A 53,583-nucleotide genomic window follows, 5' to 3' on the forward strand; every position below is an offset into this window, starting at 1 on the left:
GGAGATATATAAGGATAACACAGCACCATAAATGGTTTTCTTTTCCGGATTATTCCCTAGGCAGAGTAATTTCGGTTCGTTTGGGTTGTTGATGTCAAGGGTAAAATCATTTCCTGACAACACCCAATAGAGCTGCGGCGAGGCTAGACGAGCCATTCCAATTTTAGCACTGGCTACCTGTCCTTCCAACTGGTCGGTAGCTTTGTTCTGGTATGCGGTGATAAAGGGGTTTACAAACACTTCTATTTCCGGTTGTGAGTTTAATACAGGCAAGAGCTCTTTATACTCTGCCTGCATTAGTTCAATAACATGCGGCAGTGTGCAGAACCTGCCATCTTCGTATTTGCGTAAATACCAGATGATAGCAGTAACATAATTGATGGGTGATTCCACAAAAAAATCTCCCTGCTTGGTGATCCAATCTCTGTTCAGACCTAATAGTATGGAGCGGGCGGATTCAATGGCATCTGTAATATCCGTCATCCCTTCCGGTTGCAGGGGGTTGCATCTGTGGGAACATTTCAGGTCATCGAAATTAATTGAATAAAAGGCAGGTTTACAGGCAAAGCGGTCTTCATATTGACAGAGCCAGTTGTATGCCGCCTTAGAGAGATCATCATACTTAAAATCATAAATAAACATCGTGTAACCTTTTTGTAACTGTTGCTTAATCATGGGTAGTATAATAAACCATGACTTACCAGCACCAGGGCTGCCAGTTACTAACAACCCTCTAAATGGATTGATGATGTTAATATAACTGGGTCGTGTTTTGCCTTTCAACTTGTAGCGTGCGTTGTAACTAAAAGAGTATTCATTTTGTAATAATCTTTCTTCCTGTGGGAAGGTTTCATTATCCGAGTTAAATACATCCGTTGAGAATTGCAGATGTACATACCTGCTAATCTGTGTACCTGAAGCCAGTATGATGAGATATGCTCCAATACAAAAAATGAAATAAAAAATGGCTCTTGCAAAGACTGATTCATACACGCTTAATATCCATGTACTGGAATAGAAAAGTATCAGGCCACCGATGAATAGTATTATTGTTTTGCGAATATCCTTACCTGGCTCTTTTTTCCCCTCAGCACCCAGTAGTGATATGCCCAAAAAAATAAGTGCTCCTGTTTTGGAATAGAGTGGTGAGGAGAACATTCCGGTGTGATGAATGTTCAGGAGTAGATTGTCGGTAAACTTTGAGGTAATCCCCCATGTAAGGAATGCGCCGTAACAATAGTAATAACAGTGGAGGCAGAGTAAAGCAACACTAATCAGTCTTGACAAGTCAACTATCTTTCTTAACCCCTGTTCATTTTCACCAGTTGTCATGCTTTTGGATTTATAGGTTAATGGTTATCGGTTTCTTTCTTTTTTCGTTTCCTTAATTCATAGGGTGTTTGCTCCGCTTCCCAGTCAGGGTGTAGCAGTGAATCAAGTAAGTCGGTTTGCAATGACTTCTCTGTTGTTAGGAGATTTAAAATTGAAGGCCCTTTTGGTAGTTGTTTTATCGTCTGCTTGAATTGTTTTTTAAGTCCGGCAATGCTGTATGCTTTGCCCAATTCTGATCCATTAATGACAGCTTTATTTAAATGATCAACATACGTGATCCCATAGGTTCTTCCCTCCGGATTTGTTCTTAGCACTGTCACGATTTTTTTTTCAAGTAGTAGTGCTGTCAATTGTGACATCCTTATTGGCTTTTTTTTAAGTGTCTGATCAAGGGTATCTTTTAAGGATTGGACATGTCGATCTCTATTTTTGCGATTTGTTGCAAACTTTTTTTCGAGCGTAACAAGTGTAGGCTGACTAGGAAGTGAGCTTGCTTTGATAGGTACGCCGATCTTGTTACCGTTGTCATCCAACAGACGGTATTGCAATCCTTTGTGTTTGCGGATGATTCCATTTTCTTTTCCTTCATCTGCCATCACATTGAACTGTTTTAGTACAGCATTGAAAGCCGGAAGCGAAATAATATTGTAATTGTCTAATACTTGAGAGGTAATATTTGCAATGCTGCGGCGTGTCTCTGAATAGCCATAATGGGCAACTTCGATATCAATTGGCTGTAATAGGTACTCCTTTGTTTTTTCCTGTTTGGATGCTGGAACAAGAGCGAAGATTTCTTCGATCTCTTTGCGGGCAGGTTCTGATACATTACGCCCGATATTATGGGTTGGGATACGGGAACCATCAGAGCGAATAGTTGTAGATACAATATGAATATGTGGATGACCTGCGTCATGGTGTTGGTAAACGAGATAGGGCTGCTCACCGAAACCAATTCGATCCAAATAAGCTGCAGCGATCATGTTGAGTTTTTGAGTTGAGTGGTTTTCGGAAGGGTCAAAATTTAGTGAGATATGAATGGTTTTTGTTTGTGCTCGTTCATTGAGTTTATTTCTTGATTCAAACACATCTAGCTTCTGATAAAAATTCATGCAGGATGCAGGCAAAAGAATATTTCCTTCGCCAATGCATTTGGCTTTTCCTTTTTGCACTTTTTGTTCATTGTAATTCAGTGCACGGCTGATCGTTATTGGCATGGTTATTTTTGCGACCATTGTGCAATGATTTGATGTGCGTGTAAAAGCAGATTATGGAGTTCTGTTTGCAGTTGTTCTCTTGTGGATTCGTATTGCAGTACCCAACTGCGGAAATCGGGTATGCGGTCAAGGGTATGTAGTTTGTGAATAGCCTGATTCAAGTTATGACCAATAAAATTGATTTCTTTTTTAATAGCGATGAGTGAGAGGGTCAACTCATCGATGGATTGGTTGCGAACCAGTTTTGTAACGGGTTCATGTAAGGCTAGTTTGCGTAAGTAATTGCTGTTGGTTTTTTCTGTCGTTCGTTTGCGATTTTTTTCTAGCAGTTGATACTCTGCTTCGTTCATGCGAACGGTAACCCATTTACTACGGACTGTACTTTTTTCCATCTTCACTAAATTTCGTTTTCACATCTAGCACGAACGAGTTCCGAGTGAGTGCCCGGTTAACCCAAACGTGCAACGTTTGTACATCTTGCCGGTGCAGGGACAAGCGCCTTTCTGTTAAGCGGATATAAAATTACCTCCAATAAGATAGTGGTGAACTAAGGGATCAAATAATGATACATTCAAAAGGGCCTATGGGATGTTAGAATATTTTAAAAAGCGATTACAAAACCATACTGACATTCTGCGGCAGCTTCAGCGTAAGTAGTAAAGGATTTGATATTGCCATTTTCGTCGAGTACAAATTGCGGTTTGTGGAAGCGTTCAATCACATAAAAAGGACCCTCTTCAGGTGGATCGTTGGGGTCGATTTCCATAAGCATCAAGAGTAAGTGTTTCATGATTTTTTCTTTTTAATTAAGGTGATGGGAACAGGTTGAGAACGGAAGTCTTTTAGATTCAAAAAAAAGCCGCGGTAGCGGATCATTCCTTCTCTGAATAAACTCCATAAAAGTGAAGCTCCGAGTGCACTTAATGAGGTGTTGATAAAGAGATCCTGTTTTAAGAGTGCTTCAGCCAAAGAGCAGCTTGGCATTTCGGTGTCATCTGTAGCTTTTAGCAGTGTTGCATATTCGTTTGTGACCCAGGGTAATTTATCCGAGGTAGTAAATTGTTTAGAGGTAGGTTGTTTTACTGTTTGGACTGTTGAGAGAAAGACTTGACCGGTGTATTGTGCGTTGCCAAAATCCATCCAATAGATACTACGATCACGGTGGTAAGAGCCAGTCGAATTTCTTTTTAACGCATCTGCGATTTTAAAACGTGAAGCCGCTGTGTCTACACAGGAGATCGTAATATTTGAGCGCATCAGTTCAGGGTCGGCTTTTCCGTTCTCAAAACGGGCGCAGACGGACTTCCAGTTGGTACCGAAAAAGCGATTTATTCTTGCGATTAGCGCCGCCGCTTTTGGCTGCCCCAGTTCGCACGTGGCAAATAACTGTCTACCTAAATTGGCTTCAGTGATCAAATCATCATCAAAGCATCTCACAAATAGTCCTGCATGACCAAGTGCAATGAGCGAATGATTCATGCGGGATAATGCTGTTAGTACCTGGCTGCCAGTGCCTCCTGCGCCTATTAGATTCACTACTACAGGATTGGTCGGCGTGAGGAGGTAGGGATCGCTAAAGTGAACGATGGGGTTTTGTGTTTTCATGCAATGAGATTTTTTAATGTGCAGCGATGTTTTTGCAAGCACGCTACAGGGAATTTTTTGTTATTGTTCAACAGCGATTTATACACTTGAATGATATTACCCTTGATGGGTGAACTTCCCTCTACCACATGGGAGAATTTGCTCCGAAAGAAATAAGTTTCCCACTGGCTAATAAATGTTTCTAAACAACTGTATTGGTCAATGTCGATATTTACCGTTCCCATGCACACATTTCCGCTTTCATATACATTAAAAAATGGGGCATGATAGAGTTGTGATGAAAGTGTTGGTCGACTGGTTTGTTTTATTGCAAAAATGCTTATGTGGTTGCGATCTGCCTTCCAGATCAGTCCAGGTAAAGCATAGCTGCCTTCGTTTAAGCCAAGGGATGAAATAAATAACATTTGTCTGCGCATAGGCGGTGTGTACCAGAGCGCAAATCCATTTTGTCCAGTATGCGTATGAAGAATGTGCTGTGGCAGCAGACCTTTTGGTTGCAGGTAACGGTCGGTTAGGCGCTCTGTGGTCAGTAAGTTTTCTGCTAGTTCTTGACTCTCCGCCAGACTAAGCGGATGTGGGTCAATTAGTTTACCCAAACCATTGACATCATAGGCTTCTACATAGAAGTCGTTGACTTTCTTATTGGAGCGGTAGAAAAGCATAGCTTTTACAGGTTCGTGCAATGTGGTAAATTCCCTAGTTATGTTTTTCATGTTGTCAGTTTGTAGGTAATGGTGGATAGGTCGCTTAAAGACTGAAGTAATAGTTTTTCAAAATCCAGATTGCTATTTGACGTAGACCCGTTTGAATGGAAGTATTCAATTACTGCTGGTTGCTCAAAAACACAGCGTTCCTGCAAGTCACTATTGATGTATTCCATCAGGCAGTCGTGGAGCCAGCCATTATCGTCCCAGAAGAATGAGAAATACTGATCGGGATATGCTCTTTCATCTTCCGGCTCTTCGAGGTGTTCGGTGTAGATATTGTCAAAGAAATTTCTTTGAGGATAAAGCGTATACATTGAAAGAAATAGCTTTGCGATGCTGAGAAAATCTTCTTCGTTTTTATCCAACGGTTGATAGTCTTTTACCCGCTGTTCAAATGCGTAAAGATGAATGTGGTCACGCACCGTCCCTTCCAGTATTGGCTGCTTTCGGCGCATAGCTGTTATCAGTGCTTTGTTTTCTTTCCATTCCTGCGGCTCATATTCGCACTCACTGTTTTCCAACCAGTCTGCAATGGCGTCATAGCAGCCAGTTAAAAAATCGTTGCCACTGGGAAGAGACATGCGTATAACATTATAGAGGTAGGAGTAGATCGAAAGCATTAAAAGGAATGTCTTTTTTTCTCCTCTTTGGTGTAACCAGTCAAGGGCGTTAAGCGACACATAATACAGGGTATAGCTAATGCCGATCTCTTCAACTGTCGCAAGCATCGTATCTCCCTTATTTTGCGTAATGATCAGACTCGTTTGCGGATTTGATTTTGACAATTCTTTTTTTGCTTGTTCAAAGGCTGAAAGGAGACTATATGGGAACGTGTTGGAGGAAGCGGTAATAGTATTCAGCTTATACTTATTTGAGAATTGGTTAAATGAAGCAAAAAATTGCTTTTCAACGGTCGGGGTCTTAGTTTTTTTATATCCATCAAAATGGGATACTGCCGCAAAGGACTGATTCAAAAAATCATAGGGAGCATGGCCGTGGGAACCGGCTGTAGTTTTTGCTTTTTTATGGTTGCGGCATCGGGTAAGCGATTTAGCCGGGTTACGAAGGCCCCGAGTTGTTGATAGTGCTGGCATAATTTCTCGTCTTTAGGTGCTTTGATGTATCTAGTGTCTTTGTTTTTTTTCATTATTATCCTTTTGTTCCGAGGTTAGTTTGGAATGTGAATTCTACCCGGTCATTTTTGATTTCCGGACCTTCCATTTTTGCCGTGGTTAGTTCGGGATAGGTCTGTGAATAAAAGTTTAGCACTGATTCGGGTAACATATCTAGAGATGGATCGGATAATTCAATACTTGTTCCATTGTGGTTAAAGAGGAATATCCGGGGTAATTGGTTGACTATTAACATAGGTTTTCATTTTTTAAGATTAATTGAAATCATCCTCTGATTCTTCCTGTTCATCTTCATTTTCTTCTCGTTCTTCTTCACTCAGGTCATTGTTGTTATGTTGAACTTCTGTGTTTTCAGGTTCTTCAAAAAGAGAAAGTGAGCCATGTTGGCTGCGCAACTGTTGTTCTTTTTTTCTGATCTCTTCTGTGAACTCCGGGTAGGCTTTTGGATTTGGCAACTGACCAATGGCTTCACCCATCTTCTTTTGTTTTTCTAGTTCGTTTACTTTGTTCATCTGTTCCTCAAACTTTTTACGTTTGCTATTCTTATCATTTTTGACAAAGGTCTCTTTGTCTTTTACCTGTTTACTTTCTTTTTGTGCCTTGGTCTGTGCCGCTTCATAGGCACTCATGTTGGTAGCAAGTGAACTGGTCTGTTGCAGGGGAGATGTTATAGCATCAAAAAAACCTTCATCCAGTTTCTCTTCATCACCGTTTAAGACAAGTGGTGGAATTATTTGCAAGGCTTTGTCTTTTACTGAATCATCTACAAGCAAGACAGATACAATCATACTGTTGGTAGATTGACGTTGGATATTGATACGCAAAGTGCCGTTAAGGGCGAGCGTGCTTAGGGCAGAAAAGAAATTTGTTTTCATAAACATTGTTTTATGTAGTTATAAAATGGGTAGTGACCAGAGTTTATTCATATCATAACCTGCCTGTAAAAAGTAATGATCGAGATAGTTTTTTACGATTGATGGCTGGTAGTTTACACTGTACTTTGTATCAATATATTTTTTGCGTGAGTTGATGATCCATTTGCAGACAGCCACAGCGTCTCTGGCTTCGTCAGCACTACTATCACCTCCTGATAATTTAAAGCTGTAAGTCGCATACCTATTCCAGAAAAATTGTTGTTCAATGAATTCTTTGGTCATAGGACGTTTAATGTGTGGCACTTGCGTAACGCCAAAAGGATGCTTGTTGAAATAATCTACTTCTTCTTGCAAAGATTCCCAAGTGTTGAACTTTATGCCTGTATTCGATCCATAATGAAGACTTAAATGATCGTTCAGGCTTTTAAGGAAGGACTCATTTCTATAAATGGGTTTCAATATGATATTCATGTAGCGTCCCATACATAAAGTATTAGTTGATTAATTGAGTTGTGCGAGTGCCTGTAGTTTTTGGAGGATGTCTTTCCAGTATTTTTTCTGTACTTCTTCAAAATCACGGAACGGCTCATTTGCATCGAAATAGCCAAGGAACATATTTGCCTGACTGATGGCTGCTTGCAGATTCGTGATTTTTATTTTCTCTGCACTTATGTCTGTGATATACATAATTGATTTTTTAAGGGCAGCCCGGAGGCTGCCCTTGTGAGCGTTGCTGTTTAAGTGTTTAGAAGGGCAAATCAGCCACAGGCTCCGTGATATCTGTTGGAATAACCGTTGCCGGCACTTCGGTTTTTGCAGACTGGATCAATTTGATCTCATTGGCGTTGCAGTTGATAGAGCCGACAGCTTCTCCCTGCATATTCGTATAGGCTGATGGGAAGATGCGACCTGCTACTGTTACTATAGCGCCTTTGCGTAAAATCTTTGCAATACCAGTACCCAACCACCATGCTACATTGATGTAGGTGACAAACTCTTTTGTTTCAGTAGAACCCTTGGGGCGGTATCGTTCGTTCATCGCTACTCAAAAGTTGATTACTTCCTTGTCGCCTTTAACTGTGCTGATTTTTGCGTCAGCGGTAATTCTTCCTGTGAATTCCATGATATAATTTTTAAATGGTAAAAAATTGGAAACAGGAGATTTCTTATCAATCCCCTCTTTAGTGACAACGTGAGGGGTTGATAAGGAATGTCCGTGTTGAGATATAGAGAATTCAACAGTGCAATACCTATCAAGGGTATGATGATGAATGGAGCGTCGCAAGGGACGAAAAATCAGGGAACTCAAGATGACAAACACCCTTTTTTTGCATAGCCAATATAAGTCTGCAATGCTCAAATTTGTTGTTGTAGGTATTTTTTTTGGTAGCTTTTTGATTAAGCGATTCGTCTGTTATTTCGGCAACAGCGGGTGCAGCGAACAAACAGAAAACTATTAATAGAGATGCTGCTTTCATGCACCAAGTATTTGTTTAAGAAAATACCCAGATATACCTTAAAATGCTTTCCAATTAACTTTTGATGGTGTAATGATCGTTATGCTGCCTGTGTATAATTCGATATTGTGGAATACACATTTAGCCAAATTATTACTCATAATCAAATTATGTGTAAACATAGAGTTATGCAAACGGGTGAGTTAGTGGTAAGTATATCAATAATATCTGATTGTTGAAAGTCTACCTTTAAAGTACAGACCCAATTTACCGTTTAAAAAAATCAATTTTAAGTGTGATTTTAAATACACCTATGCGTATAATTTACAAAGACAATAATAACCTGCTGACAAATAGTCCAAATGGCAAAAATTGACAATTCGACCATATTTATTGCTGTAATTGAAGCCAATAAAGGCATCCTATACAAAGTTGCCAACTCATATTGTAAAGACTTTGAAGATAGAAATGACCTCGTTCAAGAAATTATTTTGAAGCTCTGGCAGGCCTTTGATACTTATAACGATGAGTTTAAGCATTCAACATGGATATATAGAATTGCATTAAATACAGCTATCTCCAACTATCGAAAAGAAAAAGTTCGGAAAAAATATTTCACACCTCTATCAGGATCAATCTTAGAATGGCATGACGTTGATAACACAGCTGAAAAAGAACACAAGTATCAGTTGCTTCAACAATTTATTTTGGAGTTGAAAGATTTGGATAAAGCTTTATTGCTGCTTTATCTCGACGAAAAGAATTATAAAGAAATTGCTGAAATTTTGGGTATTTCTGAAAGCAATGTAGGCACTAAAATCAGCAGACTGAAAAACTTACTTAAAGATAAATTTATAAAAGAAAATTTATAAAAATGGAAGAGACAAACTTTGTAATGTTGTGGAAAGAGCATTATGAAAAAATTGACCAGTCGCTGGCAATTAATAAAAAATTATTAAGAGAGTTAACCAATCAAAAGGCTGAATACGCCATGCAGTCGTTAGTGCGGCATAAGCAGAGAGGTATCATTGCTGTTATAGTTTACTTGATTATTCTTGGGTTGTTGCTGTTTTTTTCTATCGCAGATTATAAACCCGAAAAGGCCTATTTTGTTTTTTCAGTAATGGCAATTTTTCTGGTGAATATAAAAGCGATATATGATTACATTAAGCACTTAACGTGGGCCAAAAGAATCAACTATAACGGCAGTGTTACTGATATACAACAGCAGTTGTCGAAATTACAATTCTCCATTATCAGCCATGCAAGGATCATGTGCCTTCAGTTTCCTTTCTTCACTACTTTTTATTTAAGCAATAAATGGTTCCCACATGAGGTTGGTATGGGATATATTTTATTTCAAGTTTTACTTACTGGTTCCTTCACATACCTTTCTTACTGGCTATATAAAAATCATACAATAAAAAACCTTAATAAAAAATGGTTTAGAAATATGATTGCTGGCTCAGGTGGTAAATCTTTATTAAAAGCCATGGATTTTTACAAAGAATTAGAAGAGTTTAAAAATAATTAAACCAGGATAATCATTTTATTTCGGCAATAGAATTGAGGATTACTCTTTGTGAAAAGTGGTCATCTTAACTTGTATTTCTATTCGTAACAGTCCTTTCAAATCCCAAATCAAACACTCAGCCACCTTTTACTTACCTCTTATTACTTAAGATTTAGCTTTATTAGTACGATATGTCATTTCTCCCTTAAAAATAAATAATTATTGATAATTAATAAATATTTATTACTTTTGAGTCATAATTTAAAATTCTATCAATTATGTCCAAAACAAACAACTTCGTCTTTATAGGCTTAAATATTGTTGCCTGGATCATCTTTGTTGGCTTATCCATAGAAGCCGGTGGCTTAATCGTCAATTTTATTTTTAGTGTTTTCAAACCAGAGTTTGTTGGTAACCTGTACCAAAAACTTGATTTAAGTAAAATGTATCAGCAAAGTAAATTGGTTTTTTTCGGCATGTATGGTTTTGTGTTATTCATCGCTGTATTAAAGGCAATGCTTTTCTATAGTGTGATAGAGTTACTTTACAAATTAGATTTATCAAAGCCATTTAACAGTTTTGTTTCCAAAAAATTTTTAAAACTCAGCTACTATACGCTCTCTATTGGAATACTTAGTCACATAGCAAGGGAAACGGCTAAAAACCTAGCTCATCATAATTATGAAATAGACAAACTCAATCAGTTTTGGGTGGACAGTCAAGCTTTTATTTTAATGGCAGCCGTAGTCTATATTATTGCTACTATTTTTAAAAAGGGTGTTGAAATTCAAAACGAAAATGATTTAACTGTATAGGCTATGCCAATAATTGTAAACCTGGATGTAATGATGGCAAAACGGAAAGTTTCTCTGAATGAACTTTCTGAAAGAGTTGGGTTGACATTATCTAATCTTTCCATTCTAAAAACTGGTAAGGCAAAAGCTATTCGCTTTAGCACTTTGGAAGCTATTTGTAAAGCCTTGGACTGCCAACCAGCAGATATTTTAGAATATACTGACAATTAAAATATATTACTCAGTTTGTGATTTTATGGGGTCATCTGCGTATCATAAATATGTACAGGCACTTATTCAACTATCAATTTTCTACATTCAAAAACCATTATAACAATGAAATCGAAAACAATTCTAGGCATCAAAAAACACTCATTCCTTGTACTAATCATTACATTTTTTACATTATCTGTACTTGGTCAAAAAAATCAAGCACCAAAGATAGATATTCATACAGCAGTTGTTAATGGCGATATTAAATCGATCAAACAGCATATTGCTTCAAAATCTGACTTGAATATAAAAGAAAGTTCTGGGGGCAGCACTCCATTAATTAGTGCCGCTTTATTTGGTAAAACTGAAATTGCAAAATTACTAATTGATGCAGGTGTCATGCTCAATATTCAAAATAATGAAGGGTCAACCGCATTGATCACGGCAGCTTTTTTTTGCAGACCAGATATAGTGAAAATGCTTTTGGAAAAAAAGGCGGATAAAGCAATAAAAAATAAATATGGAAATACAGCTTATACAACCGTAACATCCACTTTTCAAGAAGTTAAGCCTATTTATGATATGCTGGGAAGTTCTTTAGGTTCATTAGGGCTAAAATTAGATTATGAATACTTGAAGAAAACCCGACCTGTTATTGCTTCAATGTTAAAATAAAAATGATGTCAGCAAGAAGATTCGACATTGATTGGATAAGGGTAATTGCAATTGCCTTTTTGATGGTATATCATGTGGCAATAGTTTTCCAACCCTGGGGGCTTATGGTTGGCTTTATGACCAACCCTGAGCCATGGGAATCGCTGTGGCTCCCTATGACCATGCTGAATGTTTGGCGAATACCGATTTTGTTTTTCATCGCTGGCATGGGTGTTTTTTTCTCTTTTCAAAATCGAAATTGGAAACAATTGTTGAAAGAAAGAGCATTACGAATCGGCATACCCTATCTATTTGGTATTGTGGCAATTGCCCCTGTGTATATACTAATTCTACAAAATTATTATGATTGGAAAATTCAATTCCTTCCACAGGCATCACACCTTTGGTTTTTGGGTAATATTCTTTGCTATGTAATCATTACGATTTTACCCATACACTTTTTAAAAAAATCACCGAACAGTTTAGTTGCTATCAAGCTTGGTAAAATAGTTAGCAGTTATTTTATTTTCCCCTTTGTAATTTTTTGTTTTGTGTTGGAAACCGTCATTGTTGATCCGCCCATTTATGAAATGTACGCTACCACTACACATGGGTTTATTTTAGGCTGGCTGGCATTTGTATTCGGGTATTTATTTGCTTTTGCAGGAGATGATTTTTGGAATAAATTGGTAAAACTGCGATGGTTATTCTTATTGCTTGCTGTATTATTTTTCACACTTAGAGCTGGAAATTATCTGTCATTTCCCCAAAAAATAAACTTACCCGTCGAGACCTGTCTTTGGATATTTTCGATTTTTGCATTCGCAAGACAGTACCTAAGTTTCCCTCATAAATTCTTGCATTATTTCTCAAAAGCTGCTTACCCTCTTTACATTTTGCACATGATATTTTTGGGGTTATCATGTAGTTTTTTATTGCCTTTGGCAATTAATGTTCAGATAAAGTTTTTCATAGTATTAATTGGAACAATTACAGGCAGTTTGATTAGCTATGAATTTTTAATAAAGCGAAATAAATATGTAGCCATCCTTTTTGGAATAAATTCAGTACAAATCGACTAAATGCAGGCTATCAAGTGAATCCAATTTTTAGCAATTAATTTTTAAAAATTATACAAAAATGTCCGTTAAAGAAAAATTGAGATTATCGTTTATAGGACTTCTACTCAGCCTTTCGTCCAATGCATTTTCACAAATCACATTAAAATCACCCAATACTGAAAGTGTATTATACCTTGGAAACGGGGCAAACCAACCTCTGATTGTTGGACTTGGTGGCTCGGAAGGCGGCAATGCCTGGACAAGCGACTATTGGAAAAAAACAAGGGAGCAATTTATAGAAAAGGGGTATGCATTTTTAGCCATTGGTTATTTTGGTGGCGAAGGCACACCTGATACGTTGAATAAAATATCTATCAATCAAGTGCATGATGCCATAATAGTAGCCACCAAAAATAAAAAAATAAATAAGAATAAAATTGCCATTATTGGCGGTTCAAGAGGTGGAGATTTGGCACTGCTGATAGGCTCTTATTTTAAAGATATTAAAAGTGTGGTAGCTATTGTTCCAAGCCATGTAACGTTTCCGGGCCATACCAATCATTTTACTACTTCTGCATGGACGTTTAATAACAAGGAACTTTCATTTGTACCTGTTAATGAAGAAGCGGTACCTTTTTTAATGAAACATGATTTAAGAGGAACATTTACAGCTATGTTGAAGGATAGTATTGCGGAAGAAAAAGCAGTCATTCAAGTAGAAAAGATTAATGGTCCAATTTTACTTTTATCTGCTACCAAAGATGATCATATTCCCAGTGTAGCAATGTGCGATAAGATAATAGCTCGCCTAAAAGTTAACAAATTTATATACGTTAATAAGCATATTGTTATAGAAGGTGGACATGGGGAACCCCTGAAACATTTTGACTTAATTTTTTCTTTTTTAGAAAACAATTTTAGGAAAAAATAGTCCTGACACTACATAAAATAATAGTAATGAACTTAAATAAGGCAAACGAAAATGTTTATGAAGATGTAAAAATCAATACCAGCATAAAACTATCAGCACTTTGGGCTTCTGTGACGTTTTTTTATATCTATGGCGATTATTTTGAACTTTATGTGCCGGGTAAAGTACAAGGGATTATTAATGGGAGCAGTATGCTTAACAATCCGGCAAAATTATTTGCAGCATCATTGCTATTGGCAATTCCTGCTTTAATGGTGTGCCTGTCCATTATTTTAAAACGGGCAATAAACAGGTGGCTGAATGTAATCGTTGGATTTTTTTTTACAGCAATTATGCTTTTGATAGCAGCAATATCATTTTCTGAGTGGAGGCTTTTTTATGTTTTTTATGCGATAGCTGAAAGTATACTTACTTCCATCATTATATGGTACGCCTGGAAGTGGCCAAAAAATTAAACAATAATCAACGATTAGTATTATGGCAGCAGCAGTTTCAAATAAAAAATTAGCAAGAATTGCAGGGCTTATATATTTAGGGGTAGTATTAACAGGTATTTTTACTTTAATGTATGTGCCGTCCAAACTTTTTGTATCGGACAATCCATCAGTAACTTATCAGAATATCAGTTCTTCTGAAACACTTTTTAGGTTTGGGATTGTTACTGGATTATTATGTTATACTTTTTTTCTTTTCCTGCCACTTGTACTGTATAAATTATTAAAACCTGTACATGAAAATTATGCTAAGCTTATGGTTGTTTTAGCACTTATGAGTGTTCCGATTTTTTTCTTAAATGTTCAAAACGAATTTACAGTTCTTTCATTGGTGAATGATACAAAAAACCTTTTTGGTCTTTCTGCTGAACAACATCAATCACAGGTTATGTTACACCTTGACCAATATAAAAATGGGATGCGAATTGTTCACATATTTTCAGGACTTTGGTTGTTTCCATTGGGTTATTTGGTTTTTCAATCAGGGGTACTACCCAAATTTTTAGGTGTATTATTAATGCTGGGCTGTTTTGGTTACCTTATAAATTTCGTAGGACATACTTTAATTTCTGATTATTCAAAAATTGGAATTTCATCATATATAAGTTTGCCTGCAAGCATCGGAGAAATAGGAACTTGTTTGTGGCTTTTAATTATGGGCGTAAAAGAAAAGAAGCCAACCTGATGTAAAAGTATCTGACACCAATATGACCTGTAAAAAAAATGCTTTCCAATCCCATACAACCTTCTCACATATTTAATTTAGACCCGTTCACTGGCTCGTTGAATGCTTAGCATCTTGTTCTGATTGTTGAAACCTTTCAGATTAACATACTGTTAAAGTAGTTTCTCTTATTGCTTATGAGTTGCCTTTTGGAGAGCATTCAACAAAAAGCTATTTATAGTAGAATGATTGTACTGTTTGGGTTAGAAGCAAAACTTATACTCAATTTAGTAATCATGGCCTTAGATTGATGGGTAAAACAAAGAAGCTCTATAGAATTCAGAACCGTGAATGAAGCCATGTATTGCCAATTAATTAATTTTTAAACTATTAAATATTCAGTTAAATCATAGTTTGATGAATTGCTAAGCATAGAACTAAAATTTTAAACTCCATTTGTAAAAAGAAACTATACATTTGTTTTGGCAAGTTTATGAAAAAGTTTATCACATTTATAGTAGCAATTTTATTTCTGAGTACTTCCTCAGGGGCTACTATACGCATGCATTATTGTATGGGTAAACTTGCTGACTGGGGTTTAATGTATAGAGATTCTACGAAATGCGAAAATTGTGGGATGGAGGAATCCGATACAAAAGATAATGGCTGTTGTAAAGATGAAAACAAGTTTATAAAGAACGTTTCAGAACAAAAAGCTACTGAATCAGTCTCAATTAATTTTACACTCACAATTCTTGACTTACCGCTATCCCTTTTTTCATTATCGGATATTTTCTATGTCTCTTCAATTGAAGAGTATCCAATAAGTCATGCCCCACCCCGAAGTAGCAAGACAGCAGTATACCTTCTTAACAGAACTATCCTCATTTAATTTCATATTGACTTAGCAGTGCCAGACAACTAAAAATTGTCAGGCTATAGGCGTTTCCTTTTTGCCTTATAATGTTATGCAACAATAAAATCATGAAAAAATGGAAGCAATTAAAATGCTAATGGTGGCAGTGCTGCCTATCTTATCTTTTTCAGCCTTTGCTCAGGTTTCAACAATACAAAAAAACAAAAATAAACAAGCTGTTGAAAAAACCTATATATGTCCAATGCATCCTGATGTGATTATGGATAAATCTGGAAAATGCCCTAAATGTGGTAGAAACCTTACTCCTAAAGAAAAAATGAAAATGGAGGTAGTTGGTCTTTATGAATGCCCTGCACACCCAGCTATTACAAGAGATAAACCCGGCAAATGTTCTGTATGTGGTTCTAAAATGAATCTTTCACCCAAGGAAAAAATGAAAATGGAGGTAATGAAAACCTATACCTGTCCTATGCACCCCGAAGCGGCAAGTGATGAGTCAGGTAAGTGCCCGAAATGCGGAATCGATTTAAAAGGGGAGGAGCAATCTGTTCAAACATATTCATGTTTTAATCACCCGGACATAACTAGTGACAAGCCAGGTAAGTGTTTAAAATGTGGAACCTCATTGACACTTTCTCCAAAAGAGAAAATGAAAATGGAAGTGATGAAAATATATTCTTGCCCCATGCATTCGGACGTCACCAGCAATAAACTTGGTAAATGCACTAAATGTGGCATGGATTTAAAAAAGAGATCAAACTAATGCTTCTACATTGCTTCAAATATTAATATCAAATTATGGTTCAAAAATTAATTGAACTGGCTTTGCGTAACCGGGTGATTATTCTGCTATTAGCGGGAGGATTATTTGCTTATGGAATTTACGCTGTGAAACAGAATCCGATTGATGCTATTCCAGATTTAAGTGAAAATCAGGTGATCGTATTTACTGAATGGATGGGGCGTAGTCCACAGGTTATAGAAGACCAGGTAACCTATCCATTGGTCAGCAACTTGCAGGGTATACCTAAAATTAAGAATATTCGGGGTTCATCCATGTTTGGGATGAGTTTTGTATATGTTATTTTCGAAGACAATGTTGATATATACTGGGCGAGAACCCGTGTACTCGAAAGACTCAACTTTGCACAACGTCTTCTGCCGCAAAATGTAACACCTACACTGGGTCCTGATGGAACAGGCGTGGGACATATTTTCTGGTATCACCTTAATGCTCCTAAGATGGATCTGGGAGAACAAAGAGCACTTCAAGACTGGTACATCAAATTTGCTTTACAAACAGTACCCGGTGTGGCAGAAGTCGCATCTTTTGGTGGTTTTGAAAAGCAATATCAATTAGTAGTTGATCCCATAAAGCTGCAGTATTACAACATTTCGTTGATGGATGTGATGAATAAAGTAAAAGCCAATAATAATGATGTAGGGGGACGCAAATTTGAAATGGCGGATATGGCTTACATTATCAGAGGCTTAGGCTACATAAAAAATAAAAATGATATTGAAAATGTTGCACTTGCCAATTACAATGGTATACCTGTAAGAGTCAAGGACATTGGTTCTGTTCAAATGGGAGGTGATTTGCGTCTGGGAATTTTTGATATGGACGGCAAAGGAGAAGTGGTAGGTGGTATAGTGGTAATGCGATACAATGAAAATGCCAATAAGGTAATTGAGTCTATAAAAGCTCGGATGAAGGAGGTTGAAAAGGGATTACCGGAAGGTGTAACGTTCCAAACTTCATATGACCGCAGTACACTGATTCAAGAAGCTATTGATTCAGTAAAAGGAACGTTAGTTGAAGAAATGATTGTCGTCTCATTGGTAGTGCTCATATTTCTATTCCATTGGCGCAGTGCTGTGATTATACTGATTCAATTACCTATTTCAGTTGCAGCTGGGTTTATTTTCCTTGAAATGTTTGGTATTTCATCCAATATTATGTCATTGACGGGAATCGCGCTTGCTATTGGTGTAGTAGTTGATGATGGCATTGTAATGGTGGAAAATGCGTACAGACATATTAGCGAGGCACAGGCTAAAAAAATTAAATTATCCGACAAATCGTAAATATGGCAAAGTGGTTCAAAAGAAATAAAGATCCCTTAACAATAGAGGAAAGAAATGAGATTATTGAAAGATCTTCAAAACAAGTTGGTCCCGGCGTATTTTATTCTACCATTATCGTAGTCGCTTCTTTTCTTCCTGTATTTCTGCTTACAGGTATGGAAGGAAAACTTTTTCATCCCCTGGCATGGACAAAGACCTTTATCCTACTAATTGATGCGGTATTGGCTATAACATTAACTCCGGTTCTAATTTCCTTTTTTCTAAAAGGACGACTAAAACCAGAAGATTCAAATCCAATAACAAAAACACTGGAAAAAATTTATACACCCATTCTAAAATGGTGTTTAAAATGGAGAAAAACTACTATAGGGCTTAATATTCTGGCATTAGCTATGGGAGTAATCATGATGACTCGTCTTGGTTCGGAGTTTATGCCGCCATTGGATGAGGGATCATTGTTATTTATGCCAGTAACTCTTCCAGACGTATCCAATTCTGAAGCAAAACGATTATTGCAGGTTCAGGATAAGCTGATTCGCTCTGTTCCCGAAGTTTCACATGTTCTGGGTAAAGCAGGAAGAGCCAATACAGCAACAGATAATTCTCCGATCAGCATGATTGAAACCATCATTTTACTCAAACCTAAAAATGAATGGCGAGAAGGACGAACCAAGGATGATATTATAAATGAGCTCAATTCAAAAATGCAAATTCCTGGGGTTACAAATGGATGGACACAGCCTATCATTAATCGTATTAACATGCTTTCAACCGGTATAAGAACCGATGTCGGGTTAAAAGTATATGGACAAAACCTAGACAGTATTTACGCATTTGCACAAACTATTAAACGGCAGTTGGAGGGAATTGATGGAGTAAAGGATTTATATGTGGAGCCTATTACGGGCGGAAAATACATTGATATTGTAGTTAAACGTGATGAAATCGGTCGGTATGGACTGAGTGTTGATGATGTCAATACCGTAATTGAGAGTGCATTAGGAGGTATGAAACTTACTACCACTATTGAAGGCCGTCAGCGATTTTCCGTAAATGCCAGATACGGGCAAGATTTTCGAAATAATATTCAAGCATTAAAGCGACTTCAGGTACAGACAATGGATTTTGGTCCTATACCATTAGAAGCTGTTGCAGACATTAAACTAAGTGACGGCCCACCGATGATTAATTCAGAAAATGCGATGCTTAGGGGTACAGTACTATTCAATGTTAGAGAAAGAGATTTAGGTAGTACAGTAAAAGAGGCACAAGAACGATTGAATCGAATGATCACTAAACTTCCAAAAGGATATTTTCTGGAATGGAGCGGGCAGTGGGAAAATCAAATCAGGGCTAATCAAACTTTAAAAATGATCATGCCGATTGTACTCATTATCATTTTCATGGTATTATATTTTACATATCATTCTTTTAAAGAAGCTGTTATCACCATGATAACCGTGCCATTTGCATTAATTGGCGGTGTTTTCATGGTCTATTTTTATGGCATTAATCTGTCTGTAGCTGTCGCTGTGGGCTTTATTGCTTTATTTGGAATGGCCATAGAGACGGCTATGTTGATGACGATCTATCTAAATGAAGCCATGAACAATATGGTTGCTAAGCATGGTAATTCTAAATCAACATTAACACCCGCAATTATCCGAGACTATGTGATTGAAGGTTCCGCCAAAAGGTTGCGCCCTAAACTCATGACTGTTTCAGTTGGACTATTTGGGTTGATCCCTATTCTTTGGGCGACAGGAGTTGGTAGTGATATTATGCGACCCATCACCATTCCATTGATTGGTGGTACAATCTCATCCACTATTTATGTGTTACTCATTACTCCTGTCATTTTTGAAATGATTAAAGAGAGAGAACTAAAACGTAACGGTAAAATTGAATTAATCGATGTTAAAGAATAAATTAATACTAACCTTCTTTGGTTTGACAGGTTTTGTATATGGCAATGGACAAATCCTGAAGCTGGATACAATCATTGATAGCATTAAAACAAAGCATCCTGTAGTGAAGATGTATGATCATGAAATCCGTTCTATGGATGAAGCTGCAAAAGGTGCAAGAAGCTGGATGCCTCCTCAAATTGGCATTGGTCAATTTATGACACCATATGATGTCAGACTCTGGCATAGGGAGGGCGATATGCCTGGTATGGGATCTGTGATGATTTCTGGTGAGCAAATGCTTCCGAATAGAAAAAAATTAGAAGCAGATGAGAGGTACATGAAAGCTATGTCATCAGTTGAGAAAGAAAAAAAGAATGCAACACTGAATGAATTAGTGAATGATGCTAAACAGTTCTATTATGATTGGATTATCCTGAAAAAGAAGTTATTGATCCTGGAAGAGAATGAAAAGATATTGGACTTCATGATCAAAAATGCAGAAATACGTTATAAAAACGGTCTTGAAAAGATAAGTGCCTATTATAAAGCAAAAGCTGCTTTAGGAGAAGTGAAAAATATGCAATTAATGTTTGAAAGCGACATTAAAGAAAAACGTATTCGCATCAATTCGCTTATGGGTAGAAATGCCATGACAGATTTCGATATTGATACCACTTACTTCTTGAATAGTTATGAAGCTCTTGTTTTTGATAGCACTCTTTTTTATACTAACCGTAGTGACCTAAAATCATTGGATAGAGAGATTGAGCTTACTGTTCTAAAACAGGAAACAGAGCGTACTGCCCTTAAACCTCAATTTGGTATTCGTTATGATAATATGATTGGATTTGGAGGACAGCCATTACAGTATACTATTATGGGGATGGTTCGTATTCCGATGGCTAAATGGTCTTCTAAAATGAATAAAGCCAATATTGAAAGCTTAAAATGGAAAAGTAATGCCATTCAGTCACAAAAAGAAATGATGGTGAATGAATACAGTGGGATGGCTTATGGTATGCGTAATGAACTGGGGTTAAAGAAAAAGCAATTAAAACTTTTTGAAAGTCAGATAATCCCCGCATTGCGTAATAATTACAGGACAATGCAACTCGGTTATGAGCAGAATACAGAAGAGTTATTCATGTTATATGATGCATGGGAAATTCTAAACATGAAACAGTTAGAATTATTAGAGTTACTAAGTCAGGCATTGAAACTTCAGGTGACAATTGAAAGAATTATTGAAAAAAACTAAACCAATCTGAATGCAAAGAAGAAAATTCATACAACTGTCTGGGATTAGTACCGGTAGCCTAATAACAAGTGGATCTTTAGCTGGATTTTTTATGGCTGGTTCAGGGTGCAGAAAAGAACATCACAACGGGCTAATGACAAAACCTGTTATGGTTACTGAGAATGATTTTTCACAAATGCTTACCAACCCATTACAGTCTGGTGCCAATCAGATACTCACAGCACAAACTACAACTGTAAATATTAGGGGGGCTAGTATTCCTGTCTTGGGCTATCAACCTAATGGGATGCTTGGTCCGTCATTCAGGGTAAACAGGGGAGATGTTGTAAATATTTTGCTCCAGAATAATTTATCTGAACATACCAATATTCACTGGCATGGCTTAAAAGTACCTGCATTAATGGATGGACACCCAGATCAATTAGCAAATGCAGGTGGTACTTTCCGCTATCAGTTTACTGTGAATCAGAGAGCCGGATTGACATGGTATCATCCACACCCTCATTTTAAGACAGGTAAACAGGTATTTCAGGGCTTAGCAGGCTTGTTTATTATTAATGATCTGGAAGAAGCAACTTTAAATCTACCATCGGGTCGTTTTGAGATTCCATTGGTTATACAAGATAAACGATTAACCAATCAGGGGATAACATATAATCCTACTGCAGAAGAAGTTATGTCGGGCTATATGGGGGAGTCTGTATTGGTAAACGGTATTTATTCACCTTATACTGAAGTATCAACCCGTTATTACAGACTTCGTATTTTGAATGGCTCAAACGCACGTTTGTATAATCTCGCATTCAGTAATAATGCCGATATGATAATTATTGGTAATGATGGTGGTTTATTGAAAAATCCTGTAACAGTAAAGGAGATTTTATTGGCTCCAGGTGAAAGGCTGGATGTTTTAGTAAGTTTTAATGGGTTGTCTATCGGTACAGAGCTATTCTTGCTAAGTAAAGAATTTGCTAACGCTGGAGATGCGCAAGGGAAGCAGTCATTTAAGATCATGAAGTTTAAAGTTACCGCTCCTGTCACAGATTCTTTCACTGTACCCACAAAACTTTCAATGATCGATAGTTTGCCAGCCTCTTCATCAGTCAGGAGCAGAACATTTGATATATCTAATCCGATGGAACATCATGGATATCCTATGAATGATGGTATGAGGATGCGTCATCGCATTAATAGTAAGCTTTTTGATAGCAGTCGCATTGATGAAAGCATTAAATCCAATACGAATGAGATATGGGTCTTCGATAATAGTAAAGGAGATGAGCCTCATCCTATGCATTTACACGGAGTTTTTTTCCAGGTACTTCAAAGAACAGGTGGCAGGGGGAGTCTGATAGCATCTGAAACTGGCTGGAAGGACACAGTACTGGTAATGCCCGGGGAGACGGTTCAAATAATCATTCCGTTCGAAAGTAATTTAGGAAAATTTGTTTTCCATTGCCATAATCTTGAACATGAAGATGATGGCATGATGTTACAATATGAATTGATATAAGCTGTATATATGATGAAGAAATTATTTTTTATACAAGTTCTGGTATTCTTTTTGGTTGCCTGTGAAAATAAAAATACACATAGTGATCACCAAGCTGTTTCTAAGGAAACGTATACCTGTCCTATGCCAGAGGATTCTATATTTAGTGATAAACCTGGTACCTGTATCAAGTGTGGAATGGATTTGGTAAAAATGGAGGAAAATCATCAGCCAGAGAAAAATGCTACCTATACCTGCCCCATGCACCCTTCGATCATTAAAGATCAACCGGGAGCTTGCCCTATTTGCGGGATGGATTTAATTAAAAAAGAAAACAATAATAAAAAAGACGAAAATATTGAATTGAATGCTCTACTCCAACCAACCAATGAACTGGTAATATCGTCTATTCCTGTTACTGGTCTTGAGTTCAGCAGTGAGCAAATAGAACTAAACGCATTAGGTAATATCGCCTACGATACAAGAATGATCGGGGGAATTTCTGCCAAGGTGTCGGGAAGAATCGAAAAACTTTATGTACGCTATAAATACCAGAAAGTTACTAACGGACAGCGTATCATGGATATTTATAGTCCTGAATTACTCACTGCACAGCAGAATCTTTTGTTTCTCTTAAAGAATGATCCTGAAAATTCGACTTTATTAGAAGCGGCAAAAGAAAAACTTTTATTACTCGGAATGAGCAATAAACAGGTAATGGAGTTGATTCAATCGGGTAAACCCTTATTCACGATTTCGGTTATCAGTAATTACAGTGGGCATATTCATGAAACCATCAATGTTGATAAAATGAACATAGCAAATGATAATATGGGAAATTTTTCTCAACAAACCGAAGCGCTCGCATTAAAAGAAGGGATGTATGTACAGAAAGGTCAGTCAGTGTTTACAGTCTTTAATCCCGATAAAGCATGGGCCATCTTAAATATATATGGCGAAAATCAATCCTTTGTAAAAAAAGGTAATGCTGTAAGGATTATTCCTGAAACAGCTAGGCAGAAAGACTTTAAAGCTACCATTGATTTCGTTGAGCCATTTTATCGCAAAGAAAGTAAGACCCAGACTGTAAGAGTTGGCTTCAATAATAGCAGTTTAAGAATACCTATTGGTAGTCAGGTTCAGGCAGTAATCTTTGGAAATACTATAAAAGATTATTGGTTACCCAAAGACGCAGTGCTCTCATTAGGATTAGAAAAAGTGGTTTTCCAAAAGACAGCCGAGGGCTTTAGAGCAAAGAAAGTAATTACAGGGGTTGTTCTGGAGAAACAGATACAGATACTCAAAGGATTGACAATGAAAGATTCAGTTGCAGCAAATGCTCAATTTCTTATGGACAGTGAAAGTTTTATAAAAATAAAAAACTAAGTATGCGGTATATCATCTCTATACTAGTATTCATAATACTCGTTTCGTCTTGCAAGAATACAGTAAAGGAACCTATAGATCCTGATACATATTATACCTGTTCAATGGATCCTCAGGTTGTTGAGTATAAACCTGGTAAATGTCCTATTTGTAAAATGGACTTAACACCAGTAAAAAAAAGAAAGGGCGAAAGTCAAGATGAGCTGGAACTGAGTGAACAGCAGATTCAATTAGGGAACATTTTAGTGGATACTATCCGAAATGGGACAATCAATGATCAGTTAATTTTAACTGCTTCATTGAATTTTGATCAATCGAAGCTGTATGCTGTTAGTTCCAGGGTTATGGGAAGAGTAGAAAAACTTTATTTCAAGAACCTTGGTGAATACGTCAAAAAAGGGTCGCCACTTTATGAAATGTACAGTGAAGATTTGAATAATGCAAAACAGGAATACCTACTTGCAATAGATAAGAAAAATACGTTTTCAAGTCAGGCCATTATTGATTTTGATCAGTTAATTCAGGGTGCGAAAAATAAATTACTTCTTTGGGGTTTGACCGAAATGCAAATTAGTGAGCTGGTCGATACCAGGAAAGCAAGCCCGATAACTACCTACTATAGCACTGCGGGCGGCTATATTACCCAGCTTGATATCCGGGAAGGCGATTATGTAATGGAAGGTGGTACAATTGTAAAACTTGCGGATCTTTCAACATTATGGGTAGAGGCACAGGTATATAGCTCGCAATTAGCTGATCTGCAGGAGAACAGTATGGTTACTGTTCAACTTCCGGATTTTAATAATAAGGAAATAAAAGGGAAACTTGAATTTGTAAATCCTGAAATCAATCAGGCTACAAGAATTAATCTTGTGCGCATTCCTATTCCGAATCCCGGTAATTATTTGAAGCCTGGTATGCCGGCTTATGTATTGTTAAAAAGTCCTAGAAGCAAGTCCCTTAGTTTACCTATTGATGCAGTAATAAGAGACGGCAAAGGGGCAACTGTATGGGTACAGACTGGTAAGAATACATTTAAAAATGTAATGGTACAGACGGGGTTGGAGAGTGATGATCGTATAGAAATAATATCCGGTTTGAGCGAAGGAGATATTGTTGTATTGAAAGGGGCTTATTTGCTCCACAGCGAATATATTTTCAAGAAAGGAGCAAATCCAATGGAGGGAATGAAAATGTAAAGCTGATATTTTTAAAAAAGCAATAGCAACCTTTCTTTTAATTTATCCGTACCAAATGATGGCGATTTGTAAAAGATATACGTATCAAAATAAGTATTAAATATCGTATATGCGAAATAGAGATGATTCCTTCTTTACATGTAAAATACGTTTAGCCGCTAAACGATATCAAGTGCCTAACTGTCTTCCTAATTGGCCTAAATTTGAATGCTTGCTTAATACTAAAATGCCATTAAAAAAAATCAATCAAGCGAAGTCTATTAATAATAATCCTCCCTCTTTCGATATTTCATCAAACGAACTCTAATAAATGTTCAATTGGGCTATAATAATCTAAATATTCAAACAGATTTATATACAATTCATATGCAGAAGCTATCTTTATGATTGGCTTTCTTAACCGGGGTCAATCCAATTTTTACCAATACCGTTACCTTTGTAGTAATGATGGTAAGCATTGTTGTAGCTTTATTAAGCGTTCTTAACAAACGAAAATAAAATCTGCCTGCCTTGGTGCTGTATTTAATTTACCCATGAGTACCATTACCATTCTTGCGGATTTATTAATGATTTACATGAGTGGACTAATGTTACTAACTATGTTATAATGGCAACTGTAAAATCAATATGGCAATTTTTCTGGAAAATCTTTAAGGCGCTCTTTGTAAGGAAAAAGGATTGCTGTAAATGATATATTTTACTGTTTAAAACTACCGATGAAAAGCAAGCTCTCCCCAATCATTGTTCAATACAAGAGAAATGAACAATCTGTTCACAACATATGATTCATTAATATTGAAGAACGGTTAAAATTATTTCGTCCTAACTTAGTTCTAAAAAATATAACAATACGCCAAGTAAACAATTGAAGAGACAAAATGAATAATAATACTAACGGCAAATAATTGTATAACTCAAGCACAATAACTATTTGCCTATGGAATATTCACAGCTTGACCAGTATTCAATTTTAATAGAGTAACTGGTTTCAAAACATTCGTTTAAGCTAACACATCTTTTCATGATAAAATTTAGCAGGCTTGCAAAAATTCAAACTTCATATCTCCGGGGGCATGGCGGTCTATATAGGTCGTCAGGTGCTGACAAAAATGCATGAACACCATGCCCTTGAAATTGTAATGTCATTCCAGAAATCTTTCTTGATTTCAAAAAATGGAACTGAATTTGAAAAAAGTGATTGCAGCATTATAGCTGCCGACTTGCCACATCAATTTATCGGTAAGGATGATTTTTATATTTTCATTTATTTGGATGCTGAATTGAATTACACTCATAGGCTGGAAGCATCCATGCATCTGGAAAAACAAGGATTGGTTCATTACTTGAGTAGTGAAATTGATGCTGTAAGAACTGAATTTATCAATTGGTTTAATTCAGCATCAAATGAAGAGGAAAATGTACATAGTCTAATTGGCTTGCTTGTTGAAAAGCTAACGGGCAGCGAAAACTCAGTTAATCAAATTGATGAAAGAATTAAACAATCAATAACGTTTCTTTATTCAAACTTGAATGAAGAAATAAGTTTGGCAAATATCGCTTCTAAAGTGCATCTTTCTGAAAGCCGCTTTGCCCATTTATTTAAGGAGCAAACCGGTATCCCATTTCGTAAATACATACTTTGGTGCCGGATGCAGGCAGCATTACAAGAAGTAATGAAAGGGCAATCGTTTACCAATGCAGCATATGGCGGGGGGTTTTCAGATGTAGCCCATCTTAGCCGCACATTTACAGAAATGTTTGGTGTTTCGCCTTCAGAAGTTCTTAAATAATAGCAGGTTTATTCAAGTCTTTTACTTTTAGGTAAAGCATTTTTGTACTCTAAAAATGTTTTGCATGAACAAAGTATTTCAGTTTGGAATTTATCCTGCCATCATGTTGTCAACTTCTGCCATTATTTTGTATGGAATCCGATCAGGGTACAACCAATATCTTGTAACTGTACCTGTCATTACTCTTACAGGTATATTAATTTTAGTATTGGAACAATGGATGCCTTATGAAAAGAATTGGGTAGGTGGTAAAAATGACTGGAACCTTGACCTTACTTACTACATCATTAATTACAGTATAAAACTAATTGCTCAATTTCTTTTTATATGGCTGGCGGAAAGTATTAGCTTTTTGTCGTTGTTTCCGATGCAATTGCCATTTTGGATGCAGGTTATAATTGCACTTACAATAATAGATTTCTTTCTTTTCCTGGTACACTGGCAGAGTCATAAATACCAATTTTTATGGAAGCTTCATGCTATTCACCATAGTTCGGAGCGATTGTACTTTTTAAATGGTGAAAAACGTCATGCATTGCATCAGGTAATAGAGGGAACACCTGGCATTATTCTTTGCCTTGTAATCGGTACTCCGCAACCGGTGGTGGTGGCGGCGCTGGCAATTCTGGCCGTAAATATGTTTATGCAGCATACCAATCTTGATTACAAAGCAGGTATTTTGAAGAAATTCTTTTGTGTAGCAGAGTTGCACCGCTGGCATCACCGTGCAGATTATAAAGATGCACAGGTTAACTACGGAGCCTGGCTTACCATTTGGGACCGCCTGTTCAACACTGCGTATGATAGTCCGAAAATGCAAACAGAATTAGGCGTTATCGGTATTGCTGAAGAAAAGAACTTTCCCAAAAACTACTGGAAACAATTTCTCTACCCTTTCAATAAAAAGATTCGGCAAAATTCAAAAACAATCTTACTCATTGCAGCTATGCTGTTTATAAATGGAATTGTATTTTCCCAGACGGATGCAGATGCTATTACCGGTAATTGGCAGCTTCAGGATGGTAGTAAAAAGATAAGCGTCGTTAAAGAAGATGGTAAATACGTTGGTAAAATCTATTGGGTAAAAGATATGTCAAAAAACAATGAAATCGGTAGGAGAGTATTGTGGAATTTGGAATATGATGCTGATGACAAAGAGTGGAAAGGTGGCGAAATCCAGTTACCTGATATGGGACATTCTGCAAGCTGTTATATTAAACTCAAAGATGCAAATACTGCTATAGTTACGGGTTACCACGGCATGAGGCTATTTGGTAAAACCAAGACCCTTACAAGGGTGAACTAATGGGTCAAATACTGTATTTTGCTGTTTTAAGCAGCATATGAACAATAAATTAGCACTACTAATACGGCAATATAAAGAAGATAATCAGTCTGTATACAACACCTGGTTCATCAATAATGAGGAACGGCTAAAGGCGTTTCGTTCTATCCGTCGTGGCGTTATGCAGGTAATTGATGATATTAAGGGTAAAAAATTTCCCGCTGATTTTAAAGGGTCTTCGTTAGAGTTTGTGCTTACCTGCATTACAGAACAAAAGCAGGTATTTGAAGGAGCTTCCCATCCATTTTACTGGAAACCCAAGTTGAGGATTCCTGATATTTATGAGAATGAAAACAATAAACAGGCATTCGGACAATTCTTAGAAAGTTGTTTGAATGCAAAGACTGAGGAACAGATTCTTAAAGAAATCATAAGACTCGATGGTTTAAAAATTAAAGGCCTTGGCCCTGCTGTTGCGAGTATCCTTTATTTTCTTCACCCAACCATTATTCCTCCATTTAACACTGCTATTATTAATGGGTTCAATTTCCTATACAAAGACAAAAAGAAATTAGGTAGCTGGAGTGAATACCTTAAGCTGAGAGAAGTAATGATTGATACCAATACCCAGTATCGTTCAGAACTGTCATCCGATTTAGGCGCTTTTGCTGGTCTATTATTTGAAATAGGGACCCAAAAATTGATACTGGGTACAGATGTCTATTTATCCGAGCCTGAACGAAAGAAATTGGAAAAACTAATTGAAAAAAGGCAGGAAAGTGTGCAGCAGGAAAAGGATGAAGAAAATCTGCATACGGAGATGCAATATCATTTATTGAAAATAGGTAGTGCCTTGGGCTATGATGTGATTGCCGCTTCTAACGACAGATCAAAATCACACTGTGGTAACAGTTTTTCATTTATGAGCTTACAACAATTCCCCGATATCCGATTGGAAAAAGATACATTGAATACTGTCAAACTAATAGATGTTCTTTGGTTTCAGAAGGGAACAAATAACGTCATTGCTGCTTTTGAAGTGGAAAAAAGTACCAGTATTTATTCAGGCATATTAAGGTTGACAGATTTGAGTTATACAATTGCAGATGGTGATGAAGTGTTCTATCTGATTGTGCCTGATAAAAGAGAAAAAGATGTTTGTCTTCAACTTTCCCGTCCTGCAATTAAGCAAAACAATGTAGTAATCAAATATATCCTCTTTTCTGAATTACGTAGTCATTGCGATGCACTGTGCAAATTTGGCGAGAGCCATCATATTATGGAGAAAATAGCGAAGGCAGTATAAAAAGCGGCAGTTAATATTACTGCCGCTTTTCGTTTAAAATTTTGCTCCAACAGATATAAAGAATGTTCTTCCATCAGCCGGTAAAGCACCCGGTCCCGGATAACCACCTGCTCTGCGGGTGAAATATCTTTCGTTAAATAAATTATTTGTTCCTGCTTTCAGGTTTAGCCCTTTTGAAAATTTATATGTAGCTGTTAAATCAGTTACAGTATAAGACGGTATTAAACCATTGTTGCCATTTGCCGAAGGTGTAACTGTATTATTGGCATCGCTAAAGGTTTCTCCTACATTGCTCATCTGTACAGTTAATAAAAAACCTTTGTAACCGCCTGTTATTCCACCCCGGAAAATATTCGTTGGTGCATTCTCCACTTTCTTACCTTTTGTACTGGCATCTTTGTGGTTGCCACTGTATTTGGCATCTGTATATCCGTAAGACCCAAAAATAATTAAATCTGCATCCTTTCTTTTTCCGAATGCCCTGAAAGGATTAAATTCTACATACCCCTCAAACCCTTTGCTGGTAGTGCTACCAACATTAGTAATAAGCCGGTATGAAGGTGTTCCGCTAACAGTAATTGTCCCTACACGGTTATCATACTGTAAGTAAAATCCACTTATATCAAACTGAAGAAAATCTTTCACTTTACCACGGTAGCCTAAATCAATATTGTATCCCTTTGCATCTTTCAAATCTGCGTCAACCACATCGGTTGTAGGTGGAGCTTGCAAATTTGCAAACTGAATAGGGCGATAAGCCTGGGAAAAATTTGCATATATCTCAGTAGACCTGGTAATATGGTACTCTGTTCCCACACCAGCGAGAACAAAACTTCTATCTCTTGTAATATTCTGTAAGATTATTTCTGTACCCCCTGTTGTATATCCATTTCGTCCGGAAGATGAGCCTTCCAGCCATTCATATCTTATTCCAGGTATTATCAAAAACTTATCGCTGATGCGAAAAATATTTTCTGCAAATGCAGCTGTGTTTCTGGACTTAAAAATAATATCACGGGGATAATTACCGGTTGTGGTAACATCATATCCTGTACCTGTTGTTCCTTTACCGTCGGCCTGCCTGGTGGTAGTGCCGGTATATAAACGGATACCAGCAGATAAAGTATTTTTCATTTTGCCGAGATGGTAATCAGTGATGATGCGGCTTTCCATTCCATAGTTCCTGTATTGGTCAAGATTCACTACCCTGTTGTTGTAGTTCAGTGATGCAGGGTTAATACTGTCTTTTATGTTGATGGATTGCAAAAAGCCAACACTGTTCCTGTCACCAATGGTGCTAAATAGTTTCGTATTCCACCGGGCGTTTTCATTTATTTGATAGTTGGCGATTAATGCGGGGGTTGTCCAGGTTATGTCAAACCAATTCCGGCCGCGGAAACTTTGTTGGGCATCCTGCATTATTTGTACATCTGTTAAACCACCTGGTTGTTGACTGCGGATATGCGAACGCATAACTTCAGCCGTTAATGAAAATTTTGTTGTAAAATTATAGGTTACAGTACCATAGCCTGCGTTGGTAAAATAGCGGCTGTTTTCTCTCCATCCGTCTCCATTACGATGATCAAAAAATGTATAATAATGAACTTTTCCCTTCTTGCCACCTATTGCATTATAGCTGTTGAATAGGCCATTGCTTCCAACTGTTTGCTGTGTTTCAAATTCAAAAGGTTTGTTTATTTCACTACCATTTCTGAGAATGTAATTTACCAATCCGCCAAATTGTGGGCCATATTGCAAAGACCCCTGTCCCCTTACAATTTCTATCCGTTGCACAGCCTGTAGCTGCGGATTATAATATGCTTCTGGATAGCCAAAGGGATCAGCAGCAATATCATATCCGTTTTGACGCACATTAAACTCCCAACTCCGGTTGGGGCTTAACCCACGGGCAGCAATACCAATCTGAATTCCGCTGGGGTCGCTTTCCCAGATATGGATTCCGGGCACTTTTGCCAGTACCTGTCGCATGTTATTTGTTACTACATTGCCCTGCACATTGTCCAGTACAATCAGTGTATTCTTTTTACCTGCATAAATATTAGTGCCAACAATTTCCGGCATTTGCTGATAATCGCTTTTGCTGTTTCTTCCCACTACGGTCACATCGGGCAAGCTTTTTATGAGTAGTGTATCAATCTTTCCTTTTTTGGGTTGCCCGGTAGCTACATTTAATACCAATATCATTAAACACAAAACAAGCTCTCTTTTACTCATAAGTATGGTTTAGAATTGCAAAAGTGCTCATGCTTTGTGTAATACCACTTATGTAAAAGGGAAATAGAGTTATGCAATGCGGAAATATTTAGGTTTTAGTCAATAAATAGCAGACAGGCAACCTATTTTTCATTTAACTTGTACTATTAAAATCATGCGGCTGTTATTATATGATAGTAATTCGGTGATTCAGTAATTTCAGTTGAGTGGGGTGAGGCTATCAGGAAAAAAGGGGTAAAAACACGTTTAGCTGACGTAAATGCTACATTTTCAACGGGAAAGCCAAGCAAGAATAGCTGTAAGTGGCAGCAAAATTTTATAAAAATTGTCTATAATTTTACAAATTTGCTAAACCATTCTGCCATATCTTCGTCTTTAAAAGGAGTAGAGGTTCGCTAAAAACTCTTATTTTAGCCATCATAAATGAAACGGAGTTTATCCATAAAACTGAAAGCGCTGTTCCTGCTGGTTGTATTTGCGACAAATACGGCTGTGGGTTTTGCCTGTGCTATAGGTGTAGATATGGGTTTTAATTCTTCCTCTCATCATAACCAAACTGAAGCGTCTGCAGAAGTGCATATTCACAAGGATGGGAAAAACCATGTTCATGAAAAGGAAACAGCAACAGTAACAAATCATGTTCATGAAAATGGCATTAATCACCAACATGATAGTGAGCCCACAACACTAATTCCCGTTGATGGCAACAACTTACTTACAAAAGAGGATGGCGGATGTTGCACCAATGAAGTACTCGAGTTTCAAGATTTGGATAAAAATATTTCCGTAAATACTACTGGTATCAATGTGCCGGTATTTGTGGCAATTCTTAGTACTTATTTTAATATTGATTTCTCAGCGGCTGTCAAGGATTTTCCTGTCCATTATAAGGTTCGTTTTTATTACCCCCCACCGACTGAAATACGCATAGCGATTCAGCGTTTCCAGATTTGATTATGGTAAAACAGGTGAAGCTTTTTTGCTTCATCCAACTTCATTTGCGTTTTGCAATATGAGGCTATTTGTTTTACCGTAATCAATTTTTATGTTCAGATATCGTATCATCGTTTTTCTTACAGGCTTCATCAGTTTTTCGGCATCGGCACAGCAGGTGCTCACAGAAGATGAAGCTGTGTCTAAGGCATTGGCTAATAACAAGAATATCCAAGCTGCATCACTGCAAGTAAAACAACAGCAGCAGTTACTGAAATCAGCCATCAATCTTCCTAATCCCGAGTTCTTTTGGGAAAGCCCTACAGGTAACTTTTATACCGGTAGCATTACGCAGTCGTTTGAATTCCCCACCGTGTACAGTAATCAGTACCGTTTGCAAAAGCAGCAAATTGGTGTGGCGCAAAAAGAAAAGCAACTAACAGAAGCAGAGTTAAAGTATCGAGTTAAAGTCTTATACTTAGAAATACAATACGCTGATTCGCTAGCCTCACAATTATACATACAGGATACACTCTATGAAAAGATAAAGCTATCTGCTATTCGCCAGTTTAATGCTGGACAAATAGACTATCTGCAGCAAACATTTGCTGAAACACAGTATGGTGAAATTCATAATCAATATCAACAGTCGCTTGTAAGAGCCTCCTCTTTAAAAGCGCAGTTGCAATGGTTCACAGGCATTAAAGATCCTATTTCAGTAGAGCCACTTGCTATTTCACTTTCTCAGGTACAGTTATCTCTTGTGCCTGATTCCATAGCGTTATTTGCAAATCCTGCCCTACAGATATTACAGCAGCAGGAGAATGTAGCCAAACAAAATATTGCATTGCAAAAAAGCAAGGCGCTACCTGGGTTGGCTTTTGGTTATTTCAACCAGGGCGAAAGGGATACGAAATGGTTGAATCGTTTCAGGGTTGGCGTAACTATTCCGTTATGGTTCGGACAATATAAAAGTAATATCAATGCTGCCAAAACGGAGCAACAGGTTATTCAAAGCAAACAGCAGGGATTGCAGCAAGACTTATCTGCACAAACGATTAATACAAACAGCGAAATGCGAACCAATTGGCAGTCTGTTCAGTATTATCAACAAACAGGGTTAAGAAAAGCACAGGAGGTGATTACTACTTCACAACGCTTTTTTGTGAGTGGTGAAATTGATTATATCAGTTTACTAAGAAACAGCAACGATGCTTACACTGTTTACCAGAAATACCTGGAAGCACTACGAAATTATAATCTCAGCGTTATCAATCACAAATATTTAATGGGTCAGTTATGAAACGAATAATCATTCAATTTTTATTGGGGCTATTGCCGGTATTTACATTTGCACATGGCGGCGAAGACCATGGTGATGCTAAAAAAACAGCTATATCACCTGCAAGTTATTTCTCCTCTGAGGCTGCTTCTGAAGTCTATGAAGTATTGTTAAAGTACAGCCCGATAGTACCAGGCAAGGAAGCATCGCTTCGTTTGTATTTAAGTGAATACAATACCAATAGCCCTATCGACAGTGCTATAATGGAAGTGACAGTAGCTGACAATCCTAATATAAAGATTACTGTTACAAGGATTGATAAGGGCGTATTTGAATTGAAAACCACATTTCCGGCAAAGAAGGCATACAATCTTGTACTCAATATCAATAGCCATGCAGGCATTGATTTAATTCAGCTAAACAATATTGAAATAGGGAAAGAATTGACTGCAGCGGTTACAACAGAAAGTACCCCGCATTCTCATTGGTACAGCAGCAATTGGTTTTTTGGTTTGATTGGTTTACTGACCGGCTTACTTGTTATGTTCTTTGTTACCAGAGGTCGCAGCAGGAAAATAATTACGGGAGCAATTATTCTTTTTTGTCTTTTGCCAACAGCCACTTACAATCCGGTATCTGCACATGGTGGTGAAGACCATGGTGATGCGGCAGGCAAAACTGGCAGTGGCTCTTCCACCACCTTTATAATTGAAAAGGAAACACAATTCCTTTTTAATATTCAAACGCAGAAAATTAGCACAGGTGATTTTAATGAATCATCCGTTTTACTAGGAACAGTAACTGCAGCTCCGCAGGGCCGGGCAGTCATACAAACGCCGCAATCAGGTAAAATCGTTTCATTAAGAGTAGCTCCCGGTCAACGGGTTGGCAAAGGGCAAGTGGTAGCTGTAATAGAGCAACAAGTTGATGCCGGGACGCAAATTAGTATCAACGCCCAAAGTAACAGTGTAAATGCAGAATATGAAGCTGCCAAAGCGCAATATGACAGGTTGTTGGGTATAGCAGACATTGCCGCAAAGAAAGATATTACCGAGGCCAAAGCCCGTTTAGAAAGTGCCCAGAAAAATAAGGCACTCTTTGATGCCAATACCGGAAAGAATACCGGTAATACAAAAACTATAAGCCTTTCTTCTCCTGTTAGTGGTGTTGTTGGCACATTTAATTATGCAATTGGTGCTGTGGTAAACAGCGGAGAAACCTTGTTTGAAATAACCAATCTTGATCAGGTATTTGTGGAAGCCCAGGTATTTGCAGGTGACGCTCAAAAATTGAAACTAGCAACAGGGTTTACCACCATTTCAAATACAGATACACTGGTTTATACATTGAAAGTGATCAGCACTGCCCAATCAGTAAATACAGGTAACCAATCTCAGAAAGTCGTATTTGAAATCATCAATCCAAGAGGGCAGTTCAAAATTGGTGAGAATATAAATGTGCGGATGACAGGAAATAATGTCATCCGGCAGGTAGTGATACCTAATGAAGCAATTACTGATGTGAATGGTAAGCCGGCCATTTTTATAAAAGATAAAGCTGAACAGTATAGTATCAGCTTCATAGTGAAAGGGCAAAGCAATGATAAGTTTACCGTTGTCACCAAGGGTACTGAAGACGGCGAAAGAGTTGTTACTGCCAATGTGTATCAAATGAAAATGATGTATTTAAATCAATAACCAAAATAAACAAACAAACATGAAAAAGTTATTAATGATGTCCCTGCTACTGGCAACTTTTACCGCAACCTTTGCACAAAGCGGCGATAATGAAGCTGTAAAAGCAGTGTTGAACAATTACAAAAAAGCAATTGAAAAATTAGACACCGCCGGTGTTGTGAATCTTTTTGTAAAAGACTCTAAAGTGTATGAACAGGCGAGCGATGAAGGCACAATTGGTCATTATCTAGAACACCATCTGGGGCCCGAACTGAAAGCGTTCAAATCTTTCACTTTCAGTAATTATAAAGTAGATGTAACAATGGTAGGTGAATATGCTTTTTCAACGGAAACGTATATCTATACTATCGTTCTTGCTAAAGATGCTAAGGAAATAAAAAGTCAGGGAGTAGCTACTTCAGTTTTAAGAAAAACAAAAGCTGGCTGGAAGATTGTGCAAACACATTCTTCATTTAGGAAAGCAAAATAAATCTCAAATTATAAAAAAGAAAAAATGAAACAAATCAGCGTTATCCTTTCACTGGCAATAGCAGTTTTTAGTTTTACTGCTGTAAATGCACAATCAACAAAAAATAAAACTGCAGTCGCCGATTCAGTTATTTATCAATGCCCGATGAAGTGCGAAGGCGATAAGACCTATGATAAAGCAGGTAAATGCCCTAAATGCAATATGAATTTGAAGGCTGTGCCAAAACCGGTCGATACCATTTACCAGTGCCCCATGAAATGTGAGGGTGATAAAACTTACAATAAGGCAGGAAAATGTCCTAAATGCAATATGAACCTGACCAAAGTGAAGGCAAAAAACTCGACAGATAATCATAAGGGTCATGATCACAATTAATTATTCAATAAAATAAAGCAAATGAAACAAGTGTTAAAAATTACGATGGCAATTTTCGCTATTAGCTCTGTCGTGGTCTTTGCAGCATGCAATGACAGTGGCGATAAAAAAAACGCTTCAACAAAAACAGAAATGTCGCATGAAGGTGGTGACCATATTTATGCCTGCCCTATGCACCCGGAAGTAACAGGCAAAGAAGGCGATACCTGCCCAAAATGCGGCATGAAACTGGAGCATAATGACAATGCTGGTGGTCCAAACAATGTTAGTATGCAGTTTACATATAGCCCGACATCTCCTAAGCCCGGAGAAGAAGTTACTTTATCCATGACTCCAAAAATAAAAGATAAACCTACTGAGCAGGTTCCATTGGATGTAGAGCATACCAAAAAAATACACCTCATTGTTGTTAGTGATGACCTTAGTTGGTTTGACCATATACATCCTGAACTCAACGCAGATGGTTCTTACACAGTGAAAGAAAAATTTCCAGCTCCAGGCAAGTACACTTTGTTTGCTGACTATAAGCCAAGCGGTGCCAATCATACGGTTGATTATTTAAATGTAAGTGTAGCAGGTACAGTGCCAGCTGCAAAAGTGTATGGAGCAGATAGACTAACCGGTACCACCGGGGATGGGTTTTCTGTCTCACTCACACCTGAAGGGGGTAATTTTTTAACCAATATGCCGATGCATATTAAGGGGGTAGTAATGCTAAACGGCAAAGAAGTAGATGTGACAACCTTAGAAGATTACCTTGGAGCAAAAGCCCACATGGTAGTAGTAAGCCTTGCCGATAAAAAATATTTGCATGTACACCCAAGCGTAGAAGGTGGAAAATTCGATTTACATACTACGTTTGAAAAACCCGGTGTATATCGTGGCTGGATACAATTTCAAAGCAAGGGTAAAATTTATACAAGTGATTTTGTAATGAATGTAGCAGAAGGGACAGCAGCTAACATGAAAAACATGAACGATAATAGTAAGGACATGAAAGAAATGAAACACTAATTTTTAAACAAAAAAAGTATACACATTAAAATTTAAAACAATGAAAAAGATAACAATTCTGATGGCGGTGATGCTGATTGCATCTTTCACCACATTTGCACAACATGGCGGCGGCGACCATAAACATGGTTCACCACATGGCGGAACAGTTAAGTCTGCCGGTGATTTTCATATTGAAGTAAGTGTAAAAGATGGTATGGTAATGGCCTATTTGCTGGATGGTAAAGAAAAAGCAATGAAGAACACAGGTGTAACAGGAACAGCGGTTGTTCAAATGGCCGATGGGCAAACTTCAACTATCACCTTAATTCCAAGCGGTAATGAAGGCTTTATGTACACACTTGATAAAGCTAAAAAGTACAATAAGGCCATTGTAACATTTACAACAGGAGGAAAGACCGCATCAGCGTCATTTGACCTTACGGCAAAGTCCAAGCCCGCAGAAGATGGGCATGACCATCATCATTAATCTGTAAAATATCATGGCAGGCTATCCGCCTGCCATGATATAATCAATGGCACTGTTTTTTTTATTACCGTAAAAAATTATTTACGACCCGGAATGTTGGAGCCTGCTCAAAAATATAATTCCAGAATAAACCTGAAACTCATACCTGATATAATTTCAGGGTGGAAAATTATTGTAATGCTGTTTTCCGTGGTTATACTTTTTGGGTTCATAATCTGGTGGCTGAATCAAAATCAGGGGTTATACGGTTTTTGGAACGGGTTTAATTTAGATAAAAGGGTGCCGGCTTCATTTTGTGAACAGGTGCATTTGAATAATCCTGTCCGGCAACCATTGAATACATTTAGCAACATCGTCTATCTTGTTACAGCCATCATCATTTTTAATGGCGCCTGGAAAAGCAGGCAAGGGAATATGCCGGGGAACTTAACGGAAAGTAAATTTTTCTATCTTCTTTTTGCAATAGTACTGTTGTATGTTTTTGCTGCCAGTACTTTCTATCATGCTTCTCTCGTCAGAATAGCCCATTGGTTTGACTATTCGGCCGTATTTTCTTTTTCTGTTTTTCCGGTCATGTATTTTATCTGGCAATGGCAGCCTTTAAAAAAAAGATTACTCCTGATGGCAGAAGGGCAAAAATTTGAAATGTTTTTTTTGATGATCTTCACGGGGGTCATTCTTGCACTTGCCCTGTTTATACCAAATGGGAAAGAAGCTCTCGTAGCTATGATATTGTTTTTTTTATTTTTAGCTGCCGGCTTTGTCACTTTCATCACTCAAAAATATAAGCCTGGCTCCCAATATCTTCTTTATTCAGTTATTTCAGTTATGGTAGCTGCCATTTGGTTTGAGTTTGATAAATATAAAATTATATGCAATCCAAAAAGTTTTTTTCAGCCGCATAGTCTTTGGAATGTTTTTATTGGTATATCAGCATTCTGGTTTTACCTCTATATGCGAAGTGTACCTTTTAAATATTGAGTAAAGTATTATAATAAAAAAATAAAAAATGATAGTGAAACTATAACACTGACCGGTTATTGTAACGCTACGTTTCGGTGATATGAAAATATAGAGGTAATGCAGAAACTGTAATCAATAAAATTGAAGCGTATGTTTCAGGTGAATGACAAATTTCTGTTGCATACTAATTAATTAAAAATAGCTATGAACTGGAGCGAAGAAATAATGCTTGTACCGAGGTTGATAGTAGCAACGGGGCTTGGGGCGTTTATCGGCTTCGAAAGGCAACGCCGGGGCAATACAGCAGGCATACGCACCCATGCTATGGTGGCCCTCGCTTCCTGTCTGTTCGGGTTAATATCCGTTCACCTGTTTTCACCTGCAGACACACGGATTATTTCTAACATCGTTACAGGCGTTGGTTTTCTTGGCGCAGGTATGATTATAAAAGAAGAAAATAAAGTGCTGGGGCTCACAACAGCAGCAAGTGTATGGTCTATTGCGGCAGTTGGATTGGCGGTTTCGCTTGACATGTACATTATAGCCATATCGGCTACTTTGTTAATGTACCTGGTGCTGAAACTGAAATATTTTAAATGGTGGGATAAAATAAGTACCAAAAATAATGAACAACCTGCTGAATGACTTAAAGAGATGAGCAATAAACAGTATCAGGAACATCTAAAAACATGCAGTGTCAAAATAAGATATAGTAAAGCAAAACATAGATTCACAAAATTGGATAAACAAACAAAATTTTTATGCTCAACAAACTTATATACTTCTCCCTCAAGAACCGTTTGCTTGTAGTGGCCATGGCTGCCCTGTTAATGGTGTATGGCGTTTTTACTTTGGTAAACCTGCCGGTGGATGTATTACCTGATTTAAACCGGCCAAGGGTAACTATTTTCCTTGAATCAAATGGTATGTCGCCGGAAGAAATTGAAGCGCAGGTTATATTACCAGTAGAAACTTCTTTGAATGGGGCGCCGGGAGTAGAAGTAGTAAGGTCGGTAGCATCTCCCGGGTTGGGTTTGGTATTTGTAGAATTTGACTGGAGCACCGACATCTACCGGGCAAGGCAGTTGACCGCCGAAAAAATACAAACAGTTCAATTGCCCAATAAGATTGTGCCTGTAATGGGGCCTATCAGTTCAGTTATGGGGCAATTTATGATGATAGCCGTTTCTTCCGATACTACTTCCCCGGCAGATTTGAGAACGCTGAGTGATTTTGTTATCCGCAGAAGGCTGATGAGTGTAAAAGGCATTGCCCAGGTAATTCCCATTGGCGGCGTACGGATGCAGTACCAGGTTTTAATTTCACCCGATAAATTACGGCAGTATAATTTATCTGTTAGTGATGTTGACAATGCTTTGCAACTTACCAACATCAATACAACCGGTGGTTTTGTAAATGACAATAAAGGCTCTGAGGTATTGGTTCGTAATCTTGCACGGGCAAACACATTGGAAGATTTGGCAAATACAGTAGTCGCCAATAAGAACGGAGCACCTGTACTCCTTAGCCAATTGGCCGAAGTAAAATTTGGCGGGCCAATAAAAAGAGGTGATGGCTCCCTGAATGGCAAACCTGCGGTTATATTGAGCATAGAAAAACAGCCGAATGCCAATACGGTTACACTCACATCAGAAATCATTAAAGCAATTGACGATATAAAAAAATCCGTTCCGGCTGATGTACATATTAATACCGATGTATTTCAGCAAAAACATTTTATTGTAAACTCCCTCACCAATGTGGAAGAAGCATTAAGGGATGGGTTTATCCTTGTTATTATCATTTTGTTTCTCTTCCTGCTTAATTTCAGAACCACCATCATTACACTCACCGCAATTCCTTTATCACTTATCATCACAGCTATTGTTTTTAAAATGTTTGGAATATCTATCAATACGCTTACACTTGGGGGACTTGCTATTGCCATTGGAGAACTGGTAGATGATGCTATTGTAGATGTTGAAAATGTATTCCGGCGATTAAAGGAAAACTGGACAAGCCCCAATCCAAGGCCGCTAATGAAAGTAATTTATGAAGCCAGCAGCGAAGTAAGAAATTCTATTGTTTATGCCACTATCATAGTAGTACTCGTATTCATCCCGTTGTTTTATTTACAAGGCATCGAAGGGAAAATATTTGCCCCGTTGGGTATAGCATATATCACTTCAATCATTGCTTCTTTGGCCGTATCACTTACCGTTACACCGGCTCTGTGCAGCTACCTGTTAGGTAAAAAAAGGCATCTTGACCATGTCAATCTTGCTTTTTGGAAAAGAAAAAAACACACTCACACATTTGAAGAGGCGGAGCAGGAAAAACCTCATGGCCGTACTATTGAAGAAGAAGCTTTGTATGCATCTTCTCACGATGACAGTACTTTTGTAAAGTTCTTAAAACGGCAGGACATCAAATTACTTAAAGTAGGATTAAAGCATCCTAAAATAGTAATTGGTATTGCAATCGCTATGATTGTAGCTTCCATGAGTATCATTCCTTTTTTTGGAACAGAATTTTTACCTCCGTTTAATGAAGGAAGTTTTACCATTAACCTTTCTTTGCCACCTGGTACTTCACTGGAGGAGGCCAATAAATCAGGTAGTATTGCTGAGCAGGAAATTTTAAAAGTACCGGGTGTACAACTTACTGCCCGCCGAACCGGCCGGGCCGAACTGGACGAACATGCAGAACCACCAAGTAATTCTGAAATAGAAGTTGCGTTAGAAGCCGATAAAATTGGTAACAGGGATAAAATACTTGCCCAGATAAGAGAAAGACTTTCTGTATTAAAAGGGGTAACGGTAAATATAGGGCAACCCATTTCTCACCGGCTTGACCATTTACTTTCCGGTGTACGGGCGCAAATAGCAATCAAAATCTTTGGAAATGATTTAGCTGATTTACGCAGTAATGCTGCAAAGTTAAAAGACATCATTAGTGCAGTTCCCGGCGCTGTGGATGTACAGGTTGAAAAGCAGGTATTAGTGCCACAGCTAAGTATAAAAATAGACCGGGCGGCTGTACAGCGATACGGATTGCAGGTAGGTAAAGTAGCCGAGGATATTGAAATATTTTACAACGGTAAAATAAGTACCCAGGTATTAGACGGACAGAAAACTTTTGATATTGTTTTGAGAACCTCAGACAGTGTAAGAAATAATCTTGACGAAATCGGAAATACACAAATCGCCACATCAGATGGTTCATTAATTCCTCTAAAACAAATTGCACAAATTGAAATGGAAAGCGGTGTTAATTCTGTGTACCACGAAAACACATTAAGACGAATCGTGGTTTCGGCCAATGTGCAGGGCCGTGACCTTGGCAGCACCGTAAAAGAAATGCAACAAAAGGTGAATGAACAATTACAACTGCCGCAGGGTTATTTCCTGCAATGGGGCGGCCAGTTTGAAAGCCAGCAATCCGCTTCAAAGCTTATTACTATTCTCAGCATTTTTTCTATTGCTGGTATCTTCCTTGTACTATACAGCCATTTCAAATCAAGCCGCATTACGCTGCAAATTATGCTTAACGTTCCACTGGCATTAATAGGAAGTGTTGTGGCCGTATTACTTACCGGCGGCGTCTTTTCTATTGCTACTATGGTCGGCTTTATTACACTTACAGGTATAGCATCGAGGAACGGTATTATGATGATAAGCCACTATATTCATTTGGTGCAACATGAAGGTGAAACTTTCAGTGATAAAATGATTATCCGTGGTTCACTCGAAAGATTAGTTCCGGTGTTGATGACTGCTTTAGTTGCAGCATTGGCACTAATACCGCTTACATTGGATGCCAGTGCACCGGGAAAAGAAATATTATATCCCGTTGCTACGGTTATACTCGGTGGTTTAATCAGCTCTACCCTGTTAGATATGATTGTAACACCTGTGGTATTTAAGCAGTTTGGCAAAAAAGCATTGGATAAATATATAGCTGAACAGAATAAAAAAGATATGGAATAACAGTGATACATGGGTAAGCCCCTTTTTAAAGGGGAAGTGTTGGTAAACAATATTGTCAACCTTTTAACTAAAAACAATGAAATACAGATTTTTCATTTTGTTTTTTACTGCAGCGATTATATCAGGCTGCAGTACAGCCTATAATTTATCGTATAATGATTACGACCAAACGGTGGATTTCAGCAAATACAAAACATTTTCCTGGATTCCCCATACTGATAATGATAATACTCCCTATCACAACCAGATTATTTTCAATAATACCATCAATTATTTTTCGCATGAACTGGCGGCAAGGGGTATGACTTTAGATAATGACAACCCGGATGTGCTGTTTGAACTCAAAGTAACAGAAAGTAAAAAAAGCAGGACTGAACAGGTACGTACAACTGTTCCTTCCTATAATTATAATAATGCCTATCAATATAGGGCTATTTCACCTCATAACCCCTATTACAATGTTAACCCAAGGGCTTATTATTATAACAGGCCATTAAATTATAATTATAACAGCTATACATACGGCTATACTACTAAAACAGTGGAATATACCCGGGGAGCTATAACTGTAAACGTTATAGACAGGAAGCAAAATAAATTTATTTATACTGCTACCGTAGAAGCGGATTTATACGACCCTTCCACTTTGCAAAGAGAATTGCATCCTGCAGTGCACACACTTTTGGAGAATTACCCTGTAAAGCCACCAGCAAAAAAAAGCAGAAGATGACGACGTTCAAGAAAATGAATTTGACTTAAAAACATAACATTTAAAACTTAAAATTATGAAACAGTTATTTGTATTTATCATGATGCTGTTATCTGCATCATTTTTGTACGCACAGGATATTATTACACTGCGTACCGGAGAAACTATCAATGCCAAGGTATCAGAAGTAGGTATTACTGAAGTAAGATACTTCAAGTCTTCTAATATTAATGGGCCGGTGTATGTTGCTGCCAAAGCTGATATTAGCCAGATTGTGTATGAAAATGGAAATAAGGACTTATTTAATTCCACCGGACAGCAGCCAACTACAGTAATTGTACAGCAACCTCAAACTGTTTATGCAGAACAGCCAATTCGCAGAAGAAACTTCTGGAACAACGGCTGGTGGTATCCTGTTGTCGTTAGTCATATTGACCTTGGGCATCATGGCGGATATTATTATGGTGGCCATCACGGAGGTCATGGCGGGCATCATTAAATATAAAACACGGGTCGGAGCCCTGCTTTGGTTTCCTTAGTTATAGTGAAACAGCTTCTGGAGCAGGGTTTCCGCACCCACCAATTAATAACACCATTTTAATCCAGGGTTTACTTTAAAATATAATTATCGTAGTGGGGAAAACTAAATTTATACCGGCGCTCAGGTTCAAATGGCTTACGCCTTTGTATGATTTTTTTGTTGGGATTACCATGCCCGAAAAAAAGATTAAAAAAGCGCTGATTTCGGATGCCAATATCGTTTCCGGTACAAAGCTGCTTGATTTTGGTTGTGGCACTGGCACATTAACTATCATGGCAAAACACTTTTCACCGGAAACTAAAGTTACAGGCGTAGATATTGATAGGGACATTTTGGACAAAGCAACTAAAAAGATAAAAAAGGAAAAGCTGGATATTTTTTTGCTTGATTATGATGGAAAACATTTGCCTTTTCAACGTAACGCTTTTGACAGGGTAATATCCTGCCTGGTTTTTCATCATCTTGATACAGATACAAAACAAAATATGCTGGCAGAAATATTCCGGGTTATGAGTAAAGACGGGCGGTTAATTATTGCCGACTTTGGCCGCTCCAAATCATGGGTTCAAAGAACGCTTTTTAATATAATCAGAGGTCTGGATGGGTTTAAATCAACAGATGCAAATGCCAGGGGATTATTACCTGAAATGATTTCGGATGCCGGTTTTGAAAATGTGGCTATCAAAAAGCGTTTCAAAACCATATTTGGAGAAGTACAAATAATCAGTTCGGAAAAAATATAAAAACAAATAAATAGCATCATGAAAAGGACATTTTATTTACTGCTTTTAATAATTACAACAGCGTTTTCTGTAACAGCACAGGAACAAAAGAAAGAAGAAGTTTGCTATAATCCCAATCTTGTAAAGGACACATCCAAAAAAAGCATTAAGTCAATGGCGTATGCGGTTGTTGATGGCGACAGCATAAAAATTAATTACCATTCACCCGGCGTTCGTAAAAGAATTATCTGGGGCGGCCTTGTTCCGTATGATGAAGTATGGGTAACAGGTGCACATGATGCCACTACATTAGAAATGCCACAGGCATTTGTTGTTAGTGGCAAAGAAATTCCTGCGGGAAAATATGCCATCTTCTCCATCCCCGGAAAAACGGAATGGACCTTAATCATCAATAAAAACTGGAAACAGCATCTTGCTACAGAGTATGATGAAAAAGAAGATGTGGTGAGAATAAAAGTGAAACCGAAAAAAGTGAATCATACAGAACGGCTGCAATATTTTATTGAAACAGGAAAAAGCAAAACTGGCAAAATTGCTGTAACATGGGAGAAGATAAGAGTGGAGTTTGATTTTAAACTTATAAAATAGTATTATCAATAAACCAATCCAACATGTTCAAAGACTTTCCCTCATTACACCCCCTGGCAGTACATTTCCCCATTGTACTTATTTTATTGGCAGCCGCTTTACAGGCCTTGCTGGTTTGGAAAGACCTGAAGCAGATAAAATGGGTTGCGCTTGTTATTATGGCCGGTGCTTTCTTTTCATCCCTTGCCGCCAGCACTGTCTTTCATGCAGAGCCATCGGCCGATGCGCCAAAAGCAGCATTGGAAATATTTGAGCAGCATGAAAAATATGCACAACTCACACTGTGGATGAGTGGCATTACTTTTTTGCTGAAAAGCATTGGTGTTTTTTTTAAAATCAACCGGCGTTCATTTGAAATTATAGTTCTGGTTGCCGCAATCATCGCAGCGGTTTTTCTTTCCATTGCAGGGCATCATGGGGCAAAGCTTACCCATGTGGCCGGTGTAGGGCCTATGGGTAAATATTTAATGAAAGGGCACGGTGCCGGCGGAGATATGGAAGGCATGGATATGAAAAATGATTCTGCCATGAACATGAATGACGAAATGCCCGGTATGAACAATATGGATAAAATGCCGGGAATGGATACTATGAAGATGGACTCATCCATGAACATGAAAGACATGGATAAGATGAAAGACATGAAGGATATGCCAGGCATGGACAAGATGAAAGACATGAAGAACATGAAAGATATGAAAGACATGAAGGGAATGAAAAATATACCGGGTATGAAAGATATGGATAAGATGAAAGACATGAAGGATATGAAAATGGACTCTTCCATGAATATGAAAGATATGAAGGACATGAAAATGGATTCATCCATGAATATGAAAGATATGAAGGACATGAAAATGGATTCATCCATGAATATGAAAGACATGAATATGCCGGGCATGGGAAATATGAAAATGCCGGCAAAAAATAAAATGGATACATTGCGTTTTCCCGACAATAACCCTGCACGTAAAAAGAATGATAAGCAGAACAAACAATAAATGATAACAATATGAAGAAACTGCTTTTTTTTGTATTGATGGTACCGATTTGCAGTGTTGCACAAATGAAACATTCCATGCCGGGGGCAAAGGATAACGGTGTAAAAAAAATAACAGCGTATAATTTCCCCCTGAAGCCGGCTCAAACCGGAGCAGGAATAGTTTACCAGGGTAAAAAAGTAGAGTATGATTTATATGTAACCGATACAATGGTAAACTTTACCGGTAAACGTCGTCATGCTATTGCCATTAACGGGCAAATACCGGCCCCCATTCTTGAGTTTACCGAAGGGGATACTGCCATCATCCGTGTGCACAACCTGATGAAGATGGAAACCTCTATTCACTGGCATGGTATCTTATTGCCCAATAAAGAAGATGGCGTCCCCTACCTAACCACATCCCCTGTTGAACCCGGCGAAACTTATACCTTCACTTTTCCACTGATACATAGCGGCACTTACTGGTACCACTCACATACCATGGTGCAGGAGCAAAGCGGTTTGTATGGTTCTATTGTAATCCACCCAGCCCAACCAGAGCCACAATTGAAAGAATATGTTTTGTTATTATCAGACTGGACGGACGAAAACCCTCATCAGGTAATGCGCTACTTGAAACGTGGCGGAGAATGGTATGCCATTAAAAAAGGGGCATTACAAAGTTATGGAGAAGCTATTGCCGCAGGAGCATTCAAAGATAAACTGAAACAGGAATGGCAGCGTATGCCCGCTATGGATGTATCTGATGTTTATTATAATAAATTTTTACTGAACGGGCAGGAAACAAATGAATTTAAAGATGCAAAGCCGGGAGAAGTAATCCGGCTGCGGATTATTAATGGTTCGGCTTCTACCTACTTTAATCTGCAGTATGCAAACAGCTATATGCGGATAATTGCCGCTGATGGTATCAATGTAACACCTGTTAATGTAAATAAACTTGAAATAGCCATCGCAGAAACCTATGACGTTTTAATTACTGTACCCGAAACAGGCGCCGCAGAACTACGGGCAACTTCATGGGATGTGACCGGATATTCATCTGCCTATTTTGGTAACGGCATGGTCATTAATGCCCCTGATATTCCAAGACTGAATTATTTTAAAATGATGAAGGACATGGGCGGCATGAACATGAAAGGAATGAACATGGGTAATATGCAGGGCATGGATATGAAAGACATGAACATGAAAAATATGCACATGCCCAAAGATACCATGCCGGAAAATAAAAAAACGGATATGCCGAATATGGAAGGAATGAAGATGGAGGGTATGCAGGGCATGGATATGAATATGAATATGGAAATGCCGGGTGAATTTAATTACAACATGCTGCGGGCATTGCATCCAACAACGTTGGATTCGTCTTTAACGCCACGGGAAATCAAATTAAACCTTACCGGCAATATGCTTCGCTATGTTTGGTCGTTTGATTTTAAAACTTTATCCGTTGCCGATAAAATCCTTATCCGAAAAGGTGAACGGGTAAGATTTGTTTTAACCAACAACACCATGATGCGGCACCCGCTGCATTTACATGGCCACTTTTTCCGGTTCATCAATGCACAGGGTGAGTACTCACCTATGAAACACACGTTTGATATCAAACCCATGGAAACTGTTACCATTGAGTTTGAGGCCAACGAAGAGCAGGACTGGTTTTTTCATTGCCATATACTTTACCACATGATGGCCGGTATGGCCCGTATTGTAAGTTACGAAGGCAGCGAACAAAATGAATTTGCAAAAAACGGTTACAAAAAATTAAAAAAAGAAGACAATGCCCTTTATCCCTGGTATGATTTATCTGTTCACTCACAGGGTGCATGGCTGAGCGGCAATATTTCCAACAATAAAATGGCATTGGAGTTTGAAGGCCGTGTAAGCTGGAAAGGAAACTATGAAACCGAAACACATTTACTTCGTTACCTTGATAAGAATCAGTACCTGGCTTTTTATATTGGCTATGATTACCGGAAAAATAAAACGCTGCCATTAGCAAACAAACCCAATACAAAAGATAACAGGCGGGTTTTTGATGCCGGCTTTTATTATTTGCTGCCGTTGCTCATCCGTTCGGAATGGAGAATTGACCACACCGGCCGTTTAAGGCTGCAATTAGAAAGAAGGGATTTACCCCTGAGCAATAACTTCTTTTTTGATTTCAGGGTAAATACGGATAAAGAATTTAATGTAGCAACTAGATATATGATTGCTAAATCATTTTCCATCAGCACAAATTATGACAGTGATTATAAATGGGGAATTGGATTAACATGGCACTATTGAAATGAGAATAAATTTTTTTTTATGAAACATAACCACCACAACGAGCAGCGGTATACTTGCCCAATGCATCCTGAAATTGTGAAGGACGAACCCGGCAATTGTCCCAAATGCGGAATGAATCTCGTTCCTGTTGATGCAAACGAGAAAGAACATTCCCAGTTGCAGCATCTGCATACAGACAATATAATAGAGGCTTCTTCTCATGAAGAGCATGTTGTTGAACAGCGAAATACTCAAGGGTTCCAAAAGTATACTTGTCCCATGCACCCGCAAATCATACAGGATGGTCCTGGTCAGTGCCCTCTGTGTGGTATGTCGCTTGTGCCAATTGCGAAACCTGTTACGCATGGTGGACATGAAGCCCATTCCTCCGGTATAGCAGATTTCAAAAAACGGTTTTATGTTGTGCTGTTTCTTACGGTTCCTATCATGTTGCTTTCAGAAATGATTCAACATTGGCTGAATATTCACATCAGTTTCGCTGGCTCAAACTATGTGTTACTTATTTTATCCTCTGTTGTATTCTTTTATGGTGGCTGGCCATTTCTCAAAGGGTTAATCGGAGAAATGCGGGCAAAAAATCCCGGAATGATGACATTGGTAGCATTTGCTATTTCAATAGCCTATATCTATAGCCTAGCAATTGTACTGGGGTTAAAGGGCATGGATTTCTTTTGGGAATTAGCAACACTCATTCTTATCATGTTATTAGGGCACTGGATAGAAATGAAATCTGTAGCTGGCGCATCAAGGGAACTTGAATTATTAGTACAGTTATTGCCTGATGATGCTCATTTAATCAATGGTGATACCATAACAGAAGTAAAAACTGATTCACTGAAAGAAAATGATGTGATTCTTATCAAGCCAGGGGAGAAGGTTGCTGCCGATGGAATTATCGTAGATGGGGAAAGTTACCTAAATGAGTCCATGCTTACAGGTGAATCGAAGCCCGTTGAAAAATCAAAGGGAGATAAGGTGATCGCAGGAGCTATCAACGGCAATGGAGCCATAAAAGTTGCCGTGTCACATGGTGTCAAAGATTCCTACTTATCGCAGGTCGTAAAACTGGTTCAGGATGCACAACAATCAAAGTCCAAAACTCAATTAATTGCAGACAGGGCAGCAAGATGGCTTACGCTGGTTGCGATTGTGGCAGGTGTCAGTACTTTTTTGGTTTGGTATTTATCGGGAAAAGGTTTGGCCTTTTCCATTGAGCGTATGGTAACAGTAATTGTTATTTGCTGCCCCCATGCACTGGGATTAGCTGTTCCACTGGTAGTAGCAAAATCAACGGCACTATCAGCAAAACATGGGTTACTGATAAAGAACAGAACAGCCTTTGAAAATGCAAGAAAGATAACAACGTTGGTATTTGATAAAACCGGAACGCTGACGGTTGGAAAATTTGAAGTTTCTAAGATTGTTTCATTGACTGAGGGTCTTTCTGAACATGAATTATTAAAATATGCAGCTGCTTTGGAACAGAACTCAGAACATCCTATTGCAACAGGAATTATGCAGAAAGCAAAAATCTTAGCGATTCAAATTCCAGTTGTAGGCGATTTTAATGCCATTACAGGAAAGGGAGTCGAAGCAACTATAGAAGGTAACGATATAAAAATTGTGAGTCCTGGATATCTTAAAGAGTCGAATGTCGAATTACCCGATGACTATATGACTGATGCTTCTGAAACCGTCGTATTTGTTTTGATAAATAATCAACTTGCCGGATATATTGCTTTGTCAGATACTATTCGGCCAGAATCAGCAGAAGCTATCCGTTCTTTGGGTATTGACAATATAAAATCAGTATTACTTACAGGAGATAATAAAAGAGTGGCGGAAACGGTTGCCCGTAAGTTGGGTATGGATTTTTTCTTTGCAGAGGTCTTACCACATCAAAAACTAGAAAAAATAAAAGAATTACAAGCAGAAGGAGAATTCGTTGCGATGACGGGAGACGGGATCAATGATGCCCCTGCTTTGGCGCAGGCTAATATCGGGATTGCAGTTGGATCTGGTTCTGATATTGCGGCGGAAACAGCAGGGATTATATTGGTCAACAGCAATCCACAAGACATTGTTTCATTTATTCAGTTTGGCAAAGCCACTTATCGAAAAATGATCCAAAATCTGATTTGGGCCACGGGTTATAATGTAGTTGCCTTACCATTGGCGGCGGGAGTATTGTACAAAATGGGAATCCTGTTAAGCCCTGCTGCCGGTGCCGTTTTAATGAGTGTGAGTACCGTTGTGGTGGCTATTAATGCAAGTCTTTTAAAAATAAAATAAACCAACAACCTATATTGTTTATGGCAAAAAGTAAACACTACTACATACGAAAAACACACCGCTGGCTTGGTGTTATTTTAGGCATTCAGTTTTTATTATGGACAATTGGTGGCCTATATTTCAGTTGGAGCAATATGGATGAAGTGCATGGTGACTTTCAAAAGAAAGATGCAACGCTTTTCTCTTCTGATATTTCTCTGGTCAGTCCTACAGTAGTGCTGGATACAATAAAAAAGATTCATCGCATTGATTCAGTTGTCTCCATTCAATTGATTGAAATTTTGGGCAAGCCTTTTTACCAGGTTCGTTGTATAAGTACCATTCAGAATGAAACGAATGATGGACATGGTATGCAGGTAATGAATCATCTTGCCGATGCAGAAACAGGTCGGATTCGTGGACCATTGACAAAAGAAGAAGCGGTTGATGTAGCTAAAATGAGATTTAATGGAGAACCTAAAGCAAAATCAGTTGAATACTTAACTGTTACAAGTGGTCATCATGAATATCGGGAAAGCCCTTTGCCTGCCTATGCCATTACCTTTGAACATCCATCAAAAACGACTGTTTACGTTGCCAGTGAATTAGGAACTATTCAAAAATTCAGGAATAATAAATGGAGAATATTTGATTTTCTGTGGATGATGCACACGATGGATTATGAAAGTAGGGATCATATCGGTAACTGGCTGCTTCGAATATTTTCCATTTTTGGATTGATCACTGTAATAAGTGGGTTTGCATTATTCTTTATCAGTTCAAAATGGGGCGGAAAAAGAGTTGCGAAATCGGAAAAAATAGCCTGATCTTCCATCTTTTGCAACCATATTGCCATTTTAGGAGTCTATTTCTACTGAAAATTGCAATATATACAGCTATTTTTGCTTCAATGAAATTTTTATTTTTCTTTTTAGGCTTTTCCCTGCTCTATTTGTCATGCCTTACATGCAGTGACAGCACGGAATGTAATGCAAAATCAGAATCCAAAATTTCAACTTCCTCCAATCATCAAGCACATAATCATTCGAAAGAAGCGTGCACACCTTTTTGTACCTGTTCTTGCTGTGCAGCTGCAGCCTTTTATAATCCTCTGAGTAAGGTACAGTTTCTAAAAATTCTTTTCCGATCTGAAAAGGACTCCTTTGATGTCGAAAATTTTAATTCCGAAGTTTCCTATTCTATCTGGCAGCCTCCCAAACTAACTGCTTAATTTCTTCTCATTTCAGTGCAATTGTCATGCGCTGACTTTTACATTTTTATCATTTTGTTTACCATGTGGTTATGACCAAGAGAAAAAGGTCAATTACCCGCAGTAAATCAGGTTACAGCAGGATTAAAGATCCTGTAAAGCCCTTGTGGATGCGGGTTATAAAAGTTATTACACTGATAGTGCTTGGTATTGTAATGCTCATGGCGATAATTGGCATTATCACTAAGTATTATCGCCTTGTTTCAAAATATTAAATCAAAATATGCTTAATAAAATCATTCAATTCTCCATAAAAAATAAATTGGTCATTGGTCTTTTTACACTTGCATTAATAATATGGGGTGTTTATTCGGCAAATAAATTGCCGATTGATGCCGTTCCTGATATTACCAATAACCAGGTACAGGTAATTACACTGAGCCCATCATTGGCGGCACAGGAAGTAGAACAACTCATTTCATTCCCGGTGGAACAAACAATGGCCACTATTCCGGAAGTACAGGAAATTCGTTCCATATCCAGATTTGGATTATCAGTTGTTACAGTTGTATTTCATGATGATGCAAATATTTATTGGGCCCGTCAGCAAGTAGGTGAGCGGTTGATAGAAGCACGCAACCAAATACCCAATAACATCGGTAATCCTGAGATGGCTCCTATTTCTACGGGGTTAGGTGAAATTTATCAATATGTTTTACATGCAAAAAAAGGGTATGAAAATAAATATGATGCCATGTCGCTTCGGACGATACAGGATTGGATAGTTCGTCGTCAGTTGCTTGGGACACCCGGCATTGCTGATGTAAGCAGTTTTGGTGGTCTTTTAAAGCAATATGAAATTGCATTGAATGCAGATAAGCTTCGCAGCTATAATTTATCGATAGCGGACGTATTTAATGCCCTTGAAAAAAATAACCAGAATACGGGCGGTGCCTATATAGATAAAAAGCCCAATGCTTATTTTATCCGGAGCGAAGGCTTTATTAAAACAATCAATGACATTGACAAAATTGTGGTTACAAGAACTTCCGGCGGTGCACCCGTGTTGGTAAGGGATATTGCAACGGTACAGCTGGGTCATGCCACGCAATACGGGGCATTAACCCGTAATGCAGAAGGCGAAGTAGTTGGTGGAATTGTTTTGATGCTAAAAGGAGCAAATTCCAGTATTGTAATTAACAGTGTAAAAGATAAAATTTTACAGATCCAGAAAAGCTTGCCAGAAGGTGTGGTCATTGAACCCTTTCTTGACAGAAGTGCTTTAGTTAGCAGGGCGATAGGAACTGTAAAAACTAATCTTATTGAAGGTGCGTTAATTGTCATCTTTGTACTGGTGGTTTTTCTTGGCAATATCCGTTCCGGGTTAATAGTGGCTTCTGTCATTCCGCTTGCCATGCTTTTCGCTATTTCGTTGATGAACCTGTTTGGTGTTTCTGGTAACCTGATGAGTTTAGGTGCCATTGATTTTGGTTTGATTGTGGACGGAGCCGTGATTATCGTGGAAGCAACCATGCATCAGTTAGGCCTGCGAAAGGCCG

General features: G+C 38.0%; 53 protein-coding genes (1 of these 53 cut by a window edge). 40 read left to right on the plus strand and 13 right to left on the minus strand.

The features are described from left to right. The 12 genes from mobC to ACTIEV_RS03015 form a co-directional block, all read right to left on the minus strand. Window positions 1–1,332, minus strand: the 5' portion of a protein-coding gene (gene mobC / locus ACTIEV_RS02960) for a conjugal transfer protein MobC (protein ID WP_322197450.1). It extends 639 nt beyond the left edge of the window; only the first 1,332 of its 1,971 coding nucleotides appear in the window; its start codon is at window positions 1,330–1,332; its stop codon lies off the left edge, out of view. 17 nt (window positions 1,333–1,349) lie between these two features. Next, complete coding sequence (locus tag ACTIEV_RS02965) at window positions 1,350–2,564, minus strand: relaxase/mobilization nuclease domain-containing protein (RefSeq protein ID WP_416194700.1); 1,215 nt, start codon at window positions 2,562–2,564, stop codon at window positions 1,350–1,352. Further along, the gene (locus ACTIEV_RS02970; protein WP_322197453.1) at window positions 2,549–2,938 is read right to left on the minus strand and encodes a plasmid mobilization protein; all 390 of its coding nucleotides are present in this window, start codon (window positions 2,936–2,938) and stop codon (window positions 2,549–2,551) included. Before ACTIEV_RS02970 ends, ACTIEV_RS02965 begins: the two co-directional genes overlap by 16 nt. Before the next feature lie 209 nt (window positions 2,939–3,147). Then, window positions 3,148–3,336 carry a hypothetical protein gene (locus tag ACTIEV_RS02975; RefSeq protein ID WP_322197454.1) on the minus strand — a complete coding sequence of 63 codons (189 nt, stop codon included), beginning with the start codon at window positions 3,334–3,336 and terminating at the stop codon, window positions 3,148–3,150. Then, window positions 3,333–4,151 carry a PRTRC system ThiF family protein gene (locus ACTIEV_RS02980; RefSeq protein WP_322197455.1) on the minus strand — a complete coding sequence of 273 codons (819 nt, stop codon included), beginning with the start codon at window positions 4,149–4,151 and terminating at the stop codon, window positions 3,333–3,335. Before ACTIEV_RS02980 ends, ACTIEV_RS02975 begins: the two co-directional genes overlap by 4 nt. Further along, a complete protein-coding gene (locus ACTIEV_RS02985) occupies window positions 4,148–4,864 on the minus strand; it encodes a PRTRC system protein B (RefSeq protein ID WP_322197456.1) in 717 nt (238 codons plus the stop codon). The genes ACTIEV_RS02980 and ACTIEV_RS02985 overlap by 4 nt, the downstream gene beginning before the upstream one ends. Further along, the gene (locus ACTIEV_RS02990) at window positions 4,861–5,952 is read right to left on the minus strand and encodes a hypothetical protein (protein WP_322197457.1); all 1,092 of its coding nucleotides are present in this window, start codon (window positions 5,950–5,952) and stop codon (window positions 4,861–4,863) included. The genes ACTIEV_RS02985 and ACTIEV_RS02990 overlap by 4 nt, the downstream gene beginning before the upstream one ends. Before the next feature lie 55 nt (window positions 5,953–6,007). Then, window positions 6,008–6,226 (minus strand): PRTRC system protein C, encoded by a 219-nt coding sequence (locus ACTIEV_RS02995; protein ID WP_416194701.1) that lies wholly within the window; start codon window positions 6,224–6,226, stop codon window positions 6,008–6,010. A gap of 19 nt (window positions 6,227–6,245) precedes the next feature. After that, window positions 6,246–6,866, minus strand: a complete 621-nt coding sequence (locus ACTIEV_RS03000; protein ID WP_322197458.1) for a PRTRC system protein E — start codon at window positions 6,864–6,866, stop codon at window positions 6,246–6,248. Between the two features lie 18 nt (window positions 6,867–6,884). Further along, window positions 6,885–7,349, minus strand: coding sequence for a hypothetical protein (locus tag ACTIEV_RS03005; protein WP_322197459.1), 465 nt, complete (start codon window positions 7,347–7,349; stop codon window positions 6,885–6,887). An 18-nt stretch (window positions 7,350–7,367) separates the two neighbouring features. After that, window positions 7,368–7,553, minus strand: coding sequence for a hypothetical protein (locus ACTIEV_RS03010; protein WP_322197460.1), 186 nt, complete (start codon window positions 7,551–7,553; stop codon window positions 7,368–7,370). 58 nt (window positions 7,554–7,611) lie between these two features. Beyond that, window positions 7,612–7,905, minus strand: a complete 294-nt coding sequence (locus ACTIEV_RS03015) for a hypothetical protein (RefSeq protein WP_322197461.1) — start codon at window positions 7,903–7,905, stop codon at window positions 7,612–7,614. Between the two features lie 780 nt (window positions 7,906–8,685). Between ACTIEV_RS03015 and ACTIEV_RS03020 the strand changes: the two genes are divergently transcribed. The 20 genes from ACTIEV_RS03020 to ACTIEV_RS03115 all read left to right on the plus strand — a co-directional run bounded on the left by ACTIEV_RS03020 (window position 8,686) and on the right by ACTIEV_RS03115 (window position 29,238). Continuing rightward, window positions 8,686–9,195 (plus strand): RNA polymerase sigma factor, encoded by a 510-nt coding sequence (locus ACTIEV_RS03020; RefSeq protein ID WP_322197462.1) that lies wholly within the window; start codon window positions 8,686–8,688, stop codon window positions 9,193–9,195. Between the two features lie 2 nt (window positions 9,196–9,197). Next, entirely contained in the window at window positions 9,198–9,857 is a 660-nt protein-coding gene (locus ACTIEV_RS03025) for a hypothetical protein (RefSeq protein WP_322197463.1), read from the plus strand. 257 nt (window positions 9,858–10,114) lie between these two features. Beyond that, window positions 10,115–10,651, plus strand: a complete 537-nt coding sequence (locus ACTIEV_RS03030) for a DUF2975 domain-containing protein (protein ID WP_322197464.1) — start codon at window positions 10,115–10,117, stop codon at window positions 10,649–10,651. A gap of 3 nt (window positions 10,652–10,654) precedes the next feature. Further along, window positions 10,655–10,861 (plus strand): helix-turn-helix domain-containing protein, encoded by a 207-nt coding sequence (locus ACTIEV_RS03035; RefSeq protein WP_322197465.1) that lies wholly within the window; start codon window positions 10,655–10,657, stop codon window positions 10,859–10,861. Between the two features lie 105 nt (window positions 10,862–10,966). Next, complete coding sequence (locus ACTIEV_RS03040) at window positions 10,967–11,518, plus strand: ankyrin repeat domain-containing protein (RefSeq protein ID WP_439516052.1); 552 nt, start codon at window positions 10,967–10,969, stop codon at window positions 11,516–11,518. Between the two features lie 5 nt (window positions 11,519–11,523). Then, window positions 11,524–12,579, plus strand: a complete 1,056-nt coding sequence (locus ACTIEV_RS03045) for an acyltransferase family protein (protein ID WP_322197467.1) — start codon at window positions 11,524–11,526, stop codon at window positions 12,577–12,579. 58 nt (window positions 12,580–12,637) lie between these two features. Beyond that, window positions 12,638–13,489, plus strand: coding sequence for an acyl-CoA thioester hydrolase/BAAT C-terminal domain-containing protein (locus tag ACTIEV_RS03050; RefSeq protein WP_322197468.1), 852 nt, complete (start codon window positions 12,638–12,640; stop codon window positions 13,487–13,489). Between the two features lie 26 nt (window positions 13,490–13,515). Continuing rightward, window positions 13,516–13,944 (plus strand): DUF6326 family protein, encoded by a 429-nt coding sequence (locus tag ACTIEV_RS03055; RefSeq protein WP_322197471.1) that lies wholly within the window; start codon window positions 13,516–13,518, stop codon window positions 13,942–13,944. A 22-nt stretch (window positions 13,945–13,966) separates the two neighbouring features. Then, the gene (locus ACTIEV_RS03060; protein WP_322197472.1) at window positions 13,967–14,668 is read left to right on the plus strand and encodes a DUF4386 domain-containing protein; all 702 of its coding nucleotides are present in this window, start codon (window positions 13,967–13,969) and stop codon (window positions 14,666–14,668) included. A gap of 472 nt (window positions 14,669–15,140) precedes the next feature. Beyond that, window positions 15,141–15,539: an HYC_CC_PP family protein gene (locus tag ACTIEV_RS03065; protein ID WP_439516053.1), complete on the plus strand. Its 399-nt coding sequence runs from the start codon at window positions 15,141–15,143 to the stop codon at window positions 15,537–15,539. 100 nt (window positions 15,540–15,639) lie between these two features. Beyond that, complete coding sequence (locus ACTIEV_RS03070) at window positions 15,640–16,287, plus strand: heavy metal-binding domain-containing protein (RefSeq protein ID WP_439516054.1); 648 nt, start codon at window positions 15,640–15,642, stop codon at window positions 16,285–16,287. Window positions 16,288–16,322: 35 nt separating this feature from the next. Beyond that, window positions 16,323–17,612, plus strand: coding sequence for an efflux RND transporter permease subunit (locus tag ACTIEV_RS03075; protein WP_294993991.1), 1,290 nt, complete (start codon window positions 16,323–16,325; stop codon window positions 17,610–17,612). A gap of 2 nt (window positions 17,613–17,614) precedes the next feature. After that, window positions 17,615–19,540, plus strand: a complete 1,926-nt coding sequence (locus ACTIEV_RS03080; protein ID WP_322195643.1) for an efflux RND transporter permease subunit — start codon at window positions 17,615–17,617, stop codon at window positions 19,538–19,540. After that, on the plus strand, window positions 19,527–20,780 hold the full coding sequence (locus ACTIEV_RS03085; protein ID WP_439516055.1) for a TolC family protein: 1,254 nt from the start codon (window positions 19,527–19,529) through the stop codon (window positions 20,778–20,780). Before ACTIEV_RS03080 ends, ACTIEV_RS03085 begins: the two co-directional genes overlap by 14 nt. A gap of 133 nt (window positions 20,781–20,913) precedes the next feature. Further along, on the plus strand, window positions 20,914–22,293 hold the full coding sequence (locus tag ACTIEV_RS03090) for a multicopper oxidase family protein (RefSeq protein WP_439516056.1): 1,380 nt from the start codon (window positions 20,914–20,916) through the stop codon (window positions 22,291–22,293). A 9-nt stretch (window positions 22,294–22,302) separates the two neighbouring features. After that, on the plus strand, window positions 22,303–23,658 hold the full coding sequence (locus tag ACTIEV_RS03095) for an efflux RND transporter periplasmic adaptor subunit (RefSeq protein ID WP_439516057.1): 1,356 nt from the start codon (window positions 22,303–22,305) through the stop codon (window positions 23,656–23,658). A 2-nt stretch (window positions 23,659–23,660) separates the two neighbouring features. Next, on the plus strand, window positions 23,661–24,857 hold the full coding sequence (locus ACTIEV_RS03100; RefSeq protein ID WP_322195647.1) for an efflux RND transporter periplasmic adaptor subunit: 1,197 nt from the start codon (window positions 23,661–23,663) through the stop codon (window positions 24,855–24,857). A 1,040-nt stretch (window positions 24,858–25,897) separates the two neighbouring features. Beyond that, the gene (locus ACTIEV_RS03105) at window positions 25,898–26,647 is read left to right on the plus strand and encodes a helix-turn-helix transcriptional regulator (RefSeq protein WP_439516058.1); all 750 of its coding nucleotides are present in this window, start codon (window positions 25,898–25,900) and stop codon (window positions 26,645–26,647) included. A 208-nt stretch (window positions 26,648–26,855) separates the two neighbouring features. Further along, window positions 26,856–27,953, plus strand: a complete 1,098-nt coding sequence (locus tag ACTIEV_RS03110; RefSeq protein WP_439516059.1) for a sterol desaturase family protein — start codon at window positions 26,856–26,858, stop codon at window positions 27,951–27,953. A 37-nt stretch (window positions 27,954–27,990) separates the two neighbouring features. Then, window positions 27,991–29,238 (plus strand): hypothetical protein, encoded by a 1,248-nt coding sequence (locus tag ACTIEV_RS03115; protein ID WP_439516060.1) that lies wholly within the window; start codon window positions 27,991–27,993, stop codon window positions 29,236–29,238. Window positions 29,239–29,271: 33 nt separating this feature from the next. Here the strand turns inward: ACTIEV_RS03115 and ACTIEV_RS03120 are convergent, their stop codons facing one another. Further along, the gene (locus ACTIEV_RS03120; RefSeq protein WP_439516061.1) at window positions 29,272–31,473 is read right to left on the minus strand and encodes a TonB-dependent receptor family protein; all 2,202 of its coding nucleotides are present in this window, start codon (window positions 31,471–31,473) and stop codon (window positions 29,272–29,274) included. 423 nt (window positions 31,474–31,896) lie between these two features. Between ACTIEV_RS03120 and ACTIEV_RS03125 the strand changes: the two genes are divergently transcribed. The 20 genes from ACTIEV_RS03125 to ACTIEV_RS03220 all read left to right on the plus strand — a co-directional run. Continuing rightward, a complete protein-coding gene (locus ACTIEV_RS03125; protein ID WP_439516062.1) occupies window positions 31,897–32,427 on the plus strand; it encodes a hypothetical protein in 531 nt (176 codons plus the stop codon). A 91-nt stretch (window positions 32,428–32,518) separates the two neighbouring features. Then, on the plus strand, window positions 32,519–33,709 hold the full coding sequence (locus ACTIEV_RS03130) for a TolC family protein (protein WP_439516063.1): 1,191 nt from the start codon (window positions 32,519–32,521) through the stop codon (window positions 33,707–33,709). Then, a complete protein-coding gene (locus tag ACTIEV_RS03135) occupies window positions 33,706–35,385 on the plus strand; it encodes an efflux RND transporter periplasmic adaptor subunit (RefSeq protein WP_439516064.1) in 1,680 nt (559 codons plus the stop codon). Before ACTIEV_RS03130 ends, ACTIEV_RS03135 begins: the two co-directional genes overlap by 4 nt. 19 nt (window positions 35,386–35,404) lie before the next feature. Then, window positions 35,405–35,854 carry a nuclear transport factor 2 family protein gene (locus ACTIEV_RS03140; RefSeq protein ID WP_322195654.1) on the plus strand — a complete coding sequence of 150 codons (450 nt, stop codon included), beginning with the start codon at window positions 35,405–35,407 and terminating at the stop codon, window positions 35,852–35,854. A 24-nt stretch (window positions 35,855–35,878) separates the two neighbouring features. Then, entirely contained in the window at window positions 35,879–36,229 is a 351-nt protein-coding gene (locus ACTIEV_RS03145) for a heavy metal-binding domain-containing protein (RefSeq protein WP_322195655.1), read from the plus strand. A 21-nt stretch (window positions 36,230–36,250) separates the two neighbouring features. Continuing rightward, entirely contained in the window at window positions 36,251–37,243 is a 993-nt protein-coding gene (locus tag ACTIEV_RS03150) for a heavy metal-binding domain-containing protein (protein ID WP_322195656.1), read from the plus strand. Between the two features lie 40 nt (window positions 37,244–37,283). Further along, window positions 37,284–37,712, plus strand: coding sequence for a hypothetical protein (locus tag ACTIEV_RS03155; protein WP_322195657.1), 429 nt, complete (start codon window positions 37,284–37,286; stop codon window positions 37,710–37,712). A 93-nt stretch (window positions 37,713–37,805) separates the two neighbouring features. Further along, window positions 37,806–38,693 carry a hypothetical protein gene (locus ACTIEV_RS03160; protein ID WP_322195658.1) on the plus strand — a complete coding sequence of 296 codons (888 nt, stop codon included), beginning with the start codon at window positions 37,806–37,808 and terminating at the stop codon, window positions 38,691–38,693. Window positions 38,694–38,879: 186 nt separating this feature from the next. Then, window positions 38,880–39,320: an MgtC/SapB family protein gene (locus ACTIEV_RS03165; RefSeq protein WP_322195659.1), complete on the plus strand. Its 441-nt coding sequence runs from the start codon at window positions 38,880–38,882 to the stop codon at window positions 39,318–39,320. A 116-nt stretch (window positions 39,321–39,436) separates the two neighbouring features. Further along, window positions 39,437–42,664, plus strand: coding sequence for an efflux RND transporter permease subunit (locus tag ACTIEV_RS03170; protein ID WP_322195660.1), 3,228 nt, complete (start codon window positions 39,437–39,439; stop codon window positions 42,662–42,664). 76 nt (window positions 42,665–42,740) lie between these two features. After that, window positions 42,741–43,394, plus strand: a complete 654-nt coding sequence (locus ACTIEV_RS03175) for a DUF4136 domain-containing protein (protein ID WP_178887962.1) — start codon at window positions 42,741–42,743, stop codon at window positions 43,392–43,394. Between the two features lie 55 nt (window positions 43,395–43,449). Then, window positions 43,450–43,872: a hypothetical protein gene (locus ACTIEV_RS03180; RefSeq protein ID WP_178887961.1), complete on the plus strand. Its 423-nt coding sequence runs from the start codon at window positions 43,450–43,452 to the stop codon at window positions 43,870–43,872. A 134-nt stretch (window positions 43,873–44,006) separates the two neighbouring features. Continuing rightward, window positions 44,007–44,657, plus strand: a complete 651-nt coding sequence (locus ACTIEV_RS03185) for a class I SAM-dependent methyltransferase (protein WP_178887960.1) — start codon at window positions 44,007–44,009, stop codon at window positions 44,655–44,657. A gap of 18 nt (window positions 44,658–44,675) precedes the next feature. After that, a complete protein-coding gene (locus ACTIEV_RS03190; protein ID WP_178887959.1) occupies window positions 44,676–45,245 on the plus strand; it encodes a DUF2911 domain-containing protein in 570 nt (189 codons plus the stop codon). A 23-nt stretch (window positions 45,246–45,268) separates the two neighbouring features. Continuing rightward, complete coding sequence (locus ACTIEV_RS03195; protein ID WP_439516065.1) at window positions 45,269–46,246, plus strand: DUF2231 domain-containing protein; 978 nt, start codon at window positions 45,269–45,271, stop codon at window positions 46,244–46,246. Between the two features lie 11 nt (window positions 46,247–46,257). Continuing rightward, on the plus strand, window positions 46,258–48,540 hold the full coding sequence (locus ACTIEV_RS03200; protein ID WP_322195662.1) for a multicopper oxidase domain-containing protein: 2,283 nt from the start codon (window positions 46,258–46,260) through the stop codon (window positions 48,538–48,540). A 21-nt stretch (window positions 48,541–48,561) separates the two neighbouring features. Further along, window positions 48,562–50,835: a copper-translocating P-type ATPase gene (locus ACTIEV_RS03205; RefSeq protein WP_439516066.1), complete on the plus strand. Its 2,274-nt coding sequence runs from the start codon at window positions 48,562–48,564 to the stop codon at window positions 50,833–50,835. Between the two features lie 20 nt (window positions 50,836–50,855). Continuing rightward, a complete protein-coding gene (locus ACTIEV_RS03210; RefSeq protein WP_294993928.1) occupies window positions 50,856–51,641 on the plus strand; it encodes a hypothetical protein in 786 nt (261 codons plus the stop codon). Between the two features lie 83 nt (window positions 51,642–51,724). Next, window positions 51,725–52,045 (plus strand): DUF6660 family protein, encoded by a 321-nt coding sequence (locus ACTIEV_RS03215; protein ID WP_439516067.1) that lies wholly within the window; start codon window positions 51,725–51,727, stop codon window positions 52,043–52,045. A gap of 262 nt (window positions 52,046–52,307) precedes the next feature. Further along, window positions 52,308–53,583: efflux RND transporter permease subunit (locus tag ACTIEV_RS03220; RefSeq protein WP_439516068.1), on the plus strand; the 1,276-nt coding region annotated here is incomplete at its 3' end.

It is taken from the genome of Sediminibacterium sp., from assembly GCF_051861365.1.
GTDB lineage: Bacteria > Bacteroidota > Bacteroidia > Chitinophagales > Chitinophagaceae > Sediminibacterium.

Bases quoted from the DNA above. Each gene is read 5' to 3' on its own strand.
- ACTIEV_RS03050 (WP_322197468.1), top strand. From the start codon at position 12,638: ATGTCCGTTAAAGAAAAATTGAGATTATCGTTTATAGGACTTCTACTC.
- ACTIEV_RS03120 (WP_439516061.1), bottom strand. From the start codon at position 31,473: ATGAGTAAAAGAGAGCTTGTTTTGTGTTTAATGATATTGGTATTAAAT.
- ACTIEV_RS03200 (WP_322195662.1), top strand. From the start codon at position 46,258: ATGAAGAAACTGCTTTTTTTTGTATTGATGGTACCGATTTGCAGTGTT.
- ACTIEV_RS03115 (WP_439516060.1), top strand. From the start codon at position 27,991: ATGAACAATAAATTAGCACTACTAATACGGCAATATAAAGAAGATAAT.
- ACTIEV_RS03170 (WP_322195660.1), top strand. From the start codon at position 39,437: ATGCTCAACAAACTTATATACTTCTCCCTCAAGAACCGTTTGCTTGTA.
- ACTIEV_RS03040 (WP_439516052.1), top strand. From the start codon at position 10,967: ATGAAATCGAAAACAATTCTAGGCATCAAAAAACACTCATTCCTTGTA.
- ACTIEV_RS02995 (WP_416194701.1), bottom strand. From the start codon at position 6,226: ATGTTAATAGTCAACCAATTACCCCGGATATTCCTCTTTAACCACAAT.
- ACTIEV_RS03175 (WP_178887962.1), top strand. From the start codon at position 42,741: ATGAAATACAGATTTTTCATTTTGTTTTTTACTGCAGCGATTATATCA.
- ACTIEV_RS03075 (WP_294993991.1), top strand. From the start codon at position 16,323: ATGGTTCAAAAATTAATTGAACTGGCTTTGCGTAACCGGGTGATTATT.
- ACTIEV_RS03190 (WP_178887959.1), top strand. From the start codon at position 44,676: ATGAAAAGGACATTTTATTTACTGCTTTTAATAATTACAACAGCGTTT.
- ACTIEV_RS02975 (WP_322197454.1), bottom strand. From the start codon at position 3,336: ATGAAACACTTACTCTTGATGCTTATGGAAATCGACCCCAACGATCCA.
- ACTIEV_RS03130 (WP_439516063.1), top strand. From the start codon at position 32,519: ATGTTCAGATATCGTATCATCGTTTTTCTTACAGGCTTCATCAGTTTT.
- ACTIEV_RS03180 (WP_178887961.1), top strand. From the start codon at position 43,450: ATGAAACAGTTATTTGTATTTATCATGATGCTGTTATCTGCATCATTT.
- ACTIEV_RS03195 (WP_439516065.1), top strand. From the start codon at position 45,269: ATGTTCAAAGACTTTCCCTCATTACACCCCCTGGCAGTACATTTCCCC.
- ACTIEV_RS02985 (WP_322197456.1), bottom strand. From the start codon at position 4,864: ATGAAAAACATAACTAGGGAATTTACCACATTGCACGAACCTGTAAAA.
- ACTIEV_RS02965 (WP_416194700.1), bottom strand. From the start codon at position 2,564: ATGGTCGCAAAAATAACCATGCCAATAACGATCAGCCGTGCACTGAAT.
- ACTIEV_RS03020 (WP_322197462.1), top strand. From the start codon at position 8,686: ATGGCAAAAATTGACAATTCGACCATATTTATTGCTGTAATTGAAGCC.
- ACTIEV_RS03065 (WP_439516053.1), top strand. From the start codon at position 15,141: ATGAAAAAGTTTATCACATTTATAGTAGCAATTTTATTTCTGAGTACT.
- ACTIEV_RS03090 (WP_439516056.1), top strand. From the start codon at position 20,914: ATGACAAAACCTGTTATGGTTACTGAGAATGATTTTTCACAAATGCTT.
- ACTIEV_RS03100 (WP_322195647.1), top strand. From the start codon at position 23,661: ATGCGGTATATCATCTCTATACTAGTATTCATAATACTCGTTTCGTCT.
- ACTIEV_RS02990 (WP_322197457.1), bottom strand. From the start codon at position 5,952: ATGCCAGCACTATCAACAACTCGGGGCCTTCGTAACCCGGCTAAATCG.
- ACTIEV_RS03140 (WP_322195654.1), top strand. From the start codon at position 35,405: ATGAAAAAGTTATTAATGATGTCCCTGCTACTGGCAACTTTTACCGCA.
- ACTIEV_RS03150 (WP_322195656.1), top strand. From the start codon at position 36,251: ATGAAACAAGTGTTAAAAATTACGATGGCAATTTTCGCTATTAGCTCT.
- ACTIEV_RS03055 (WP_322197471.1), top strand. From the start codon at position 13,516: ATGAACTTAAATAAGGCAAACGAAAATGTTTATGAAGATGTAAAAATC.
- ACTIEV_RS03210 (WP_294993928.1), top strand. From the start codon at position 50,856: ATGGCAAAAAGTAAACACTACTACATACGAAAAACACACCGCTGGCTT.
- ACTIEV_RS03010 (WP_322197460.1), bottom strand. From the start codon at position 7,553: ATGTATATCACAGACATAAGTGCAGAGAAAATAAAAATCACGAATCTG.
- ACTIEV_RS03060 (WP_322197472.1), top strand. From the start codon at position 13,967: ATGGCAGCAGCAGTTTCAAATAAAAAATTAGCAAGAATTGCAGGGCTT.
- ACTIEV_RS03160 (WP_322195658.1), top strand. From the start codon at position 37,806: ATGTTGGAGCCTGCTCAAAAATATAATTCCAGAATAAACCTGAAACTC.
- ACTIEV_RS03045 (WP_322197467.1), top strand. From the start codon at position 11,524: ATGTCAGCAAGAAGATTCGACATTGATTGGATAAGGGTAATTGCAATT.
- ACTIEV_RS03215 (WP_439516067.1), top strand. From the start codon at position 51,725: ATGAAATTTTTATTTTTCTTTTTAGGCTTTTCCCTGCTCTATTTGTCA.
- ACTIEV_RS03135 (WP_439516064.1), top strand. From the start codon at position 33,706: ATGAAACGAATAATCATTCAATTTTTATTGGGGCTATTGCCGGTATTT.
- ACTIEV_RS03030 (WP_322197464.1), top strand. From the start codon at position 10,115: ATGTCCAAAACAAACAACTTCGTCTTTATAGGCTTAAATATTGTTGCC.
- ACTIEV_RS03095 (WP_439516057.1), top strand. From the start codon at position 22,303: ATGATGAAGAAATTATTTTTTATACAAGTTCTGGTATTCTTTTTGGTT.
- ACTIEV_RS03015 (WP_322197461.1), bottom strand. From the start codon at position 7,905: ATGAACGAACGATACCGCCCCAAGGGTTCTACTGAAACAAAAGAGTTT.
- ACTIEV_RS03035 (WP_322197465.1), top strand. From the start codon at position 10,655: ATGCCAATAATTGTAAACCTGGATGTAATGATGGCAAAACGGAAAGTT.
- ACTIEV_RS03080 (WP_322195643.1), top strand. From the start codon at position 17,615: ATGGCAAAGTGGTTCAAAAGAAATAAAGATCCCTTAACAATAGAGGAA.
- ACTIEV_RS03125 (WP_439516062.1), top strand. From the start codon at position 31,897: ATGAAACGGAGTTTATCCATAAAACTGAAAGCGCTGTTCCTGCTGGTT.
- ACTIEV_RS02970 (WP_322197453.1), bottom strand. From the start codon at position 2,938: ATGGAAAAAAGTACAGTCCGTAGTAAATGGGTTACCGTTCGCATGAAC.
- ACTIEV_RS03070 (WP_439516054.1), top strand. From the start codon at position 15,640: ATGGAAGCAATTAAAATGCTAATGGTGGCAGTGCTGCCTATCTTATCT.
- ACTIEV_RS03000 (WP_322197458.1), bottom strand. From the start codon at position 6,866: ATGAAAACAAATTTCTTTTCTGCCCTAAGCACGCTCGCCCTTAACGGC.
- ACTIEV_RS03005 (WP_322197459.1), bottom strand. From the start codon at position 7,349: ATGGGACGCTACATGAATATCATATTGAAACCCATTTATAGAAATGAG.
- ACTIEV_RS03165 (WP_322195659.1), top strand. From the start codon at position 38,880: ATGAACTGGAGCGAAGAAATAATGCTTGTACCGAGGTTGATAGTAGCA.
- ACTIEV_RS03085 (WP_439516055.1), top strand. From the start codon at position 19,527: ATGTTAAAGAATAAATTAATACTAACCTTCTTTGGTTTGACAGGTTTT.
- ACTIEV_RS03025 (WP_322197463.1), top strand. From the start codon at position 9,198: ATGGAAGAGACAAACTTTGTAATGTTGTGGAAAGAGCATTATGAAAAA.
- ACTIEV_RS02980 (WP_322197455.1), bottom strand. From the start codon at position 4,151: ATGAAAACACAAAACCCCATCGTTCACTTTAGCGATCCCTACCTCCTC.
- ACTIEV_RS03155 (WP_322195657.1), top strand. From the start codon at position 37,284: ATGAAAAAGATAACAATTCTGATGGCGGTGATGCTGATTGCATCTTTC.
- ACTIEV_RS03205 (WP_439516066.1), top strand. From the start codon at position 48,562: ATGAAACATAACCACCACAACGAGCAGCGGTATACTTGCCCAATGCAT.
- ACTIEV_RS03145 (WP_322195655.1), top strand. From the start codon at position 35,879: ATGAAACAAATCAGCGTTATCCTTTCACTGGCAATAGCAGTTTTTAGT.